The sequence below is a fragment of the Bradyrhizobium sp. 482_C4_N1_8 genome (assembly GCF_052075965.1).
GTDB lineage: Bacteria > Pseudomonadota > Alphaproteobacteria > Rhizobiales > Xanthobacteraceae > Bradyrhizobium > Bradyrhizobium barranii.
On the sequence record NZ_CP197231.1, the window covers coordinates 8786016 to 8843686 of the forward strand.

Annotated in this window: 44 protein-coding genes (2 of these 44 cut by a window edge); 18 read left to right on the top strand and 26 right to left on the bottom strand. The window is 64.3% G+C overall.

The features are described from left to right. Both AB7Z56_RS41665 and AB7Z56_RS41670 read right to left on the bottom strand, forming a co-directional pair. A protein-coding gene (locus AB7Z56_RS41665; RefSeq protein WP_063979974.1) for an efflux RND transporter permease subunit crosses the window boundary here: on the bottom strand, positions 1 to 1555 show its start. The gene continues 1616 nt to the left of window position 1, outside the view; the window shows 1555 of its 3171 coding nt (coding positions 1-1555); it begins with the start codon at positions 1553 to 1555; its stop codon lies beyond the left edge, outside the window. Then, the gene (locus AB7Z56_RS41670; protein WP_063979975.1) at positions 1552 to 2763 is read right to left on the bottom strand and encodes an efflux RND transporter periplasmic adaptor subunit; all 1212 of its coding nucleotides are present in this window, start codon (positions 2761 to 2763) and stop codon (positions 1552 to 1554) included. Before AB7Z56_RS41670 ends, AB7Z56_RS41665 begins: the two co-directional genes overlap by 4 nt. Before the next feature lie 338 nt (positions 2764 to 3101). Between AB7Z56_RS41670 and AB7Z56_RS41675 the strand changes: the two genes are divergently transcribed. The 7 genes from AB7Z56_RS41675 to AB7Z56_RS41705 all read left to right on the top strand — a co-directional run bounded on the left by AB7Z56_RS41675 (position 3102) and on the right by AB7Z56_RS41705 (position 11673). Further along, on the top strand, positions 3102 to 4256 hold the full coding sequence (locus AB7Z56_RS41675; RefSeq protein WP_063979976.1) for an iron-containing alcohol dehydrogenase: 1155 nt from the start codon (positions 3102 to 3104) through the stop codon (positions 4254 to 4256). Between the two features lie 18 nt (positions 4257 to 4274). Further along, positions 4275 to 5825, top strand: coding sequence for an AMP-binding protein (locus AB7Z56_RS41680; RefSeq protein WP_063979977.1), 1551 nt, complete (start codon positions 4275 to 4277; stop codon positions 5823 to 5825). A gap of 373 nt (positions 5826 to 6198) precedes the next feature. Beyond that, complete coding sequence (locus tag AB7Z56_RS41685) at positions 6199 to 7797, top strand: ABC transporter substrate-binding protein (protein ID WP_063979978.1); 1599 nt, start codon at positions 6199 to 6201, stop codon at positions 7795 to 7797. 35 nt (positions 7798 to 7832) lie between these two features. Beyond that, positions 7833 to 8780 carry an ABC transporter permease gene (locus AB7Z56_RS41690; RefSeq protein ID WP_063979979.1) on the top strand — a complete coding sequence of 316 codons (948 nt, stop codon included), beginning with the start codon at positions 7833 to 7835 and terminating at the stop codon, positions 8778 to 8780. A gap of 9 nt (positions 8781 to 8789) precedes the next feature. Beyond that, the gene (locus AB7Z56_RS41695; RefSeq protein WP_063979980.1) at positions 8790 to 9683 is read left to right on the top strand and encodes an ABC transporter permease; all 894 of its coding nucleotides are present in this window, start codon (positions 8790 to 8792) and stop codon (positions 9681 to 9683) included. Then, positions 9683 to 10690 carry an ABC transporter ATP-binding protein gene (locus AB7Z56_RS41700; protein WP_063979981.1) on the top strand — a complete coding sequence of 336 codons (1008 nt, stop codon included), beginning with the start codon at positions 9683 to 9685 and terminating at the stop codon, positions 10688 to 10690. The genes AB7Z56_RS41695 and AB7Z56_RS41700 overlap by 1 nt, the downstream gene beginning before the upstream one ends. Next, a complete protein-coding gene (locus tag AB7Z56_RS41705; RefSeq protein ID WP_063985943.1) occupies positions 10687 to 11673 on the top strand; it encodes an ABC transporter ATP-binding protein in 987 nt (328 codons plus the stop codon). Before AB7Z56_RS41700 ends, AB7Z56_RS41705 begins: the two co-directional genes overlap by 4 nt. Here AB7Z56_RS41705 and AB7Z56_RS41710 read toward each other — a convergent pair. The 8 genes from AB7Z56_RS41710 to AB7Z56_RS41745 form a co-directional block, all read right to left on the bottom strand. Beyond that, positions 11645 to 12463, bottom strand: coding sequence for a hypothetical protein (locus tag AB7Z56_RS41710; RefSeq protein ID WP_063979982.1), 819 nt, complete (start codon positions 12461 to 12463; stop codon positions 11645 to 11647). The two genes, AB7Z56_RS41705 and AB7Z56_RS41710, sit on opposite strands and share 29 nt — an antisense overlap. 300 nt (positions 12464 to 12763) lie before the next feature. Continuing rightward, positions 12764 to 14740 (bottom strand): acetyl/propionyl/methylcrotonyl-CoA carboxylase subunit alpha, encoded by a 1977-nt coding sequence (locus AB7Z56_RS41715; RefSeq protein WP_063979983.1) that lies wholly within the window; start codon positions 14738 to 14740, stop codon positions 12764 to 12766. Further along, positions 14737 to 16353 (bottom strand): acyl-CoA carboxylase subunit beta, encoded by a 1617-nt coding sequence (locus AB7Z56_RS41720; RefSeq protein ID WP_063979984.1) that lies wholly within the window; start codon positions 16351 to 16353, stop codon positions 14737 to 14739. The genes AB7Z56_RS41715 and AB7Z56_RS41720 overlap by 4 nt, the downstream gene beginning before the upstream one ends. A 114-nt stretch (positions 16354 to 16467) precedes the next feature. Beyond that, positions 16468 to 17334 carry a 3-keto-5-aminohexanoate cleavage protein gene (locus AB7Z56_RS41725; protein WP_028155241.1) on the bottom strand — a complete coding sequence of 289 codons (867 nt, stop codon included), beginning with the start codon at positions 17332 to 17334 and terminating at the stop codon, positions 16468 to 16470. Between the two features lie 198 nt (positions 17335 to 17532). Then, positions 17533 to 18333 carry a helix-turn-helix domain-containing protein gene (locus tag AB7Z56_RS41730; RefSeq protein ID WP_063979985.1) on the bottom strand — a complete coding sequence of 267 codons (801 nt, stop codon included), beginning with the start codon at positions 18331 to 18333 and terminating at the stop codon, positions 17533 to 17535. 175 nt (positions 18334 to 18508) lie between these two features. Continuing rightward, positions 18509 to 19165 carry a glutathione S-transferase family protein gene (locus AB7Z56_RS41735; protein ID WP_063979986.1) on the bottom strand — a complete coding sequence of 219 codons (657 nt, stop codon included), beginning with the start codon at positions 19163 to 19165 and terminating at the stop codon, positions 18509 to 18511. Continuing rightward, complete coding sequence (locus AB7Z56_RS41740) at positions 19165 to 20328, bottom strand: acyl-CoA dehydrogenase family protein (protein WP_063979987.1); 1164 nt, start codon at positions 20326 to 20328, stop codon at positions 19165 to 19167. The genes AB7Z56_RS41735 and AB7Z56_RS41740 overlap by 1 nt, the downstream gene beginning before the upstream one ends. Before the next feature lie 169 nt (positions 20329 to 20497). Next, positions 20498 to 21634 carry an acyl-CoA dehydrogenase family protein gene (locus AB7Z56_RS41745; RefSeq protein WP_441256816.1) on the bottom strand — a complete coding sequence of 379 codons (1137 nt, stop codon included), beginning with the start codon at positions 21632 to 21634 and terminating at the stop codon, positions 20498 to 20500. A 267-nt stretch (positions 21635 to 21901) separates the two neighbouring features. Between AB7Z56_RS41745 and AB7Z56_RS41750 the strand changes: the two genes are divergently transcribed. Both AB7Z56_RS41750 and AB7Z56_RS41755 read left to right on the top strand, forming a co-directional pair. Next, a complete protein-coding gene (locus tag AB7Z56_RS41750; protein ID WP_063979989.1) occupies positions 21902 to 23452 on the top strand; it encodes an acyl-CoA synthetase in 1551 nt (516 codons plus the stop codon). 88 nt (positions 23453 to 23540) lie between these two features. Next, entirely contained in the window at positions 23541 to 24761 is a 1221-nt protein-coding gene (locus tag AB7Z56_RS41755) for an ABC transporter substrate-binding protein (protein WP_063979990.1), read from the top strand. Here the strand turns inward: AB7Z56_RS41755 and AB7Z56_RS41760 are convergent. Continuing rightward, positions 24758 to 26248, bottom strand: coding sequence for a glycosyltransferase family 2 protein (locus tag AB7Z56_RS41760; RefSeq protein WP_063979991.1), 1491 nt, complete (start codon positions 26246 to 26248; stop codon positions 24758 to 24760). The two genes, AB7Z56_RS41755 and AB7Z56_RS41760, sit on opposite strands and share 4 nt — an antisense overlap. A 48-nt stretch (positions 26249 to 26296) precedes the next feature. Next, positions 26297 to 27067 carry a helix-turn-helix transcriptional regulator gene (locus AB7Z56_RS41765; protein ID WP_063979992.1) on the bottom strand — a complete coding sequence of 257 codons (771 nt, stop codon included), beginning with the start codon at positions 27065 to 27067 and terminating at the stop codon, positions 26297 to 26299. A 187-nt stretch (positions 27068 to 27254) separates the two neighbouring features. Here AB7Z56_RS41765 and AB7Z56_RS41770 point away from each other — a divergent pair, with 187 nt between their 5' ends. The 5 genes from AB7Z56_RS41770 (at position 27255) to AB7Z56_RS41790 (ending at position 34823) form a co-directional block, all read left to right on the top strand. Next, the gene (locus AB7Z56_RS41770; RefSeq protein WP_063979993.1) at positions 27255 to 29519 is read left to right on the top strand and encodes a marine proteobacterial sortase target protein; all 2265 of its coding nucleotides are present in this window, start codon (positions 27255 to 27257) and stop codon (positions 29517 to 29519) included. 175 nt (positions 29520 to 29694) lie between these two features. Continuing rightward, positions 29695 to 30264 carry a class GN sortase gene (locus tag AB7Z56_RS41775; protein ID WP_063979994.1) on the top strand — a complete coding sequence of 190 codons (570 nt, stop codon included), beginning with the start codon at positions 29695 to 29697 and terminating at the stop codon, positions 30262 to 30264. Between the two features lie 153 nt (positions 30265 to 30417). Continuing rightward, complete coding sequence (locus AB7Z56_RS41780; RefSeq protein WP_231143710.1) at positions 30418 to 31410, top strand: glycosyltransferase family 2 protein; 993 nt, start codon at positions 30418 to 30420, stop codon at positions 31408 to 31410. A gap of 218 nt (positions 31411 to 31628) precedes the next feature. Beyond that, positions 31629 to 33848 (top strand): acetate--CoA ligase family protein, encoded by a 2220-nt coding sequence (locus AB7Z56_RS41785; RefSeq protein ID WP_063979995.1) that lies wholly within the window; start codon positions 31629 to 31631, stop codon positions 33846 to 33848. A gap of 144 nt (positions 33849 to 33992) precedes the next feature. Further along, on the top strand, positions 33993 to 34823 hold the full coding sequence (locus AB7Z56_RS41790) for an MlaD family protein (RefSeq protein ID WP_063979996.1): 831 nt from the start codon (positions 33993 to 33995) through the stop codon (positions 34821 to 34823). A 41-nt stretch (positions 34824 to 34864) separates the two neighbouring features. On the opposite strand, the gene AB7Z56_RS41795 is transcribed toward AB7Z56_RS41790, so the two are convergent. The 9 genes from AB7Z56_RS41795 to urtA form a co-directional block, all read right to left on the bottom strand. Continuing rightward, a complete protein-coding gene (locus AB7Z56_RS41795; RefSeq protein WP_063979997.1) occupies positions 34865 to 37861 on the bottom strand; it encodes an autotransporter outer membrane beta-barrel domain-containing protein in 2997 nt (998 codons plus the stop codon). Positions 37862 to 38252: 391 nt separating this feature from the next. After that, positions 38253 to 39293, bottom strand: a complete 1041-nt coding sequence (locus tag AB7Z56_RS41800) for an aliphatic amidase (RefSeq protein WP_063979998.1) — start codon at positions 39291 to 39293, stop codon at positions 38253 to 38255. A gap of 55 nt (positions 39294 to 39348) precedes the next feature. After that, positions 39349 to 39726: an FmdB family zinc ribbon protein gene (locus AB7Z56_RS41805; protein WP_063979999.1), complete on the bottom strand. Its 378-nt coding sequence runs from the start codon at positions 39724 to 39726 to the stop codon at positions 39349 to 39351. 94 nt (positions 39727 to 39820) lie between these two features. Next, on the bottom strand, positions 39821 to 41050 hold the full coding sequence (fmdA, locus tag AB7Z56_RS41810) for a formamidase (protein ID WP_063980000.1): 1230 nt from the start codon (positions 41048 to 41050) through the stop codon (positions 39821 to 39823). A 28-nt stretch (positions 41051 to 41078) separates the two neighbouring features. Further along, complete coding sequence (gene urtE / locus AB7Z56_RS41815) at positions 41079 to 41768, bottom strand: urea ABC transporter ATP-binding subunit UrtE (RefSeq protein WP_063980001.1); 690 nt, start codon at positions 41766 to 41768, stop codon at positions 41079 to 41081. Positions 41769 to 41781: 13 nt separating this feature from the next. Next, positions 41782 to 42537 carry an urea ABC transporter ATP-binding protein UrtD gene (gene urtD / locus AB7Z56_RS41820; protein ID WP_354233256.1) on the bottom strand — a complete coding sequence of 252 codons (756 nt, stop codon included), beginning with the start codon at positions 42535 to 42537 and terminating at the stop codon, positions 41782 to 41784. 64 nt (positions 42538 to 42601) lie between these two features. After that, positions 42602 to 43744, bottom strand: coding sequence for an urea ABC transporter permease subunit UrtC (urtC, locus tag AB7Z56_RS41825; RefSeq protein ID WP_028155261.1), 1143 nt, complete (start codon positions 43742 to 43744; stop codon positions 42602 to 42604). An 18-nt stretch (positions 43745 to 43762) separates the two neighbouring features. Further along, positions 43763 to 44689 carry an urea ABC transporter permease subunit UrtB gene (gene urtB, locus AB7Z56_RS41830; protein ID WP_063980002.1) on the bottom strand — a complete coding sequence of 309 codons (927 nt, stop codon included), beginning with the start codon at positions 44687 to 44689 and terminating at the stop codon, positions 43763 to 43765. A 130-nt stretch (positions 44690 to 44819) separates the two neighbouring features. After that, on the bottom strand, positions 44820 to 46079 hold the full coding sequence (gene urtA / locus AB7Z56_RS41835; protein WP_063980003.1) for an urea ABC transporter substrate-binding protein: 1260 nt from the start codon (positions 46077 to 46079) through the stop codon (positions 44820 to 44822). Between the two features lie 169 nt (positions 46080 to 46248). Here urtA and AB7Z56_RS41840 point away from each other — a divergent pair, with 169 nt between their 5' ends. After that, entirely contained in the window at positions 46249 to 49620 is a 3372-nt protein-coding gene (locus tag AB7Z56_RS41840; protein ID WP_063980004.1) for a hybrid sensor histidine kinase/response regulator, read from the top strand. Further along, positions 49604 to 50530, top strand: a complete 927-nt coding sequence (locus tag AB7Z56_RS41845; RefSeq protein ID WP_049812732.1) for a response regulator — start codon at positions 49604 to 49606, stop codon at positions 50528 to 50530. Before AB7Z56_RS41840 ends, AB7Z56_RS41845 begins: the two co-directional genes overlap by 17 nt. A gap of 230 nt (positions 50531 to 50760) precedes the next feature. On the opposite strand, the gene AB7Z56_RS41850 is transcribed toward AB7Z56_RS41845, so the two are convergent. Further along, entirely contained in the window at positions 50761 to 52263 is a 1503-nt protein-coding gene (locus tag AB7Z56_RS41850; RefSeq protein ID WP_063985944.1) for a flavin-containing monooxygenase, read from the bottom strand. Positions 52264 to 52388: 125 nt separating this feature from the next. Then, a complete protein-coding gene (locus AB7Z56_RS41855; protein ID WP_063980005.1) occupies positions 52389 to 53147 on the bottom strand; it encodes a S1 family peptidase in 759 nt (252 codons plus the stop codon). Positions 53148 to 53255: 108 nt separating this feature from the next. Between AB7Z56_RS41855 and AB7Z56_RS41860 the strand changes: the two genes are divergently transcribed. Then, a complete protein-coding gene (locus AB7Z56_RS41860; RefSeq protein WP_063980006.1) occupies positions 53256 to 53891 on the top strand; it encodes an HAD-IA family hydrolase in 636 nt (211 codons plus the stop codon). 122 nt (positions 53892 to 54013) lie between these two features. Here the strand turns inward: AB7Z56_RS41860 and mtnA are convergent, their stop codons facing one another. From mtnA to AB7Z56_RS41875, 3 genes are all read right to left on the bottom strand, one after another. Then, complete coding sequence (gene mtnA, locus AB7Z56_RS41865) at positions 54014 to 55123, bottom strand: S-methyl-5-thioribose-1-phosphate isomerase (RefSeq protein WP_063980007.1); 1110 nt, start codon at positions 55121 to 55123, stop codon at positions 54014 to 54016. Between the two features lie 18 nt (positions 55124 to 55141). After that, a complete protein-coding gene (locus tag AB7Z56_RS41870) occupies positions 55142 to 56017 on the bottom strand; it encodes an S-methyl-5'-thioadenosine phosphorylase (RefSeq protein ID WP_063980008.1) in 876 nt (291 codons plus the stop codon). 279 nt (positions 56018 to 56296) lie between these two features. Next, on the bottom strand, positions 56297 to 56569 hold the full coding sequence (locus AB7Z56_RS41875) for a phosphopantetheine-binding protein (RefSeq protein ID WP_063980009.1): 273 nt from the start codon (positions 56567 to 56569) through the stop codon (positions 56297 to 56299). A 358-nt stretch (positions 56570 to 56927) separates the two neighbouring features. On the opposite strand from AB7Z56_RS41875, the gene AB7Z56_RS41880 reads away from it, so the two are divergent. After that, positions 56928 to 57671, top strand: partial view of an acyl-CoA dehydrogenase family protein gene (locus tag AB7Z56_RS41880; protein WP_231143714.1) — the 5' portion only. The gene runs 474 nt beyond the window's last position; only the first 744 of its 1218 coding nucleotides appear in the window; it begins with the start codon at positions 56928 to 56930; its stop codon lies off the right edge, out of view.

Here is a 57671-nt window from a genome sequence, read left to right on the forward strand (position 1 = left end):
CATTCCAGCCACGCGCGAGGAGATTCCAGGCGGCAGGCGGTCGCTTCTCTGCGTGCGGCGTGAGGATCATCGAAGCCAGCGCCGGCGACAGCGTCAGCGAGCAGAAGCAGGAGATCGCGGTCGCCACCGCAATGGTGACGGCGAATTGCTGGAAGAACTGCCCGGAGATGCCGCCAATGAATGCGGTCGGCACGAACACGGCGCAGAGCACCAGCGCGATCGAGACCAGCGCGCCGCCGACCTCCTCCATGGTCTTCAGCGCCGCATCGCGCCGACTTAAGCCGTGCTCGAGATGGCGCTCCACATTCTCCACCACCACGATGGCGTCGTCGACCACGATGCCAACCGCAAGCACGAGGCCGAACAAGGTGAGGTTGTTGATGGAGAAGCCGAGCGCCGCCATCACCGCGAAGGTGCCGACCAGCGAGACAGGGATCGCGATGATCGGAATGATCGCGGGCCGCCAGCCTTGCAGGAACACCAGCACCACGATAACCACGAGCAGCATGGCCTCGTAGATGGTCTTGATCAGCTCGTGGACGGACTGCGCGATAAACTCGGTCGGATTGTAGCCGATATTGTAGTCGAGGCCTTTCGGAAAGCTCTCCTTGAGCTTCACCATGGTGTCGGAGATATTCTTTGCCGTCGCAAGCGCGTTCGATCCCGGCCGCTGCGTCACCAGCATGGCAACCGCCGACTTGCGCAACAGGAAGCTGTTGGTGGAGTAGGCGAGAGCACCGAGCTCGATGCGGGCGACGTCGCGCAGCCGCACCGTGCGGCCGTCGGAGCCGGCCTTGATCAGGATGTCCTCGAACTGCTTCTGGTCCTTCAGGCGCCCGGTGAAAACGAGGTTTGGCTGGAAGGCCCGGTCGGCGATCGGCGGTTCGGCGATCTGGCCGCCCGCGATCTGGACGTTCTGGGCACGGATCGCCGCCAGCACCTCGGTCGAGGTCAGGCCGAGATTGGCGATACGATCAGGGTCGAGCCAGAGCCGCATCGAATAGTCGCGTGCGCCGAAGATCTGGATATCGCCGACGCCGTCGATCCGCAGCAACTGGTCACGGACCTGGAGCAGCGCGTAATTGGAGATGTAGAGCTGGTCGAACGTATCGTCCGGCGACAGCATGAACACGACCATCAGGATGTCGGGCGAGTTCTTGCGCGTGACGACGCCGTTGCGCTGCACTTCGTCCGGCAGCTGCGGCTGTGCGATCGCGACGCGGTTCTGCACCAGCACCTGCGCCTTGTCGAGGTCGGTCCCGAGCTTGAAGGTGACGGTGATCGTCAATTGCCCGTTCGAGGTCGCCTGGCTGTAGAGATACAGCATGTCCTCGACGCCGTTGATCTGCTGCTCGATCGGAGCTGCGACGGTGTCGGACACGGTCTGCGCCGAGGCGCCCGGATATTGCGTGGTGACAACGACGGTCGGCGGCACAACTTGCGGATATTCGGAGACCGGCAGCGTCGTATAGGCGAGCGCGCCGACGATCAGCAGCACGATCGACAGCACCATCGCCAGGATGGGCTGGTTGATGGAGAGACGGCCAAGGTTCATGACTTGTCACCGGACTTGGCCGGCGCTGGCGCGGGAGACGGAGCGACCTTGGCGCCGACGCGAGCGCGCTGGATGCCGTTGACGATGACGCGGTCCTCCGCCTTCAGCCCCTCGCGGATCACGCGCAGGCCCTCATCGAGCGGACCGAGCACCACCGGGCGGGCCTCGACGGTGTCGTCCGGCTTCACGACGAACACGATCTTGCGGGACTGGTCGGTCGCGACCGCGACGTCGGGAATCAGCAGCGCCTCATAGGGCGCGCTGCCGATCAGCCGGACGCGGCCGAACTGGCCCGGCAGGATCGAGAGATCGGTGTTCTTGATCACGGCCCGGCTGCGCAGCGTGCCGGTTGAGACATCGAGGCGGTTGTCGAGGAAGTTGATGGTGCCCTCATGCGACGGCTTGGTCTCGCCGGCGAGCGTCACCTGCACCGGGTTCGCGGTGTCGCGCGAGCTCGGGCGGCGGCCTTCGAACCACAGCTTGCTGTATTTGATGAAGGTAGCTTCATCCATGTCGAAATAGACGTAGATCGGATCGAGCGCGACGATCGAGGTGAGCAGCGTCGAGGTGCCGGTATCGCTGCCCTGCACGAGATTGCCGGGGCTGACGAGATGGCGACTGACGCGGCCGGTGAGCGGCGCGGTCACATGGGTGAACTCGATATTGAGCCGGGCGGCCTTCAGCGCGCCTGCGGCCTGCGTCTCCGCGGCATGCGCCGCCTGCAGGGCCTGGCGGCGCTGGTCGACGGCCTGCTCGGAGACCGCGCTGGTCTGGACCAGGTTCAGGCCACGGTCGAGCTCGCGCTTGGCAAGCTCCACCTTGGCACGCGCGTCGGACAACTGGCCGTCCGCCTGCTCGGCCACCGCCTCGAACGGGCGCGGGTCGATGACGTAGAGCAGGTCGCCCTGATGCACGATCGCGCCGTCCTGGAACTCGACGGAGTTGACGAAGCCGCCGACACGGGGGCGCACCTGCACCTCCTCGACCGCCTCGAAGCGGCCGGTGAACTCGTCCCAATCGGTGACGGTGCGCTTGACTGGCTGGGCAACGGTCACCGGCGGGGGCGGTGGGGCGGCGGCCTGCGAGGCCGGTTGTCCGCAACCAGTGAGAGCGAACGTCGCGGCGAGGAGCCCGGCAATTGCGCAAAGTCGAGGTAGGACGAAATCGTGCGTTTTGACAAAATGCTCGTTTCGGTCCGGTCCGCTCATCCCAAGTCCCTCGCACATTTGCCGCAGCAAAAGCAGCGTACTCGCCTACCCGCGGGCGACACAAGATGGGTTTCAATGATGAAATCTTCAAGACGAAAGCGCGCGCAACGCTTGGGAGGATGCCCTAGCCGGATGACGGGTTGACAGCGAGAGAGATGATGACAAGCGGCAGCTGATGCGCGTCGGCGGAAGGTCAGCAATCAAGACGCGGCGCTCGCCACCCTCCCCGGGAGGCGGAGGGTAAGAAAGTCGCCAGCGTCTTCGCACATGACGGACACCGTCCGCTCGGCTAGATTGCTCCCAGAAAAACAAAGCCGAATTGTCCTGGGAGGACAGGCGTGCACCAGGGACGTGTCGTTTACGGCGCGATCGAGGAGGTTGTGTTCGGCCATCCCGCGGCCGAGGCCGTCGTTGCGCAGATGGATCGGCTGGGGACGCGCCGCGCCTTCCTGATGGTCTCCGGCACGCTGAACCGTCAGACCGACGAAATCGCGAAGATCAAACAGGCGCTCGGCGCGCGCTGCGCCGGCCTGTTCGACGCCATGCCGGCGCATACGCCGCGCGAGGCGGTGATCGCGGCGACCAATGCGGCGCGCGCAGTGAACGCCGACCTGATCGTCACCGTGGGCGGCGGCTCGATCACCGACGGTGCCAAGGCGGTGCAGCTCTGCCTTGCCAACGGCATCGACGACGTCGAGGGCATCGAGCGCATCCGCGTCCACAAGGGCGTCGCGCCCGAGATGACCGCCCCTAACGTGCGGCAGATCAGCGTGCCGACCACGATCGCCGGCGGCGAGTTCAGCGCGATCGCCGGCGTCACCGACCGTGGCACGCATGTGAAGCAGATGCTGCGGCATCCGCTCACGGTGCCGCGTGCGACCATCCTCGATCCCGCCATCACCGTGCACACGCCGGAATGGCTGTTTCTCTCCACCGGCATCCGCGCCGTCGACCATTGCGTCGAGGCGATCTGCTCGCGCGAGACGCACCCTTATGCCGACGCGCAGTCGGTGAAGGGGCTGGCCATGCTCGCCGACGCGCTGCCGCGGGTGAAGGCCGACCCTGCCGATCTCGACGCCCGCATGGATGCGCAGATCGGCACCTGGCTGTCGATGGGCGCGCTCGCCGCCGGCGTGCCGATGGGCGCGAGCCACGGCATCGGCTATGTCCTGGGTGCGGCCTTCGACGTGCCGCACGGCTACACCTCCTGCATCATGCTGCCCGCGGTGATGCGCTGGAATGCGCGCGACAATTCCGAGCGCCAGATGATCGTCGCCGCCGCGATGGGTTTTCCCGGCCACAACGCCGGCGACGTGCTCGACGCCTTCATCCGCTCGCTCGGCATGCCGCGCAGCCTCGCCGACGTCCGCGTCTCGCCTGAGCATTTCGACGCCATCGCCGAACAGGCGATGCGCACCAACTGGATCCCGCGCAACCCGCGCAAGATCGGCGGCCCCGCCGACATTCGCGAAATCCTGCTTCTCGCCGCATAATTTCAAGCCGGAGGACTGATGTATCCAGGTCAGCATGCTCGTCTACGCCCGCTCCAGCCCGCCTTCATCATGGCTGCAACCGGCGAGGCCGTCACCTATCGCGAACTCGATGCGCGCAGCAACCGCCTGGCGCATCTGTTCCGCAAGCACGACTTGAAGCGGCTCGACCATTATTCGATCTTCATGGAGAACAATTCGCGCTACCTCGAAGCCTGCGGCGCGGGCGAGCGCTCCGGGCTGTACTACACCTGCATCAACTCGTTCCTGACGCCGGGCGAGCTCGCCTATCTCCTCGTCAACAGCCAGTCGAAAATCCTGATCACGTCCGTTGCGAAACTCGACATCGCCCGCGAGGCGATCAAGGCCTGTCCGGACATCAAGCTCTGCATCGTCGCCGACGGCCCTGGCGAGAGCGACCGTATCGTCGGCCTCGCCGAGGTGACCGCCGACCTGCCCGAGGCTCCGATCGCCGATGAATGGCTCGGCACCGCCATGCTCTATTCATCCGGCACGACCGGACGGCCGAAAGGCATCCTGCGCCCGCTGCCGGAGGAACCGCCGAAGCACAATCTGCCGCTGTTCGATTTCCTGACAAAGCTTTGGCGCTACCGCGAGGGCATGGTCTATCTCTCGCCTGCCCCGCTCTATCACTCCGCGCCGCAAGCCGCGGTGAACCTCACGATCCGCATGGGCGGCACCGTGATCATCAAGGAGACGTTCGATCCCGAACGTTATCTCCAGCTCGTCCAGCAATGGGGTATCACCCACACCCAGCTGGTGCCGACGATGTTCTCGCGCTTGCTGAAGCTGCCGGAGGAGGTGCGCGGCCGCTACGACCTGTCGTCGCTGGAGATCGCGATCCACGCCGCAGCGCCCTGCCCGGCACTGGTCAAGGACGACATCATCAAATGGTGGGGGCCGATCATCCACGAATATTACGGCGCGACCGAAGGCCTCGGCTTCACCGCCTGCAACAGCGAGGAATGGCTTAGCCACCGCGGCACCGTCGGCAAGGTGCTGCTCGGCGACCTCCACATCCTCGACGAGAACATGAGGGCGTGCCCGACCGGCACGCCGGGCCAGGTCTGGTTCAAGACGGCATCGTCGTTCGAATATTTCAACGACCCCGAGAAGACCAGGGAGGCGCGCTCGGCCGACGGCAGCATGAGCACGGTCGGCGACGTCGGCTATGTCGACGAGGATCGTTTCCTCTATTTGACCGACCGCGCGACCTTCATGATCATCTCCGGCGGGGTGAACATCTATCCGCAGGAATGCGAGAACCTGCTCATCACCCATCCGAAGGTCGCCGATGCCGCGGTGTTCGGCGTGCCCAATCCCGATCTCGGCGAAGAGGTGAAGGCGGTGGTACAGCCGATGCCCGGCATCGTGCCGGGCGAGGCGCTCGCCGAAGAACTGATCGCCTTCTGCGGTCAATCGCTGTCGCGGCAGAAGGTGCCGCGCTCGGTCGATTTCGAAAAGGAACTGCCGCGGCTGCCGACGGGCAAACTGTACAAGCGGCTGCTGCGGGACCGATATTGGGGGAACAAGACGTCACGGATCGTGTGAGCCCCACTGTCGTCCCGGGGCGCGACGAAGTCGCGAACCCGGGACCCATAACCACCGGCGGGAGTCGTCACGCGAGCAGGTAACTCCGAGTCTTCATCAAACGACTCCCGTGGTTATGGATCCCGGATCTGCGCTTCGCTTGTCCGGGACGACGGCGGAGTTTGTTGAGGCAGCTGCCCGCAACATCTGCACAGGAACCATCCCTTCGCACCTGCACTCTCACATGAAGAGAGTGTGAACGCCTGCGGCCTTCCGTCATCCGAATTGTCGAGGCGGCGAGCGGCCTTGCCGGTTGCCTCGCTGCACGTGCGTCGCTATCGTCTGACAAACAGGCCGCAAAGGCCCAAAAGACTAGTGTCCAGGGAGGATGAGCATGCGGAGCGTGTGGGCGCTCGCCGCAGTGGCGGCGCTATCTGTGCTGACGGCCTCGACGACCACGCTCGCCGGCGGGCCCAAACAGGGCGGAATCCTGCGGATGTACCACCGCGACAGCCCCGGCAATGCCTCGATCCATGAAGGCGCGACCTATTCGCTCAATGTTCCCTTCATGCCTGTGTTCAACAACCTCGTCATCTACAAGCAGGACGAGGCGCAGAACAGGATGGACAACATCATTCCGGAACTCGCCGAGAGCTGGGCCTGGGTCAACGACAACAAGACGCTGACCTTCAAGCTGCGCCCGGGCGTGAAATGGCATGACGGCAAGCCGTTCACCTCCGCGGACGTCAAATGCACCTTCGACATGCTGATGGGCAAGTCGCAGCAGAAGTTCCGGCAGAATCCGCGCAAGACCTGGTACGAGCAGGTCAATGACGTCTCCACCAACGGCGACCTCGAAGTTTCCTTCAACTTGAAGCGGCCGCAGCCGTCGCTGCTGGCCCTGCTCGCCTCGGGCTACACGCCGGTCTATCCCTGTCATGTCTCGCCCGGCGACATGCGCACGCACCCGATCGGCACCGGCCCGTTCAAATTCGTCGAGTTCAAGGCCAATGAATCGATCAAGCTGACCCGCAATCCCGACTATTGGCGCGAGGGGCGGCCCTATCTCGACGGCATCGAGTTCACCATCATCCCGAACCGTTCGACCGCGATCCTCGCCTTCGTCGCCGGCAAGTTCGACATGGCGTTCCCGACCGAAGTGAGCATTCCGCTGCTGAAGGACGTCAAATCGCAGGCGCCGAAAGCGGTCTGCGTGGTCGAGCCCAACAATGTCGCCACCAACATCATCGTCAACTCGTCCGCGCCGCCGTTCGACAATATCGATATCCGCCGCGCCATGGCGCTGTCGCTCGACCGCAAGGCCTTCATCTCGATCATGTTCGAGGGCCAGGGCGATGTCGGCGGCACCATGCTGCCGCCGCCGAACGGGCTGTGGGGCATGCCGAAGGAGATGCTCGAGAGCATTCCCGGCTATGGCCCCGATGTGAACGCCAACCGCGAGGAAGCCAGGAAGCTGATGCAGAAGGCCGGCTATGGGCCGGACAAGCATCTCGCCGTCAAGGTCTCAACCCGCAACATTCCGGTCTATCGCGATCCCGCGGTGATCCTGATCGACCAGCTCAAGAGCATCTATATCGACGGCGAGCTCGACGTGGTCGAGACCGCGAACTGGTTCCCGAAGATCGCACGCAAGGACTACATGCTCGGGCTCAATTTGACCGGCAACGCCGTGGACGATCCCGACCAGTCGTTCTACGAGAACTATTCCTGCGGTTCCGAGCGCAACTACACCAATTACTGCAACAAGGAGATCGAAAAGCTGTTCGACGTGCAGTCGCAGGAGACCGACGTCAACAAGCGCAAGAAAATGGTGTGGGACATCGACAAGAAGCTGCAGGAGGACGTCGCCCGCCCGATCATCTTCCACGCGCGCACCGGCTCCTGCTGGCAGCCCTATGTCAAGGGCGTAACGGTGATGTCGAACAGCTCCTATAATGGGTATCGCTACGAGGACGTCTGGATGGACAAGTAGCGCAGGCGGCTGACGATTTCGACAGGAGGCGATGCATGCTTGCCTATCTGGTGCGGCGCCTGTTCCTGATGCTCGTGACCCTGTTCGGGATCTCGGTCGTCATCTTCTTCCTGCTGCGCGTCGTGCCCGGCAACATCGTCGACATCCTGTTTGCCGCGGCGGGCTACGTCGATCCCGCCGACAAGGCCAATCTGGAGAAGGAGCTCGGCATCGACCAGCCGCTGGTCGTGCAGTACTGGCACTGGATCAGCGGCTTTCTGCGCGGCGATTTCGGCTACTCCTATGTTTCGGAGAAGCCCGCGCTTCAGGAGATCCTGCCGCGGATCCCGATCACCGCGCGGCTCGCCGGGCTGGCGCTGCTGTTCTCGGCGTCGATCGGCATTCCGCTCGGCGTCATCAGCGCGGTGAAGCAGGGGACACGGCTCGATTACGCGTTGCGCGTCGTCAGCCTCAGCGGCTTGTCGCTGCCCTCGTTCTGGCTCGGCCTGCTGATCCTCACCGCTTCGGTGGCGATGTTCAACCAGATGCCGATCTTCAATCCCAATCCGCAGACCTGGCTCGAGGCGTTCGCGACCTACGCCGTGCCGGCGGCCGCCGTCGGCTTCCGTAGCGCGGCGCTGACCATGCGCATCACGCGATCCTCGATGCTGGAGGTGCTGCGGCAGGACTATATCCGCACCGCGCGCGCCAAGGGCGCCTCCGACGCCGCCGTCAACTATAAGCATGCGCTGAAGAACGCGATCCTGCCCGTCATCACCGTGATCGGCATCGAGGCCGCGTTCCTGATCGGCGGCCTGATCGTGACCGAGACCGTGTTCAACATCCCCGGCGTCGCGCGCTTCCTGGTCGAAGCGATCCGCTGGCGCGACTACCCGATCGTGCAGAACCTCGTGATGCTGATTGCGGTCGTGGTGGTCAGCGCGAACTTCATCGTCGACATGCTCTACGCGGTGTTCGATCCGCGCATCCGGTATACGGATTAGGAGATCAGCTTGGCCGCGATTGACTATGATCTCGAACTGAGGCGGGCCGGCGCGCATGCGACCGGCGGCTGGCGGCGCGTACTGTATTTGGCACAGCGGCACGTGCTGGGCGCGGCCGGGCTGATCATCATGACGCTGTTCGTGCTCACGGCGATCTTTGCCGACTTCATCGCGCGCTACGATCCCCTGACCATCGACGCCGCCCGTGCGCTGGCGCGCCCGAGCCTGGCGCACTGGATGGGCACGGACTCCTTCGGCCGCGACGTGTTCAGCCGCATCATCCACGGCGCGCGGATCTCGCTCGCGGTCGGCATCGGCTCGACGGCACTTGGCGGTACGATCGGCGTCATCGTTGGCCTCACCTCCGGCTATCTCTCCGGCTGGGTCGACCTCGTATTCCAGCGCGTCTCCGACATTCTTCAAGCGCTTCCATTGCTGGTCCTGGCGCTGATCATGACCGCCGCGCTCGGTCCGTCCCTGCCGAACGTCATCATCGCCATCGCCATTCCGCTGATCCCGACCGTGTCGCGCGTCATTCGCGCCAACACGCTGGCGCTGCGCGAGCTGCCCTTTATCGAAGCCGCCAAGTCGATCGGCATGAGCGAGGTGCGGATCGCGCTACGCCACGTGCTGCCGAACACGCTGGCGCCGCTGATCGTGCTCGCGACCGCGCAGCTCGGCTCGACCATCCTGACCGAAGCCTCGCTGTCCTTCCTCGGCCTCGGCATTCCCGAACCCTATCCGTCCTGGGGCCGCATGCTCTCGGAATCCGCCGCCGAATATGTCCGCACCGCGCCGTGGCTGGTGATCTTCCCCGGCATCGCAATCAGCCTCGCCGTGTTCGGCGCCAACCTGTTCGGCGACGCCCTACGCGACATCCTCGATCCCCGGCAGCGCGGCTGATGGCAGACAAATCCGATCTCGTGCTCGATGTGAAGAACCTGAAGACGGTGTTCTTCACCAATTCCGGCCTGTTCAAAGCCGTCGACGACGTCTCGTTCACCGTGAAACGTGGCGAGACGCTCGCGATCGTCGGCGAATCCGGCTGCGGCAAGAGCGTCACCGCGCTGTCCCTGATGCGGCTGGTGCCCGATCCGCCCGGCCGCATCGTCGGCGGGTCGGTCACGCTCGAAGGCACCGAGCTGCTGGCGCTGGATGAATCCGAGATGCGTGCTGTCAGGGGCAATCGCATCTCCATGATCTTCCAGGAGCCGATGACCTCGCTCAATCCGGTGATGCGGATCGGTGACCAGATCGTCGAGGCGGTGCGGTTGCACCGGGCGATGCCGGCCAGAGAAGCCCGTGACATCGCGGTCGAGATGCTGCGGCTGGTCCGCATTCCCGAACCGGCACGGCGCGCGCGGGAATATCCGCATCAGCTTTCCGGCGGCATGCGCCAGCGCGCGATGATCGCGATGGCGCTCGCCTGCCGGCCGGCGCTGCTGATCGCGGACGAGCCGACCACCGCGCTCGACGTCACCATCCAGGCGCAGATCCTGGCGCTGATCCTCGACCTTCAGAAGGAGCTCGGCACCGGCCTCGTGCTGATCACGCATGATCTCGGCGTCGTCGCGCAGACCGCGCAGCGGGTGATCGTGATGTATGCGGGGAAGAAGGTGGAGGAGGCAACGGTGGAAGCGCTGTTCGCCGATCCCAAGCACCCCTACACGCGCGGGCTGATGGCCTCGATCCCGGCCGTGCCGGCGTCAGGTGTTCCGGTGCAGGCGCGGCTGAACGAAATTCCCGGCACGGTGCCCTCGCTGGTGCGGTTGCCGAAAGGCTGCGCCTTCGCGCCACGCTGCAAGCTCGCGATCAAGCGTTGCGAGGCCGAATATCCGCCGCTGGAGGACTGGGGCGGCGGCCATCTCGCGGCGTGCTGGCGCGCGGCCGAAGTGGCGGAGGTGGCATGACCGAAGCGCTGCTCGAAGTCACCGATCTCAAGAAGCACTATCCGGTGCGCGCCGGCGTGTTGCGGCGGCAGGTCGGCACCGTGCATGCGGTCGACGGCGTCTCGTTCTCGGTTCATACCGGCGAGACGCTCGGCCTGGTCGGTGAATCCGGCTGCGGCAAGTCGACGGTGGCGCGCAGCGTGCTGCGGCTGGTCGAGCCGACTTCGGGTCAGATCCGCCTTGACGGAGAGGACATCACCCGTCTCTCCAAGACCGCGCTGCGGCCGCATCGCCGCTCGATGCAGATCGTGTTCCAGGACCCGTTCGCTTCGCTCAATCCGCGCATGGCCGCCGGCGACATCGTCGGCGAGCCGCTCACCGTGCATGGGCTCGCAAGCGGCAAGGAGCTGGAAGCGCGTACCGCAAAACTGTTCGAGCAGGTGGGCCTGCGGCCCGATCAGATGCGCAACTTCCCGCATCAATTCTCCGGCGGCCAGCGCCAGCGCATCTGCATCGCACGGGCGCTTGCGCTGGGTCCACGCCTGATCGTCTGCGACGAGCCGGTCTCCGCGCTCGACGTCTCGATCCAGGCGCAGGTGATCAATCTCCTGATCGACCTGCAGAAGGCGCACGGCTTCTCCTATCTCTTCATCGCGCATGACCTCGCCGTGGTCGCCCATATCAGCCACCGCGTCGCCGTGATGTATCTCGGCCGCATCGTCGAGATCGCCGGCAAGGACGAGCTGTTCCGCAATCCGCGCCATCCCTACACGCAGGCCCTGCTCGCCTCCGTGCCGGTTGCGAACCCGTTTGCCAAGAAGCTCGCGCCGCTGGTCGACGGCGACGTGCCGAGTCCGGTCAATCCGCCCTCCGGCTGCGCATTTCACACCCGCTGCCGGTTTGCGATCGAGCGGTGCAAGACGGAGCGGCCGGCGCTGGTGGACGCAGGCGGCGGACATCAGGTGGCGTGCCTGCTCAACGAGGGGACGGGGCGGAGCCAGTAGCAACAGGCCGCAACGCCCGGATCACCGGCCAGGCCGCCAGCGCGGCGGCCAGATGCTTGAGCGTGTGGCCCGAGACAATGTGGCCTGTCGCTTCAAATATGGTCACGTCACCCAGCTCGAAAAGCTTGGCCAGCGCGTAAAAGAAGATCACGCCGCCCAGAGACACGCCAAGCGCACCGGGCCGGGGCCGTGTCAACGCCAGTCCCACGGCCAACGCCATGCCGCCGAACTGCACGACCACCCATGGCGTGAGATTCTCGCGTGCCACCCAGGCCGCGAGCAGGCCCGCAACCGTCACCAGCACCACCACCGCCTGACCGGCACGCACGCTGATGCGCTCGCTGGCCGCGATGCCCAGAAAGCCCGCGAACGCCACCGCCATACCGAGACGATCGGCCACCAGCCGCTGCGGCGCGTCGGGATCCAGATGATAGATGCACGATCCTATGCAAGTGAGGATCAGACCCACGAAGAGGCAACCTGCACCCGCGGGCGCATCAGGGTGGGCACGCAGGCGCAGCAAGCCCCAAGCGCCCATCGCCAGGAAGGCAAGATTGCTCAGCACGTCGCCGGCGTTGGGCACGCCCAGCCAGGTGCGAGTGTCGACGAAATGCGGGATGTGCCAGGCGGAGGCGGGCAACGCCGGCGCGAGGAGCGCCACCAGCGTCAGGACGAAGAGCGCGCCAATCAAATATTTTTCGCGGATCTGAGGTGCGGCGAACGGCAGTCGGTTGGACCGCGAAGGGAGCGTGGCAGCTGTGTTTCGGCCGGGATCAGTTGCGCGCAACATACAGGCCTCCTCGTGAATTGAACATCGTTCAATATTAGTAAGCCGAAAGTGAATATTGTTCAATAAAACTGCGCTTGAGCACGAACTGGTAACTATCGGATTGAAATCATTCAAATTTCGGCGCGAAAACGAAGAGCTGCCACGGCAGGGCTCGACGGAGCATCTCACCCCATCGTCATTGCGAGCGCAGCCAAGCAATCCGGGCCCCTCCGAGTAGTGAGACGGGATTGCTTCGTCGCCTCCACCTTCGCTCTTCGAGCTAGGGCGGACAAGTCGTTCCTCGCGATAATGGCGAGAGCGCTACCCCGCCCCGATCTCCGCCACGACCCTACCCGTGGTGACCTGCTCGCCTTCGGCGACGTCGATCGCGGCGATAACGCCGTCGATGCCGGCCTTGTGGACGTGCTCCATCTTCATCGCTTCCAGGGTCATCACCGGTTGACCGGCGGTGACGCGGTCACCGGGCTTGACCAGCACGGCGACGACGCGGCCGTTCATGGCGGCGCGGACTTTGCCATCGCCGCCGTTGGTTGCGGCCGCCTTCGGCGCGGCGAGGGTGAGATCGGTGACCGCAAGCGGGATGCCGCGATGCTGGAGGTAGAGCCGGTCGCCATCGCGCAGGAATTTTGCGCAGTCCATCACGCCGTCGTGGCGAAAGCGGATGGCGTCGGGATCGAGCTGGTCGATCTCGAACTTGTCCTGACGGCCGTCGGCGGCGACGATGTAGCCGCCATCGCGCTCACGCGTGACTTCGAGCTCGTGGGTGTGGCCGGCGATCTCGACTTTCGCCGGCAGCGGGAATGTTGCCGCCAGGCTCCGGCCACCTTGCCATGACGGCGCGCGCGGATTGGTGACATAGAGCAGCAGGCCCGCCAGCGCCGTATTGAATGCAGCATTCGCCGACGGCGCCAACAGTTCGTCGCGATGTGCACCGATGAAAGCTGTCGTCGCCTCGCCTCTGGCAAATCCGGGATGGCGCAGGCAGGACATCAGGAACGCCTGATTGGTGGTCACGCCAAACGCAGTGAGTTGCTCCAGGCCGACAATCAGCCGCCCCCTCGCCTCCTCCCGTGTCGCGCCATGGCTGATCACCTTGGCGATCATGGAATCGTAGAACGGCGGAATCCCCGCACCCGATCGCAGCGCGTGCTCGACGCGGATGCTGTCAGGTACCTGCCAGCGCGCCATGCGGCCGGACTGCGGCATGAAATCCTGCGCGGCATCTTCCGAGCACAGCCGCACCTCGATGGCGTGGCCCGAGAATCGGACGTCCTGCTGCTTCACCGGCAGAGGCTCGCCGCGCGCGACACGCAGCTGCAGCTCGACGAGATCGAGCCCGGTGATCGCCTCGGTGACGGGATGCTCGACCTGGAGGCGCGTGTTCATCTCCATGAAGTAGAATTCGCCGCTGGCGTCGAGCAGGAATTCCAGCGTGCCGGCGCCCTCATAGCGCAGCGCCTTGACTGCGGCGACAGCGACCTCACCCATTTTCGCGCGCAGCTCCGGCGTGACCGCCGGCGATGGCGCCTCCTCGATCAGCTTCTGATGTCGCCGCTGCACCGAGCAGTCGCGCTCGCCGAGATGGATGGCGTTGCCGTGGCTATCGCCGAACACCTGGATTTCGATGTGCCGCGGGTTCTGGATCGCTCGCTCGAGGATGACCGTGGGATCGCCGAACGCGGCGTTTGCCTCCGACCGCGCGCTGCGCAGCGCATCGGGGAAGGATGCGGCATCGGTGACCAGCCGCATGCCGCGGCCGCCGCCGCCCGCAACCGCCTTGATCATCACGGGGAAGCCGATCTTCCTGGCTTCCGTGAGCATGACCTCGTCGCTTTGGTCGGCGCCCTGATAGCCGGGAACGCAGGGCACGCCGGCCTTCTTCATGATCTCCTTGGCGCCAGCCTTGTTGCCCATCGCCTCGATCGCCAGCGGCGAGGGGCCGATGAAGACGAGGCCGGCCTCCTTGCAGGCCTGTGCAAAGTCCTCGTTCTCGGCGAGGAAGCCATAGCCGGGATGCACGGCATCTGCGCCGCTCACCTTGGCCGCGGCGATGATCGCGGGAATGTTGAGATAGGATTGCGCCGGCAGGGCTTCGCCGATGCGCACGGCCTGGTCGGCCTGCCGCACGTGGAGCGCATCGCGATCGGCATCCGAATAGACCGCAACGACGCCGAGGCCGAGTTGCCGCGCACTCCGCATCACCCGCAGCGCGATCTCGCCGCGATTGGCAACCAAAACCCTGAAGAACGGCCGGTGCTGCACTGATCCGTTCCTCATGGGCGGGCCACCGAGAATTGCATGCGCTGGGGCGTGCGCGCGTCGCCCTCGCGGCAGATCGCGAGCACCTCGGAGAGCACCGCACGGGTGTCGCGCGGGTCGATCACGCCGTCATCGAGCACGCGGGCGCTGGTCGAGAACACGTCCATCTGGCCGTCGAACACACCGATGATCTGCGCCTTCATCGCGTCGAGCTTTTCTTTCTCAACCGGCTTGCCCCGGCGCGCGGCGGCGGCCTCCGTCACGATCGCCATGGTCTCGGCGGCCTGCTCGCCGCCCATCACGGCGGTCTTGGCGTTGGGCCAGGAGAAGCAGAAGCGCGGATGGAAGCCGCGTCCGCACATGCCGTAATTGCCGGCGCCGAACGAGGCGCCGCAATAGATGGTGATCTGCGGCACCGTCGCCGACGTGACAGCCTGGATCATCTTGGAGCCGTGCTTGATCATGCCGGCTTCTTCATAGGCCTTGCCGACCATGTAGCCGGTGGTGTTGTTGAGATAGAGGATCGGCGTGCGGGTCTGACAGCAGGCCTGGATGAAATGCGTCGCCTTGTTGGCGCCGGCGGGATCGAGCGGGCCGTTGTTGGTGATGATGCCGATCGCCTGGCCTTCGATGCGGGCGTGACCGCAGACGGTGGCGGGGCCGTAATTGGGCGCCATCTCGGTGAAGTCGGAATCGTCGACGATGCGCGCGATCACCTGCTTCATGTCGACGGTGCGCTTGTGGTCCATCGGCATGATGCCGAGCAGCTCGTCCTGGTCGTAGCGCGGCGGTTTGAACTGCGGAGCCGCGCGGCCCGGCCGCTCCCATTCCAGCGCTGCCATGATCTCGCGCGCGATGCGCAGCGCATCGCGGTCGTCCTCCGCGAGGTAATCGCCAAGACCTGAGACCTGCGTGTGCATCTCGGCACCGCCAAGCTCTTCCTCGGTCGCGATCTCGCCGGTTGCGGCTTTCAACAGAGGTGGCCCGGCGAGGAACGCGCGGGTGCGGCCACGGACCATGACGATGTAATCGGACAGGCCGGTCTGGTAGGCGCCGCCCGCGGTCGACGAGCCGTGCGTGACGGTGACGACCGGCAGCCCCGCCGCCGAGAGCCGCGCGAGATTGCGAAAGATGTTGCCGCCACGGACAAAGTCCTCGACGCGGTAGCGCAGCAGATTGGCCCCGGCGCTTTCGACGAGCTGGACGTAAGGCAGCTTGTTCTCCAGCGCGAGCTCCTGCACCCGCAGCGTCTTGTCGAGGCCATAGGGCTGGAGCGCGCCCGCATCGATGCCGGCGTCATTGGCACTGACCATGCAGCGGACGCCGGAGACGAAGCCGATGCCGGCGATGACGCCGCCGCCGGGCACGCTCTTGTTCGCATCTGATACGTCGAACATGTAACCGGCGAGCGTCGAGAGCTCGATGAAGGGCGCGCCGGGATCGAGCACCAGCGCGACGCGTTCGCGCGGCAGCAGCTGGCCGCGCTTGTGGAAGCGATCCTTTGCCGCCGCCGACGCCGCACGCGTGCGCTCTTCCAGCGCGCGCATGCGGTCGATCAGCGCGAGCATGCCGTCGCGATTGGCATGATAGGCAGTGCTGCCGGGGGAAGTGGTGTTGTCGAGAATGGACATAACTCTATCCTGCTCGTCATTGCGAGGAGCGAAGCGACGAAGCAATCCAGACCGTCACCGCGGAAAGACCCTGGATTGCTTCGCTTCGCTCGCAATGACGGTTGAGGCGATACCTTACCTATTCGTCCCAAAGATCTTCCGCGCCTCGGCGGGGCTTGCGATCTCGCGGCCCGCACGGCGGGCGCAGGCGGCGATGGCCTCGATCAACTGGCCATTCGACGTCACCTTCTTGCCGTCGGCGAGATAGAAGGCGTCCTCCAGACCGGTGCGGAGATGGCCGCCGAGTTCGGCACAGCGCTGGTGCAGCGGCCAGATCTCTTCGCGGCCGATCGCGGTGACCTGGAAATGCGCCTCGGGCCGCTTCAGCTTGATCAGGATCGGCAGCAGATCGGGATCGGACGGCATGCCGGAGGCAACGCCCATCACGAAATTATATTCGAGCGGGCCTTTGTACATGCCGACCTGGTGGTACATGCCGACACAGCGGACGATGCCGACGTCGAAACATTCGAACTCGGGGATCGTCCCGACGGCGTTCATGACGTCGAGATAGTCCTTCACCTTCTCGACCGCGTTGTCGAACATCATCGGCGGCCAGGCCCAGGTGTTGTCGGCTTTCACCTTCAGATAATTCAGCGAGCCGGCGTTGCAGGCGGCGATCTCCGGCCTGGTCTCGCGGATGCAGTCGAGCGCGCCGCTGTAGTTCGGCCCTGAGACGCCCGAGGTGTGATTGATGATGACGCCGGGGCAGGCCTCGCGGATTGCCTGCTGAATCTCCTTGCTGACACTCACGTCCCAGGACGGCAGATGTCCCTTGTCCGGCGCCTGCTGGCGCAGATGGATGTGCATGATGCTGGCGCCGGCATCGAACGCAGCCTTGGCTTCGCGTGCCATCTGCTCGGGCGTAACCGGCACGTTGTGCTGCTTCGGGTCGGTGAGCACGCCGTTCAGCGCGCAGGTGATGACGGCCTTGTCGCTCATGCCAAAAATATCTCGCACGTTGAGAATTCAACGCTTGCGATCATGTGATGAGCGGCATGCGGCTTCTTGCGCGGAGAAGCTGGAAGGCACGGCTATCGTAGGGTGGGCAAAGGCGCTCTCGCGCCGTGCCCACCATGTCTTGGCGCTGAACGAAGATGGTGGGCACGCTTTCGCTTTGCCCACCCTACGAGAGCGACGCTAGCTCGCCTCCGCGAGCCTCACCGTCTCGGTGCTGCGGTAGATCGCAAGGTCGCGCGAGCCGACGAAGATCGCGCGCGGTTTCAATCCATAGAAGCGGCGGATCGAATGGCTGAAATGGGTCGAGTCGGGATAGCCGATGTCCTGCGCGAGATGGGCGAGGTTGAGGTCCTGGTTGGCGAAGTGCAGCAAATGCCGCGCACGCTTCCAGGCGCGGAAGGAGCGGAACGAGATGCCGGTCTCCTCCTTGAACAGATGCAGGAAGCGCGAGGCCGAGAGCCCCGCTTCCGCCGCGCACGTATCCGCCGTCACCGGCTCGCCGGAGAAGCGGCCGATGCGGGCGACGGCGCGCATCACGCGCGGATCGAGCACGCGACGCGGCAGCGCCTCGCCAAAGCACATCTCGTCGAATTCGGCGGTGGTGATGTCGCCATAGCGGCGCTGGCGCAGCAGCGTATAGGCGGCGAGGATCTTGCGGGCATAGACGGCCCGGTCGGGTCCGGTCAGCCGCGCGGCCAGGGCCTCGATCACGCCGTCCGGCATGCTTTCCGGCTCGAGCGTGACGCTGATTGCAGTGCGGTAGTCGCTGGCGATGGAATGCCGCTGGTTCGGCAGGGTCACGAACAGCTCGCCGGTGGCGAGAACGTCGTCGATCGTCAGATGCAGGCTGCCCTTCACAGCGACATAGACGTGGCAGCAGCCGGGGGTGCGCTTGCGGGGGCGGCCGAGCAGGCCGGCATAGAATACCCGCTCCGGCGTGATCAGCATCAGATGGTCGGATTCGCGACCGTTATCTTCCATTGGGATCCTCCTCGCGCGGCTCTTTGGCCGCTGCGGACGGAGGTCACCTTAGCGGAAATTTGGGCGCTGTCACGGCGCGATAGCGCTGTCATGGCGCGCAAAAGATTACCATTCCGGGACGATGATCAGTCGTCCCGGAACCGCGATGAGACCGCAGTCCCATCCTACGGAATGCTTACGCCCTCACGCGCGGCGCAACATTCTGCTCGACGCCGGCCTTCTGCTCCGCAGCGACCGCACGCTTGAATCCGTCGCGCTGCTGCAGCCGCGCCCAATAGGCTGCGACATTTGGCCCGAAATCCTTGGCGAGTCCGACGTTGTTGGCAAGCCGGAGCGCGTAGCCGATGACAATGTCAGCGGCGGTGAAGCGGCCTGCGCACAATGTTTCGGCATCGGCCGTCGCCGCCTCGACCGCGCGCAGGCGCCCTAGGAACCATTTCGCATAGTCGCCTGCGACCTGCGGATTGCGGCGCTCCTCCGGCTCGAGCTGGGTGTATCGGAGCACCAGCGTCTGCGGGAAGGTTAACGTGGCATCGCTGAAATACATCCAGTTCAGGAACGCGCCATAGGCGGGATCTTCGGGTCCGACCATCAACGGCGTCGGTCCGTGCTTGATGCCGAGGTAATGGCAGATGCCGGAGGACTCGGTCATCTTCGTCTCGCCGTCGACCATGAAGGGAATGGTGCCGAGCGGATTGAGCGCAAGGTACTCCTTGGCGAAGACCCGCGGCGGGAACGGCAGCATCTTCAATTCGTACGGAAGCCCCATCTCCTCCAGCATCCAGAGCGGACGGAACGAGCGCGCGGCGTCGCAGTGATAGAGCGTGATCATCAGGCATTCCCTTTACTGCCGGGCAGCGTGCCCATCATCTTGCACAGGACCATCAGCATGACCTCGTCGGCACCGCCGCCGATCGACGTCAACCGGCTATCGCGATAGGCACGGCTGACCGGCGTCTCGTTGGTAAAGCCCATTCCGCCCCAATATTGCAAGCAGGCGTCGGTGAGCTCGCGGCCGAGTCGGCCGGCTTTGAGCTTGGCCATGGTCGCAAGCTTGGTTACGTCCTCGCCGGCCACGAGTTGCTCGGCGGCGCGATAGATCAGCGCGCGCAACAACTCGACTTCGGTCTGCATCTCCGCGAGCTTGAAGTGCACGACCTGGTTGTCGAGGATCGACTTCCCGAAGGCCTTGCGGTTGCGGGTGTACTCGATGGTTTCGTTGATGATGTATTCATGCGCCTTCAGGCAGGCCGCCGCGCCCCAGAGCCGCTCCTCCTGGAACTGGATCATCTGGTAGGTAAAGCCCTTGCCCTCCTCGCCGATGCGGTTGCGCTTGGGCACGCGGACATTGTCGAAGAAGATCTGCGCGGTGTCTGACGAGCGCATGCCCATCTTGTCGAGCTTTCGCGCCACCGTGACGCCCTTGCTCTTCATGGGCACGCAGATCAGCGACTTGTTGCGGTGAACCGGCCCATCGCCGGAGTTGGCCAGCAGGCAGATCCAGTCGGCCTGGGTGCCGTTGGTGATCCACATCTTGCCGCCATTGATGACGTAGTCGTCGCCGTCAGAGCGCGCATTGGTCTTGATCGAGGCGACGTCCGAGCCGGCGCCGGGCTCGGAGACGCCGATGCATGCGACGTAATCGCCTGATATCGAGGGGCTGAGGAATTCGCCCCGTACCTCGTCCGAGCCGAACCGCGCCAGCGCCGGCGTTGCCATGTCGGTCTGCACCCCGATCGCCATCGGCACGCCGCCGCAGGTGATTGCGCCCAGCTCCTCCGCCATCATCAGGGCGTAGGAATAGTCGAGGCCGGAGCCGCCGAACTCGACCGGCTTGTTGAGCCCGAGGAAGCCGAGGCTGCCCATCTTCTTGAACAGCTCATGCGCCGGGAAGATGTCGGCCTTCTCCCACTCATCGACGTGAGGGTTGATCTCGCCCGCGATGAACTTTTGCAGGGAACGACGGATGTGGTCGTGGTCGGCGGTGAATAGCATTTTTGTCAGCTCAGCTCTCGGTATCTCCAATGTGCTCGTCATGGCCGGGCTTGTCCCGGCCATCCACGTCTTCGTCAGCCGGCAGCAAGAACGTGGATGCCCAGGACATAGGCGAGCGGAAGCGACGCCGTCCTGCGGACGGCTATGCCCGGGCATGACGGTGGGGCGTTCACAGCCCCATCTGCCTTGACGCCAGATCCTTCATGATCTCCTCCGTGCCGCCGCCGATGGCATTGACCTTGACCTCGCGGTAGATGCGCTCGGCCTTGATGCCGCGCATGAAGCCGGCGCCGCCAAAGATCTGGACGGCCTCGGAGGCGCAGAACGCCATGGTCTGCGTCGCCTGGTTCTTCATCATGCAGATTTCGGCGACCGGGCTCTCGCCCTGCTCCAGCCGCCAGGCCAGCATTTCGAGCATCGACTGGGATGCCGCGACCTTCTGCGCCATGTCGACGATCTTGTGACGGATGACCTGGTGCTGGGCGAGCGGCTTGCCAAAAGTCTTGCGCTCCTTGGCATAGGCGATCGCCTCGTCGAGGCAGACCCGCGCGAAGGCGGTGCAGCCGGCCGCCATGCCCATGCGCTCGCTGTTGAAATTCCGCATGATGATCTTGAAGCCCTGGCCTTCCTCGCCGATCAGGTTTTCGGCCGGCACGCGGCAGTCATCGAAATGCAGCGTCGCGGTGTCGGAGGCCCACCAGCCCATCTTCTTCAGTTTCGTCCGTGACAGGCCGGGCGTGTCACCCTCGATCAGAAGCAGGCTGACGCCGCCGGCGCCCTCGCCGCCTGTACGCACCGCAACGGTCAGATAGTCGGCGCGCATCCCTGAGGTGATGAAGGTCTTCTCGCCGGTCACGACGTAGTGATCGCCATCGCGCCGCGCCCTGGTGCGGAGGTTCGCGACATCAGAGCCGCCGCCCGGCTCGGTGATTGCCAACGCGGAGATCTTCTCACCCGACAGCACCTGCGGCAGCACGCGTGCCTTGACCTCCGGGCGCGCCGCCCGCGCGATCGGCGGCGAGCCGATGGTGTGGCTCATCAGGCTGGCGCTGACCCCGCCGGCCCCGGCGCGCGCCAATTCCTGGCTCGCGACGATCTTCATGAACTGGTCGGCGGCGATCCCGCCATATTCCTCGGGGAATCTGAGCCCCAACAGGCCAATCTCGGCCGCCTTGCGATAAAGCACGCGGGGAAATTCGCCGGCCTCGTCCCATTCATGGGCAAAGGGCGTGATCTCCTTCTCGACAAAGCGGCGCATCACCTCGCGGAAGGCGTCATGCTCGGTGGTATAGAACGGGCTCTTCATCGTCGTCTCGCCCTGCTGGCGGATTCGTGTTGGCCACCATGGCCGGAACATTTGCCGCTCACTTGCGCAGAGTGGCTGACCGGGGGAACCGCTGCACGGCAGCCCATCGCCTAGCAACTCAACGCAAGACGATTTTCGCCGCTCGCAGGCCAACTCCGGGGCAAAAAAAGACGTGCGCACAAACTCCGGCTGGCCCCAGGGCCACGCCGGGCATGGTGCCCGGCAAATAGGGACGCAGGCGGCACAAGACCGCCGAGGGAGGGATTTTTGGCCGTTCGTTATTACGACTGGATCGTCCATCACGGCCGCCGTACGCCTGACAAGGTCGCGGTCATCGACCTCGCGAGCGAGCGCCGCTTCACCTATTCGCAGCTCGATGCCCGCGTCTCGCGCCTGGCCGGATTTCTCCGTGACACTCTCAAGGTCTCGCGCGGTGACCGCGTCGCGGTGCTGGCGCTGAACACGACCGATACGCTGGAGGTGCAGTTCGCCTGCGGACGGCTCGGCGCCGTCTTCGTGCCGCTGAACACCCGCCTCACCGTTCCCGAGCTCCAGTTCATCACCGGCGATTGCGCGCCGAAGGTGATGATCCACGACACCGATCTCGCCGAGACCGCGCTCGCCGTCGCAAAGCTCTGCAACGTCGCGACCAGCCTGCTGCTCGGCCCCGGCGGCGCTTACGAGACCGGCATCGCGTCCGCCAAGCCGCTTGCCCGCGCCGAGGAGGTCACGCTCGATGACGTCTCGACCATCATGTACACGTCGGGCACCACGGGCCATCCCAAGGGTGCGACCATCACCCATGGCATGACGTTCTGGAATTGCGTCAATCTCGGCGGCCCCGCCTGCATCGGTCCGGCCTCGGTGCTGCTCACGGTGCTGCCGCTGTTCCACACCGGCGGGCTCAATTGCTACACCAACCCGGTGCTGCATGCCGGCGGCACCGTGATGATCATGCGCGCCTTCGATCCCGGCACGGCGCTCGGCCTGATCAACGATCCGGCGCAGGGCATCAACGTGTTCTTCGGCGTGCCCGCGATCTATCAGTTCATGGCACAGCATCCGGCCTTCGCGACGACTGACCTGACCCGGTTGATCGTCTGCGGTGTCGGCGGCGCGCCGATGCCGGTGCCGCTGCTCAAGGTGTGGGAGGCGCGCGGCGTCGCGCTGCAGCAGGGCTACGGCATGACCGAGACCTCGCCGGCCGTGCTGGTGCTGGATCGCGAGGATGCGGCACGCAAGGCGGGTTCGGCCGGCAAGCCGGTGCTGCACACCGAGGTGCGGATCGTGCGACCCGACGGCAGCGATGCCGAGGTCGGCGAACTCGGCGAGCTCTGGGTCAAGGGCCCGAACATCACGCCGGGCTACTGGAACAGGCCGGAGGCGAACAAGACATCCTTCACCGACGGCTGGCTGCACACGGGCGATGCGACGCGCGTCGACGAGGAAGGCTTCTACTACATCGTCGACCGCTGGAAGGACATGTACATCTCGGGCGGCGAGAACGTCTATCCGGCCGAGGTCGAGAACGTCTTGCATCAGCTCCCCGCGATCGCGGAAGCCGCCGTGATCGGCATTCCCGATCCGCAATGGGGCGAGGTAGGGCTCGCCATCGTCGCAGCCAAGCCCGGTCAGCGGCTGACCGAGGCGGATGTCTTTGCGCACTGCGCGGCCAATCTCGCGCGCTTCAAATGCCCACGACAGGTGCGCTTCGTCGATGCGCTGCCGCGCAACGCCACCGGCAAGATCCACAAGCCGACGTTGCGGAAAGAATTCTCGGTGGCGTCCGAAGTCGACAAGAAAGTCGCCAACGCCTGATCAAAGCGCCCCTTGCGGGCGCTTCTTCGTTTCTGACGTGCCTGCTCCAACCCAGAAGAAACCGCAAAGAAAACCCCAAGGAATTTTCATGAACAAGAAACTCTCCCTGCTTGCCGCGGCAACGGCGTTGACGCTGCTTGCGACCCCGTCCGCGTATGCGCAGAAGGCGTACGACACCGGCGTCACCGACACCGAGATCAGGATCGGCAATGTCGAGGCCTATTCCGGTCCCGCGTCCGCCTACGGCATCATCGGCAAGACCGAGGAAGCCTATTTCAAGATGATCAACGACCAGGGCGGCATCAACGGCCGCAAGATCAACTGGATTTCCTATGATGACGGCTACTCGCCGCCGAAGACCGTGGAGCAGATCCGCAAGCTGATCGAGAGCGACGAGGTCTTCCTGGTCTTCAACGCGCTGGGCACGCCGACCCAGACCGCCGTGCAGAAGTATCACAATTCCAAGAAGGTGCCGCAGCTCTTCCTCGCCACCGGCGCCAGCAAGTGGAACGACCCGAAGAACTTTCCCTGGACCATGGGCTTCCAGCCCAGCTACCGGGTCGAGGCACAGATCTTCGCAAAATACATTCTGAAGGAGAGGCCGGACGCGAAGGTCGCGATCTTCTATGCCAACGACGATTTCGGCAAAGACTACCTCGCCGGCATCAAGGACGTGTTCGGAGACAAGGCATCGAAGCTGATCGTGGCCGAGGAGAGCTACGAGACCTCGGAGCCGTCGATCGACGCCCACATCGTCAAGCTCAAGGGCACCGGTGCCGATGTCTTCGTGAACATCGCGACCCCGAAATTCGCGGCCCAGGCCATCAAGAAGATCGCGGAGCTCGAGTGGAAGCCGATGCACCTGATGACCGACGTCTCGGTCTCCATCGGCGCGGTGATGAAGCCGGCCGGCCTCGAGGCATCCGAAGGCGTGCTGTCGGCCGGCTATCTGAAGGATGCGTCGGATCCGCAGTGGAAGGACGACGAGGGCATGAAGAAATTCATGACCTTCATCGACAAGTACATGCCCGGTGCGAACATCTCGGACGCCAATCTGGTGTACGCCTATGCCGCAGCCCAGACGATGGTGCAGGTGCTGAAGCAGTCGGGCGACAATCTGACCCGTGAGAACGTGATGAAGCAGGCCGCCAGCCTGAAGGACTTCGTCCCCGACACGCTGATCCCGGGGATCAAGATCAACACCTCATCTACCGACTTCGCGCCAATCGAGCAGCTCAAGATGTGGCGGTTCAAGAAGGGCCAGTGGGAGCTGTTCGGCGACATCATCAGCGCCGAAACGGGCGGCTAGCCACGCATCGCAGCAACGGGCGGAGACGTGCAGCTGACGTCTTCGCCTGCACTGACGTCGATCCCCGCGACCGGCAGGCCGAGCCGGCGCGGGTCATCGATGGCCGCAAAACGCGGACAGGCCCATGCCAGGATCGCCCCGCCCGATGGCGGCAGATCGAGCTGAAGAACGAAGGCACCCGCGTCGATCGCGGTCGCGGTATCCGCAACGCGCACGCCGTCGAGATAGAACTGCACGCCGATCCGATCCAGCGGCTCGCGAATTTCCGGCGACGCGATGCGAATGATGGTGCGTCCAGGCGGCGCCTCGATCCGCAAGGCGGCTTCCGGCTCGCTCCAGCGGAAGCTGCGGCCCTGCCAGACCTCCCAGGCATGGAAGCCGGCCTGTGCGACCATCTGATCGCCGGGACTCTGCGCAGCTCCGCCAAGGCTCCCCCGAATGCCACGGATACAATGGAGGCGCTGATAGTGGATCAGCGCGGCGATATAGCGCTTCAGCCAGCGCGCGATGCTGCCGCGAGAGCCGCCCATGGTGAGCAGGGTCAGACTGCAACGCGCATAGCCTGCCGACAAACGTGCAAGACCAAGCGCAAGGCGGTCGCCGGCCAGTGCGATCGCGCCCCAACGCCCGATCGCCTGCAGGCCTTCGCCGGTTACGCCGCCGGCGCGCATCCGTGCAGCAAGGGCGCTACGCGCCAGCGCGACGTTGAAATCGCCGCGGCTGCTCCACTCGACCGGAGTTTCGAGCAGCTCGCTGCCGGGATCGTTGTGCGCTTCGCTGAGATAGCGGATCTCGCCCCGCACGAAATCGAGCGTGAATGTCTTCAGCTCGCCGATTTCGCCGATATAGTAGTGATGGAAGCGCGCCTCCTCGAGATAGCCGATCGTATGGCCCCTCGCGTGATACGCGGCGGCGAGCACCCATTCGGCGAAATGGCCGAATTCCTCGCGCAGGCCGCCGCATTCCCGATAGACGTCGCGCCGCGTCACGAAGCACTGGTCCAGCACCTTGCGCCAGGGATGCTGTTTCATGCCGAACTCGATGTCGGCCTGGTACATGGCGGCCTCCGCCACGGACAGCCGGTTATGGCAGATCGGCACCGACTGACAGGAGAACCCCGCCCAGTCGGGACGCGCGTCGATCGCGCGGATGCAGGCCTCCATCACGTCAGGCTCGGGCCGGCAATGCGACTCCGTGAAGAACAGATATTTGCCGCGGGCCTTGGTGGCGCCGAAGGCGCAGAGCCCGATGTCATGGTCCGAATTGGTGAATTCGAGGCGCGCTTTGCCGCCGGCCAGCGCCTTCAGCTCGTTGAGTGCCTCGAAATCAGGCGGCACCACCAGGATGATTTCGTAAAGCGATTTGTCGGCGGTCTGCGACGTCCAGCCGAGCCAGGACAGCTCCCACTGCCCGCGGTGATGTTCCAGCGGGATGATGATGGAGAACAGCGGAGATTCACCGCCGTATGGTGCGGGCACGTCCTGCATATTCCCTTATAGACGCACGCGACGCCATTCCGGACTCTTTCTCGCGGACTATACCGACAGAAACAACGCGAACGATTCCTCCACCGTGCGGCGCAGATGCTTTCCATACAATGCATGGTTGGCATCGTCGGGGCCGACCCGTCCCAGGGACGGCTTCGCAACGTTGCGGAGCGGCACATAGGCGATCGGCGCTGCGATCGGCGTCAGTTGCGAGCCGGGTCCGGCGCGGAGCGTCGAGATGATGCCGTACATCTCGCCGGCAACCGTCGGCCGCGACACCGTGATCACGCGATGCTGGCCGTGCTTGATGATGACGAGATAGATGAAGCCGGACTGATGCGGCACCGCAACTTCGCCGGTATGCTCATAGGCGGCATCGGTCCGCTCGCCCTCGCGGAACACCAGCGAAGACACCTTCGGCTCCCAGACGATCTCGGTGCGATAGGCGAAGATCGCATCCTTGTCGCCGAAGGACGGCCGCAGCGTGATGTAGACGTCCTCGAGCCAGGTCACCGCGCGATGCGCATAGGAGCCGAGGCTGTCGGGCGCGACATCGTTTGCGGCCGGAGGCGTCACCACGGCGGTGCTTTTACGCAAGGAGACGCCCAGCGCCTGCTCCAGCCGCACGGTCGTTGCCAGCGTGAACGGCCGCCGGCCACCGAGCGCCTTCTCCAGCGTCGACAGGCTGAGCTTGGCCTGCTCGGCCAACGCCTGCCGGGAAATCCGGCGCCTGGCGAGCTCCTCGCGAATGGTCTCCGCGATCTCGCGGCTCTGCTCGTCCGAAAGCTGTCCGTCGGTGACTTTATCCTGCATCTGCATCGTCAGCCCTGCTCCACGGACGCCAGTCTAGCAGGGCGGACAAACCAGCACAAAACCGTACATGGCCATCCCGGCCTTGGCCTGCCCGGGCCGGCCGCGGCGGAACATTGCCGATCATTCTGCTCGCGCATTCAGGCGCTCCCGACGGATGCTCGGAGCCAGCGAACACCCTTCGGGAGCAGGCGAAATGGATAGCTACGACACAGCCGACAGCGACGAGCACCCCATGCTGGGGCGGCTGATCAAGCTCGGATTGTTTCTTCTGGTGCAGGGCATCGCGGTGATGCTGGTCGCCTTCGTGGCCCTGCTCGTGAGTCTTGAGCCCGGATGGTCGGCGACGACGGAGCAGGCCAGCCTGCTCCAGCCCGGCGATGCCAAATCCGGCACCCTTCTCCTGAAGGAGGACGGTGCCTACACGGAGGCGATCCGCCTCGGCATCGACGTCGACATCACGGTATCAGGCCCGACACTGCGCGCCCGCGTCACCCAGGCCTTCCGCAATCCGACCAAGGACTGGGTCGAGGCGACCTACGTTTATCCGCTTCCCACCGGCGGCGCCGTCGACACGCTGAAGATGGTGGTCGGTGACCGCGTCATCATCGGCGACATCAAGGAGCGGCAGCAGGCACGGGTGATCTACGAGCAGGCGCGCCGTGCCGGCCAGAAGGCCGCGCTCACCGAGCAGGAGCGGCCGAACATCTTCACCAATTCGGTCGCCAATATCGGTCCCGGCGAAACCGTGCTGGTGCAGATCGAATATCAGGAGCCGGTGCATCAATCCGGCAATGAATATTCGCTGCGGCTGCCGCTGGTGGTCGGGCCGCGCTACAATCCGGCGCCGATCGTGCAGAGCGTCGACTTCCGCACGGACGGCTCGGGCTGGGGCGCGACCAATTCGGAGCCGGTGCCGGACCGCGACCGTATCTCGCCGCCGGTGCTGGATCCCGCCAGAAACGCGCCGGTCAATCCGACCAGCATCACGGTGCGCCTGAAGGCAGGCTTCGCGCTCGGCGAGGTCAGGAGTCACCACCATAACGTCAAGGTCGAGAGCCCGGACAATGCGACGCGAATCGTCACGCTCGCTGACGGCGCCGTGGCCGCCGACCGCGATTTCGAGCTGACCTGGAAGCCGGCCGCGGAGAAGGCACCATCGGTTGGCCTGTTCCGCGAGCGTGTCGGCGATGCCGACTATTTGCTCGCCTTCGTCACCCCGCCCAGTGCCGAGCAGACGACGCAAAAGCCGCTGCCGCGCGAGGTCGTGTTCGTGATCGACAATTCGGGCTCGATGGGCGGTACGTCGATCGTTCAGGCCAAGGCGAGCCTACTCTATGCCCTCGGCCGCCTCCAGCCGAATGACCGTTTCAATGTGATCCGTTTCGACGACACCATGGACGTGCTGTTCTCGACCTCCGTGCCGGCCGACCCCGCGCATCTCGGCGAAGCACTCGGTTTCGTGAATGGATTACAGGCCCGCGGCGGCACCGAGATGGTGCCGGCGATGCGCGCCGCGCTGACCGACAAGGCTGGCGACACCAGCATGGTCCGCCAGGTGGTGTTCCTGACCGACGGCGCGATCGGCAACGAACAGCACTTGTTCGAAACGATCACTGCGATGCGGGGCCGCTCGCGCGTGTTCATGGTCGGCATCGGATCCGCGCCCAACACCTATCTGATGACGCGCGCCGCCGAGCTCGGCCGTGGGGCCTTCACCCATATCGGCTCCGTCGAGCAGGTCGAGGAGCGCATGCGCGGCCTGTTCGCCAAGCTGGAGAACCCCGCGGTGACCGGGCTCAGCGTAAAGTTCTCCGATGCCAAGGCAGACGTGACGCCTGCGATCATTCCCGACGTCTATCGCGACGAACCGCTGGTGCTGGCGGCAAAGCTCGACAAGCTCGCCGGCTCGCTCGAGATCAAGGGACGTGTCGGCGACCGCCCGTGGTCGGTGACGCTGCCGCTGCAAAACGCCGCCGAAGGCAAGGGCCTGTCAAAACTCTGGGCCAAGCGCAAGATCGGCGATGCCGAGGTGGCGCGTACCATGCGCGAGATGACGCCCGAAGACTCCGACAAGGCGATCCTCGCGCTGGCGCTCGACCATCAGATCGTCACGCGGCTCACCAGCCTCGTCGCGGTCGACAAGACGCCGAGCCGCCCCGAGGGCGCGCCGCTCAAGCTCAGCGAGCTACCGCTCAACCTGCCGGCCGGTTGGGATTTCGAGAAGGTTTTTGGCGAGCGACCGCACCTGACGCCCACACAGTTGCGCGAACGCCATGCGGATGCGCGCAACCAGCCGGCGACGAGGCGGCCGACGCCCGCCGCGCCCGATACGATCCGCCTACCGAAGACCGCAACCTCGGCCGAGCTCAAGATGATCGCAGGTTTCATCCTGATCGTGCTCGCACTGATTCTGTACGTGTTCAACCGGCGTCAGCCCTTGCTCACTGACGTCGTTTGAGAGAGGAGCCCCCCGAACTCCTCTGTTAGCGCGCGCGGCTGCCCGTCCCATACCAACGGCCGCGCGCGCCTTTTTCTTCTTGCCGTCATTGCGAGCGCAGCGAAGCAATCCAGGCTGCCTCCGCGGAAGGATTCTGGATTGCTTGGCTGCGCTCGCAATGACGCGTGTGGAAACAATGCTCCGCCTGATCTCTCCTCTCGCTCTTGCACTTGTCGGCCTCATCCTGTTCGGTGACGGCGCCTACATCCATGCCAAGGCACGGCTCGCGCAGGTGCTGCTGGAGCGCGCGTTCGACAGGAGCGTTGCGACCGGCGAGCCGGTCAAGCCGTGGTCATGGGCCGACACCTGGCCGGTCGCGCGGATCGAGGTGAAGCGGATCGGGGCCAGCGCGATCGTGCTCGAAGGCGCCAGCGGCCAGGCCCTCGCGTTCGGACCCGGCCATATCCACCAAACGGCTGATGCCGGCGAGCGCGGCATTGCCGTATATGCTGCGCACCGCGATACACATTTCCGCTTCCTGCGGAATGTCGCCATTGGTGACGTAATCGATGTCACACGCCGTGACGGAAAGCACTTTCGCTATCGGGCGGATTCCTCCGCTGTGGTTCGCTTCGATGATTCCGGCATCGATCCCGCGGCGCAAGATGTCCAACTGGTGCTCACGACCTGCTGGCCCTTCGACGCCGTCACGCCCGGGCCCGAGCGCTACGTCCTGCATGCCACCTTGATCGAAACAGGTGAATAGCGGTTCGCAATCGGCCATCCGGGATCGATAGAGACCGCGCCGAACAGCCGGGGAACCGCGCTTGATCGGGCCGCTGAACTGGCGTCGTCTCCCATAGACCTGTAAGAACAGCCGATTGATCTTTTGGCGCTGTAATTTTCAGGACAACCTGTAATGGACGACGAGTTCAGGCAGCGCCTCGAACAGCGGCTGGAGCAACTCGAAAATCGTGTCGCGCTCCTTGAACGGAATCAGGACCTCATTGCTGCCGGACAGAGACGGTCCTCGCTGCGGAGCCTCTGGCGACGCCCGCCGATGTGGACCTTCGAGCAATATCCGCCGCGCCTGCTCAACCTGACTGCCTTCCCGCCTGCGCCCGCGATCCCGGCGAATGCGCCGCGGATCACGATGGTCACACCGAGCTACAATCAGGCGCAATATCTCGGCGCCACGATCGAGAGCATCGTCAGTCAGAACTATCCGAAGCTCACTTATCACGTGCAGGACGGCGCCTCGATCGACGGCACGATCGATCTCCTGAAGAGCGGAGGCGAAGGCATCAGCTGGACGAGCGAGCCGGACAAGGGGCAGTCGAACGCCATCAATCTCGGCTTCGCCGGTGCCGATTGCGAGATCATGGCCTATCTCAACAGCGATGACATGCTGCTGCCCGGAGCGCTCGCCTATGTCGCCAACTACTTCATGTCGCATCCCGATGTCGACGTCGTCTACGGCCATCGCATCTTCGTCGACCGCGAGGGGCTCGAGGTCGGACGCGCCGTGCTGCCGCCCCATGACGGCAAGGCTTTGCAATATGCCGACTACATCCCGCAGGAGACGATGTTCTGGCGCAAGCGCGTGTGGGACATGATCGGGCCCATCGACGAGAGCTTTCACTACGCGATGGACTGGGATTTTATCCTGCGGGCGCAAGCCGCGGAATTCAAGTTCGTGCGCCTGCCGCGATTTCTCGCCTGCTTCCGCATCCACGATGCACAGAAGACGGCTTCAACCTACGCGCTCGGCGTCAGGGAGATGGGCATCCTGCGGCGCCGCGTTCTCGGCTTCGATCCGACGCAGATGCAGATCCGGCGCGCCATCGCTTCCTATCTCGCGAAGCAGTTGGCCTATCACTACGCCTACAAGCTGCGCCTGCTGCGTTACTGAACGATAGCAGAGGCGTGATCACCATTTGAAAGAATGCGCGTCACGCAGTCGTGGCACGTCGTCCGATCGTTCGCACTTTCGCCAAAAGTCTGGTGATGCTAGCCTTGTCGCGAAGCACCCGCCATTCCGCCACGCGGCATGGAGCCATCACGATCAATCCCGCCAGACGCCGGCGCAAGACAGCGCGCTGCAACAAGAACAAGAGGTGAGGAAGCGCCATGGAAGCCAAGGTACCTGCTGCGTCCGTTTCTCCGCGTCCATGGTCTCCAGCGCCCGATGCCAGCGACATCGTCAAGGGCATCCACGCCATGCTGCACCCGCACAACATTGTGCTGGTGGGCGCGACCGACAAGCCCGGCAATTATGCCGAGCGCATCTGGAACAACCTCGTCAAGTACGGCTACGAGGGCGGGCTCTATCCGGTCAACGCCAAGCGCGACACCGTCTGGGGCGTGCCCTGCTACAAGGATTTCGCGAGCCTCCCGGAAAAGCCCGATCACGTGCTGGTGCTGGTGCCCGCGCGCTTTGCCGTGCAGGTGATCCGCGACGCCGCCGCCGGCGGCGCGCGCTCGGCCACCATCGTCACCTCGGGCTTCAGCGAGTTGCAGGATGAGGAGAGCCAGAAGCTCGCTGCCGAATTGCAAGCCGCGATACGCGAAACGGGGCTCGCCGTCACCGGCCCGAACTGCCTCGGCAATCTGAGCGCGGGCGAAAAGCTCTTCACCAATATCGACGACCGTGTCGTCACCATGGAACAGGGTGCGGTGGCGATCGCCGGGCAATCCGGCGCCATCGTGATGGCGATCCGGCAGGCGCTGGAGGATCGCGGCGTCGGGGTCGGTTACATGGTGACGACCGGCAACGAGGCCGGGCTCGAGACGCCGGACCTGATGCGCTATTTCGCCGAGGATCCGAGCATCAAGGTGATCGTGGTCTATCTCGAAGGCGTGCGCAACACCAAGGCGTTTCGCGACGCCTGCAAGGCCGCGCGCGCGGCAAGCAAGCCGGTCATCGCACTCAAGCTCGGTTCGTCCGAGGGCGGCCGCGCCGCGGCGATGGCGCATACCGGTGCGCTCGCGGGCTCAATCGAAACCTTCGACGCCATCGCGACCCGTGAAGGCGTGATCCGGGTCGGCGGGCTCGACGAGCTGATCGAGACCACCGAATGCTTCGTTCACTCGGCCGTGCCCAAGGGCGACCGGCTCGCCGCGGTCACGCTATCAGGCGGCAAGCGTGGCATGCTGCTTGACGCCTTCTATGCCGAAGGCCTGAACTTTGCGCCGCTGAGCCCGCACGTCGGCTCCGAACTGGCGAAGATGCTCGGGCCGGGCTCGATCGTGGGCAATCCGCTCGATGCCGGCTTTGCCGCGGTGGTCGATCCCTCCGTCTACATGAAGTCGATCGAGCTGATGATCGACGACCCCGATATCGACATCGTCATCATCGATGCCGAACTGCCCAAGGCGCCGCACGAGCTGCGCGAGCGCAATCTGCGCATCGTCGATGGGATGGCGAGCCGGGCCGGCAAGCCGGTGATCTACATCAGCGCGATGTCGATCGGCTTCACCGAGTTCACCAAGGGCTTGCGCAAATCGCTGCCGCATCTCGCGGTCATGCAGGGCATGGACCGTGCGGTGACCGCGATCAAGTCGCTGCTCGCCTATGCGAGGCTGCGCAAGGAAGTGCCCGACATCGTCTCGAGCTCGAAGCCTGCCGCCCGCGCCGTGCTGGAGAAGGCGCTGAAATCGGCGAGCGGTGCCGCGCTCGACGAGGTCGCCTCGAAGAAGCTGCTGAAGGCCTATGGCATTCCAGTCTCGAAGGAAGCGATTGCGCAGACGGCGGCGGACGCCGCGAAGATCGCGAAGCAGATCGGTTTCCCGGTCGTGGCAAAAGTCGTCAGCGCCGAGATCCTGCACAAATCCGACATCGGCGGCGTGGTACTGAATCTTAACAGCGCCGCCGAGGTGAAGAAGGCATTCGCCGACATCACCGCGCGGGTGGCGAAGCTGAAGGGCAAGCCGAAGCTCGACGGCATCCTGATCGCGCAGCAGGTCAAGGCCGATCTCGAGCTCGTGGTCGGCGCCTCGCTCGATGCCGAGATGGGGCCGGTCGTGCTGTTCGGCACCGGCGGCATCGACATCGAGCTGATGAAGGACGTCGCGCTCGCCGGCGCACCGCTGGACGAGGCCGAGGCCCGGCTCCTGATCGGCCGCACCAAGGCCGGTATCAAGATGCGCGGCTATCGCGGCAAGCCGGCCCTGCACGAAGCCTCCGCGGTGAAAGCGCTGGTCGGCCTGTCCAATTTGATCGCAGATGCCGGCGACCGGATCGCCTCGATCGACGTCAACCCGTTCCTGATCAACACCAAAACGGGCGTCGCCGTCGACGCGCTGATCGTATTGAATAATGCTGCTGCAAAACGCGCGGCCGGGCATTGATGTCGCGTAAGGCGGATTGGCGGGTTACGCTTCCGCCTTCGCTCTTCGAGCTACGGCGGACAAGTCGTTAACCCGCCCGCTCTAGTATTGCGGCCGCAGCATCGTCCTTCCAACCATCCCGCTTTGGCCGTAAAATCGCCCTGCATGGCACGCGCGAGCAACCTCGTAATCGGAACGGCGACGCTGGCGGTCATCGCCGTGGCGTTCGGCGGCGTGCTCGGCGTGCAGAAATGGCGCACCGCCCAGAGCCGGAGCCAGTTGCGCGTGGTGTTCGAGGGCGGCTCCGCCAGCGGCCTGCGCCGCGGCGGGCCGGTCAATTTCGACGGTGTTCCCGCGGGCCAGATCCTGTCGATCAAGCTGGATAATCCGCGCAAGATCGTGGCGCTGGTGATGCTCGACAACACCGCGCCGATTCGCAAGGACACGGTTGCGGGCATCGAGTTCCAGGGTCTCACCGGCGTCGCCGCGATTTCGTTGATCGGCGGCGCGCCCTCCGCGCCGCCGGTGCCGCTGGATACGGACGGCGTCCCCATGCTGATCGCCGATCTCAGCGACGCCGAATCCATCGTCGACACCCTGCACAGCGTCGATCGCACGATCGTCAGCAATGCCCCTGCGATCAAGGACGGCCTGCGCACGTTCGAGAACTACACCGCCGATCTCAGAAGCAAGGGCGGCGAAATCGACTCGGTCATGGCCAAGGTCGACAGCGCCTTCGCGGGCTTCGACAAGGCGGTCACCAAGATCGAAGGCGTGGTCCCCGGCTTCGCCGACGGCAAGGCGGACGAGCTGTTCGAGAAGATCAGGGGACTGCACGAGCTCGCCGACGCCATGAAGAAGAAGTCGGCTGCTTACGTCGAGGACATCCGCCGCTCGCTGCTCGACGTCAGCGACGCCGCCAACAAGATGGCTGGCACGCCCACGCCTGCCGCCGCCCCGCGCCCGCCGCGCAAGCCTCCGCAGAAGAAGCAGTGACGCCTTCTTATCCTCCCCCTCCAGGGGAGGGTGGCAACGCTCTACCACGCGTAGCGCACGACGCCCTTGCCGGCGTAGGAGCGGGTGACGTTCGAGAACTCGCCCTCGAAGGTCGCCGACGCAGACCAGCCGTTCATCCAGTTCATCTGCACCGCCGCCGTGGTCAGCGCGGAATCGCGCGCCTGCGCCGCACCGTTCACGACGAAGGCCGATCCCGGCAGGGTCTGGAACACCGCGCCGACGGTGCGGTCCGGATTGTAATCATGCGCCCAGGCGACGCGGCCGCGCAGGGTCATCAGGCCACCGGCCGCGGCGAATGATTTGTCGGCGCGCAGGCCGAGCTCGGTGCGGGTGCTGGTCACGTCCTTGGCGGCATAGTTGAGCGCGAAGGTGCTGTTGCCGACCACCGCGAACTCCGAATAGTTCGGCAGGCTGAACAGGGTGGCCTGGGCCGCAGCATAGGGCGTGAGGCCGATCCACTGCGTAGCGTAGCGGTAACCGCCCTCGACACGGCCCGAGAGCGCATTTGCGTTGAACTGCGCCCGCAGCTGATCGACGCCGGCGGCCGTGACGATGCGGTTGGTCGTGACGTCCTGCCAGCCATAGGCCAGTGCCGCCGTGATATAGGCAGGTCCTGCCGTGTGACGAACGAAGGCGCCGGCCTGGAACAGGTCGGAGCGGCCCCAGCCGAGCCCGTTGACGTTGAAGCCGGTTCCACCGCCGGCAAGCGCAAAGCCGGCGATCGTCGACGGCGAGAAGCGATAGTCGAGGCCGACGGCAGTACCATAGATACTGCTGGTGGTGTTGTTCGAACCGAGCGCGACATTGCCGTCGGTGGTCTGCGAGCCACCATAGCCGGCCGCCCACACATCCCAGCGCTGCTCGAAGGTTGCGGCCGGTGCCTTGCGGTAGATCGAGGCGAAGGCGTCGCGCGCGTTCTTGTCACGCCCGCCCTTGCCGGTCGCGGCATAGGCATTCGCGCTCGGCTCGTCGGCATAGGGCGTCGCACCTGATGTGCCGCTGCGTCCCGAGCCGAACACATCGGTCAAGAGGCCGAGGAACAGGTTCATCGCATTGAAGGTCGTCTGTTGCGACCCCGTTGCCGGTTCGCCGGAGGCCTGGGTCAGGCCGTTGGGGCCGAGGCCCGCGAATTCGGCTTGAAGGAAGCCATTGGTGTTGAAGAAATTCTGAAGCGTCGTGGCGACGTTCTGCTGGTTGATGTTGAGCGCGTATTTCGCGCCATAGTTCAGCGTGAAATCGAGGAACACTTCGTTTGACCCGACCGTCGTCGTGCCGACTAGGCCACCCGGCGCGGCAACGTCGGCGAAATTACCGGTGGCGCTGCCGAAAAACTGCATGATCGAGTAGTGTTGCATTATCTTGCTGCCGGGATACAGCGCGACACCCACGGTCCCGTCCAGCGTGACGTTGCCGCTGACGAGCGCATGGCTCGTGCTGAATCCACTACCGGCCTGCACAACATAGACCGAGCCGGGCTGCAAGGTGAGATCGCCCTGGACCTGCATGCTTGAGCCCGGGCCGCCGTCGCCGGGCGCATAGATGCCACCGGTGGCGATAACGGTGTTGCCGACAATCCCGGCGCCGAACAACGCACCGCCGGCATTCACGGTGGTCAGGCTCGATTGCGAGATGTCGCCATCAACCCGCAGGATGCCGCCATTCACCGTCGTCGTACCGGTGTAAGTGTTTGTGCCGGAGAGGATCAGCGTTCCGCTGCCGACCTTTTCCAGCGAGCCGGAGCCGATGAAACCACACCCGCAGGGATCGTAGTCGCCGATGACGCCATCAACCAGCGCGGAGCGGTTATTGCTGCCGACGACGAGCGTGTTGCCGCCACCGATATAGTAGGTGCCATTGCCTTCGATCGAACCGGCCGTGATGCGGCCGTCGCCGTTCGGGCCGAGGCTGATCCCGAAATCGACGACGCCTGTGCCGGTGGTGATGAAGCGCGCATTGCCGCCGGTGGAATTATCGAAGAACTCGGTCTTGCCACCGTCCTTGGTGATGATCGTGGCGTTGCCGGCCGTCGTGAACGCACCGAAATTGGTCAGGCCATCGGCCTCGTTGATAATGGTTGCATTGCCGGCGGTCGCAGTATCGGACCCGGACAGCGTACCAAACACGGTCCCGCTGAAATCCTTGTTCACGATGGTCGCGGAGCCCGCCGAGGATTGATCGAGGAATGCGGTGCCGCCGCCATTCTGGTTGGTGATGTTGGCCGTGCCCGCATTGGTCCGGCCAAAGAAGCCGGTCAAGCCGCCGTCATTGATGATGGTCGCCCGGCCGGCCGTGGCGGTGTCGGTGCCGCCCCCGAGCGGATCACCGAAGTACAGCTGGCCGTTATTGGTGATCACCATAGAGCTGGCGGAGGTCGCGTTGAGGAACATCGTCGTGCCGGAGATAGCGTTCAGGAGCGATGTAATTCCCGATGTATCGGCATTGACGATATTGAAGAGGCCCTCGTTGTTAACGGCGCCAATGATGCTCGCGGTGTGGGTGGCGTCACCGAGCTGCAGCGCTGCGCACGAACAGATGAAAGTGTCGCCGGTATAGGTGTTGGCGCCCAGCAGCGCCAGGATGCCGGGTCCCTGCACGGAGATGCCACCACTGCCGGTGATGCGCGAGGCGATGACGGCCGATGGGTCTGTCGTGCCGGTGACATCGTTGGTGAAGAACGTCGTCCCCCCGGAGGCTAGCCTGAGATCGCCGCCCTGAATGGTGTAGACAGAACCGTCGCCGGTGAGGTCGAAGCCCACGAGGCTGGTGAGCTGCACGCCGCCTGGCGTAACCGTCACCGTGCCACCGCTTGCCGGCGTCGAGACTCCCGAGTAGCCGAACACCGTGCCGACTGACGAGGGATCGTAAGCAGTGCTGGTCGAACCGAAGACGTCCGTCCAATTCGTGGTGGTGGCGTCCCAGACGCCGCCTCCGCCGTTGACGGCGCCGTTCGGCGTGGTCTGCGACCCGTTGAAGATTTGCTGCGCTGCTGCGGGGCTCGCCGCCGCCGCCGCGCTCAAGGCGAGGCCGATCCAGAATGCCGCGCGAACAGCGGTGGCACGACGCGAGCAACCCCGCCCGCTCGATGGCAACCAAGCCCCCACGCTCTTCCCCTCACCCGCGGCGCTCCCCAGCGGCGCCGCGAGGAACTTAGGCCATGAGGCTGGCCGGTAGAACTACGGTTCCTCGAGAATCAGCCAACGGGACCGCAACTTGGGCAGATTCAACAACTCATGTTGCAACCGAGCCACGGTTTTGCCGGGCTCAATTCCTACCCCGCGCATGCGCCCATGCGTCAGAATGTCCGTTCCATGTACAGCTGTTCACATCTTGGCTGATCATCCAGGGCCGCGCCCCGTGCCCCTTCCCCGGCGCATTCGCATGAATGGCAAGCGCGCCGTCCGCAATAGCTCAGTAATTGCTCGCCGCCGACCCATTCGGGATGCCGTCGATCGGACATTCCTCCGTCCCCGGCGTCGAACGGGTCATCGCCTCGACCATGTCCCGCGTCCCTTCCGGGTCGGCGATCCAGTTCTTGTAGAAATCATAGGGGCAGGCCGCGACGCCGCGCGGGCTTTCGCCGGAATTGATCATGCCGGTGTAGCCGCGGTGGACCAGCTTGTAGAGATGGTTCTGCGACTGGCCGTTGCGGCGCGCATCGCGGATCAGATGTTTCGACAGCTGGGCATATTGGATGCCGTAGTCCTCCTCGCCGCACTCGCCGAGCGTCCGGCCGTCGAAGCCGATGATCGCGGAGTGACCGAAGTAGGAATAGACGCCGTCGAAGCCGGCGGCGTTGGCGACGGCGACATAGACGTTGTTGGCCCACGCCATCGCCTTGGAGATCATGACCTGTTGCTCCTTGGCCGGATACATGTAGCCTTGGCAGCGCACGATCAATTCGGCGCCCTTCATGGCACAGTCGCGCCAGATCTCCGGAAAGTTGCCGTCGTCGCAGATGATCAGGCTGACCTTCATCCCTTTCGGGCCGTCGGAGACATAGGTGCAATTGCCGGGATACCAGCCCTCGATCGGCACCCATGGCATGATCTTGCGGTACTTCTGGACGATCTCACCCTTGTCGTTCATCAGGATCAGGGTGTTGTAGGGCGCCTTGTGCGGATGCTCCTCGTGGCGTTCGCCGGTCAGCGAGAACACGCCCCAGACCTTGGCCTTGCGGCAGGCCTCCGCGAAGATCGCGGTCTCTTCACCTGGCACCGCCGAGGCCGTCTCGTACATCTCCTTGGAGTCGTACATGATGCCCTGGGTCGAGTATTCCGGGAAGATCACGAGATCCATGCCGGGTAGGCCCGCCTTCATGCCCACCAGCATGTCGGCGATCTTGCGGGCGTTGTCGAGCACCTCGGCCTTGGTGTGCAGGCGGGGCATCTTGTAGTTCACCACTGCAACACCGACGGTGTCGTTGCTGCTGGAAATGTCACCGTGAAGCATTTTGAGCGCTCCTGTCTTTTATTCGTTTGAGGTTGCCGTCGATCGAGCGACCGAGTTAGTGGCTGATCATCCAGGGGCGCGCGGTCGGAAAGCCCTTGGCGCCGCTCCTGGTCTTGGTCATCAGCCGCGCGGGCTTTTTCTTGTCGGTCGAGCTCTTGTCCTTCACGGTCTTGCCCGTGGAGCAGCAGCCGCAACCCGGGCCGTGCGAGGCCTTGTATTGGGCGAGCGTCTGCGGCGCGTGCGAGCTGCGCTCGTTGACGGCGTGCGCCTTGCGCTTGTCCGCCGGCATGCAGAAGAAATTCGGTGCGGTCAGAATGACGCGGGGCGCCATCGTCTCGCAGTGTGGGCAGTTTTGCGGATCGTCGCATTCCGCCATCGGGCGCAAATCCTTGAACGGACCGCAGTCGTCACAGAGATATTCATAGACCGGCATCGCATCATCCCTACGCTGTTGCCTGTGAGAGAATTCCCGCGGCGGATGCGGGGCGGCAGATACGCGCCGTCCCGCATCCCGTCGCGCAGGGAGACTATTTGTCCGGCGAGATCGGCATCTGGATATCGCCCGTGATGTGCTTGATGGGTCCTGCCGCCGACGGCATCACGTCGAAGTCGAAGATCTCGGTCGGCAGCCACAGCGTGGCGCAGGCATTGGGAACGTCGACCACGCCGGAGATGTGGCCCTGGCACGGCGCGGTGCCGAGGATCGAATAAGCCTGGGCGCCGGAGTAGCCGAACTTCTTCAGATACTCGATCGCGTTGAGGCAGGCCTGGCGATAGGCGATGTGGACGTCGAGATAGTGCTGCTTGCCGGCCTCGTCGACCGAGATGCCCTCGAAGATGAGATAGTCCTTGTAGTTCGGCGTGATCGGCGACGGCTTGAAGATCGGGTTCTTGATGCCGTACTTCGCCATGCCGTCCTTGATCACCTCGACCTTCAGATGCAACCAGCCGGCCATTTCGATGGCACCGCAGAAGGTGATCTCGCCGTCGCCCTGGCTGAAATGCAGGTCACCCATCGAGAGACCGGCGCCCGGCACGTAGACCGGGAAGTAGATCTTCGAGCCGCGGGAGAGATCCTTGATGTCGCAATTGCCGCCGTGCTCGCGCGGCGGCACGGTGCGCGCACCTTCCGCACCGATCTTGGCTTTCACATCGCCCTTGGCGCGGCCGCCATGGGCGGTCGCCGCGAACGGCGGGTTGGCGAGGCCGGGCACGCGGGTGGGGTTGGTCGAGATCAGCTCGGCCTCACGCTTGTTCCAGGTCTCCAGCATCTTCGGATCAGGCAGACAGCCGATCAGGCCGGGATGGATCAGGCCTGCGAAGTTGACGCCGGGCACGTGACGCGACGAGGTGTAGAGACCCTTGATGTCCCAGATCGACTTCTGCGCCAGCGGGAAATGGTCGGTCAGGAAGCCGCCGCCGTTCTGCTTGGAGAAGAAGCCGTTGAAGCCCCAAAGGCTCTCCTTCATCGGGCCGACGTCGAGCAGGTCGACGACGAGGAGATCACCGGGCTCGGCGCCCTTGACGCCGATCGGGCCGGAGAGGAAATGCACGATCGAAAGATCGATGTCGCGCACGTCGTCGGCGGAATCGTTGTTCTTGATGAAGCCGCCGGTCCAGTCATAGGTCTCGATAATGAAATCGTCGCCGGGATTGACCCAGGCCACGATCGGGATGTCGGGGTGCCAGCGGTTGTGCACCATGTCATTATCGTAAGCCGATTTGGTGAGATCGACCTTGATCAGTGTCTCTGGCATCGAGATGCTCCCCTTTCTACACGGTTGGTTAGACAGACAGATATTTCGAGACCTGCGCGGCATCGACGGCGTCGCGCGGATCGTCGCGCACGATCTCGCCGTTCTCGATCACCAGCACGCGGTCGGCGATATCGAGCGCGAAGCTCAGGACCTGCTCCGACACCACGATCGAGAGCCCCTTTTCGTCGCGGATGCGCTTCAAGGTGCGCGCCATGTCCTTGATGATCGACGGCTGGATGCCTTCGGTCGGTTCGTCCAGCAGCAACACCTTCGGCTTGGTCGCGAGCGCGCGGGCGATGGCGAGCTGTTGCTGCTGTCCGCCGGAGAGATTGCCGCCGCGGCGGCCCTTCATTTCCAGCAGCACCGGAAACAATTCGTAGATGTCGGCCGGCACTTCGGTCCCGCCGGAGACGACGAGGCCGGTCTCGATGTTCTCCTTCACCGTCATGGTCGAGAAGATCATGCGGCCCTGCGGCACATAGGCGAGGCCCTTTGCGACGCGCTCGTAGCTCGGCAGACCGCCGAGCTCGGCACCGTCCATGGTCACCGAGCCGCTTTTGGCGGGGAGAATGCCCATCAGCGATTTCATCAGCGTGGTCTTGCCCATGCCGTTGCGGCCCATGATCGCAACGATCTCGTTCGCGGCGACCTTGACGTTGAGCCCGTGCAGCACCTCGCTCTGGCCGTAGGCGACGTGAAGATCGGAAATAGCCAGCATCGTCGCGTCTCCTTTAATGGCCCAGATAGACTTCGACGACCTTGGGGTCGTTCTTCACCTTCTCCATGGTGCCCTCGGAGAGGATTTGCCCCTGGTGAAGCACGGTGACCTTGTGCGCGATGTCCTCGACGAACTTCATGTCGTGCTCGATCACCAGCACCGAGCGGTTCTTGATGATGCGGTTGAGCAGCTCGGCGGTCTTGGCGCGTTCGGACACGCTCATGCCCGCGACGGGCTCGTCGAGCATCAGCAGATCCGGATCCTGGATCAGCAGCATGCCGATTTCGAGCCACTGCTTCTGGCCGTGGCTGAGCAGATCGGCGTTCACGTTGAGCCGATCCTTCAGGAAGATCATTTCGGCGACTTCGTGCACCCGGTCGCGCACGGCGGCGTCGCGGGTGAAGCTCAGCGCGCCGAACACCGAGCGGCCGCGCGGATAGGAGATCTCCAGATTCTCGAACACCGTGAGATCGTCGTAGATCGACGGGTTCTGGAATTTGCGGCCGACGCCCGTCTTGACGATCTCGTTTTCCTTCATCCGCGTCAGCTCCTTGCCACGGAACTGGATCGAACCCGACGTTGCTTTGGTCTTGCCGCAGATCAGGTCGAGCACGGTGGTCTTGCCGGCGCCGTTGGGACCGATGATGACACGGATCTCGTTCTCGTCGACGTAGAACGAGAGATCGTTGACCGCCTTGAACCCGTCGAACGACACGGTCAGTGCTTCGACGGCGAGCAGGAATTCCTTGGGCTGATGACCGACGAGCATGATCTATCTCCTCACTGCCAGCGTGGCATCGGCATCGTGGTGACCTACGAGCATGATGACCTCCTCACTCCGCCGGGGCGCCGTCGGCGACCGAGCTGTCGGTCCAGCCGTCAGGTTTCGGTTTGCGCGACGAGATCAGGCGATCGATGCGCGGCTGCACGTAGTCGCCCCAGATCCCGGCGAGACCGTTGGGGAAGGCCAGCACCACGGCGATGAACAATCCGCCGAGGCCAAACAGCCACAATTCGGGGAAGGTTTCCGACAGGCTGGTCTTGGCGAAGTTGACCAGCAGCGTGCCGTAGACCGCGCCGAGGATCGAAAGCCGGCCGCCGACCGCCGTGTAGATCACCATTTCGATCGACGGCACGATGCCGACGAAGGACGGCGACATGAAGCCGACATTGAGCGCGAACATGGCGCCCCCGATCGCGGCGAACACGGCGGCAATACAGAAGGCGAAGATCTTGAAATTCGCGACGCTGTAGCCGGAGAAGCGGACCCGATCCTCCTTCTCGCGCATCGCGACCAGGATACGCCCGAGCTTGGAGTGCCGGACGAACTGCGCGATCATGATGCAGGCGAACAGAAGCCCGACTTCAAAGAAGTACAGCACGATCTTGGCGTGGTCGGGCCGGATGTCCCAGCCCTTCAACGTCCGCAGGTCGGTCATGCCGTTGATTCCGCCGGTGTAGCCCTGCTGTCCCACGATCAGGATGGTGAGGATGGCCGCGACCGCCTGGGTGATGATGGCGAAGTAGGTGCCGCCGACCCGGCGCTTGAACATCGCGGTGCCGATGATGAGGGCGAAGATGCCAGGCACGAGAATGATGGCGGCGATCGTGAAGGTGAGGCTGCTGAATGGCTTCCAGAACAGCGGCAGCGCGGTGATCTGATTCCAGTCCATGAAATCGGGAATGCCGGGCGTCGACTGGATCTTGGTGTTCTCCACGCTTGACGCCTCGAGCTTGAGGAACATCGCCATGCAGTAGCCGCCGAGCCCGAAGAACACGCCCTGACCGAGGCTCAGAATGCCGCCATAGCCCCAGCAGATCACCAGCCCCAGCGCGACGAAGGCATAGGTCAGGTATTTCGCGACCAGATTGAGCCTGAAGACATCAAGTGTGAGCGGCAGGACCACCACCAGGAAGACCGCGAGCACCAGAATTCCGATGAACTCCGATCGATTGAAGAAACGATTGTCGGTCATTGCATCAGCCCCAGTTTCTCACTTGCGGACCTTGAGGGCGAACAGCCCTTGCGGCCGCAGCATCAGGATTCCGACAACCGCAAGCAGCGTCAGCACTTTCGCCATCGAGCCCGACATGAAGAACTCGAGGGTGGATTGCGTCTGCGAGATCGAGAAGGCCGAGGCGATGGTGCCGACCAAACTGGCGGCGCCGCCGAACACGACCACCAGGAACGTGTCGACGATGTAGAGCTGTCCGGAAGTTGGCCCGGTGGAGCCGATCATCGTAAAGGCGCTGCCGGCGACACCGGCGATGCCGCAGCCGAGACCGAAGGTGTAGCGATCGACCTTTTCGGTATTGATGCCGACGGCTCCGGCCATGATGCGGTTCTGCACGACGGCGCGAACCTGGCGGCCCCAGCGCGACTTGTACATGACATAGGCGACGCCGATGGTGATCAGCACAGTGAGGCACATCACGAAGACGCCGTTGATCGGCACCTCGATGCTGTCCGTGACGTGCAGCGATCCGAGCATCCATTGCGGGAGCTCGACGCCGACCTCGCGCGCGCCGAACACGGAGCGATAGGCCTGCTGCAGCATCAGGCTGAGGCCCCAGGTCGCCAGCAGCGTGTCGAGCGGACGCTTGTAGAGATGCCGTATCAGCACCCACTCCACCAGCATTCCCAGGGCGCCGGATGCGACGAAGGCCAGGATCATCGCCAGGAAGAAATAGCCGCTGAACAGGCTTGGCAGATAGGCTTGGAAGAAATTCGAGGTCATCCAGGTGACGTAGGCCCCGAGGATCATGAACTCGCCATGGGCCATGTTGATGACGCCCATCTGGCCGAAGATGATCGCAAGCCCGAGCGCCATCAGGACGTAGACCGAGAACAGGATCAGTCCCGCAAAACCCTGCATGACGAAGATGGAGCCAAGATCACCAAGCGAATAGTCGCCGAACATCGATGTCCTCCGTCGGGGATAAGGTCCCGCGTCGCGAGCAGGTTCGCGACGCGGGGGTCTTGGGCGTGGATTTGCGGTCCACGCCAGGGAGCGGCTTGGTGTTGAGGAAAGGCGCGAGCGACGTCGCGACTTACTGGTAACCCTTGGGGAACGGATCCGGCTCGACGAGATCGGCGGTCTCGTAGATCAGCTCGAACTGGCCATCGAGCTTGGCGCGTCCCACCCGGGTCTTCGACCAGAGGTGATGGTTTTCGTGGATGCGGACATAGCCTTCCGGCGCACCCTTGAACTCGACGCCGGGCGAGGCCGCCGCGATCTTGTCGACGTCGAACGAGCCCGCCTTCTCCACCGTCAACTTCCACAGCCACGGGCCGAGATAGGCAGCCTGGGTGACGTCTCCGATCACGGTCTTTTCGCCCCACATCTTCTTGAACGCGGGCACGAAGGTCTTGTTGTTGGGATTATCGAGCGACTGGAAGTACTTCATGCAGGCATAGGCGCCCGCGATGTTCTCGCCGCCGATGCCGTCGATTTCGTCTTCGGTCACCGAGATCGTCAGCAGCGCCTGTTTCGAAAGGTCGATGCCGGCGGCCTTGAGCTGCTTGTAGAACGCCACGTTCGAGCCGCCGACGACGTCGGTGAAGATCACGTCGGGCTTGGTCAGCTTGATCTTGTTGATGACCGAGTTGAACTGGGTGTTGCCGAGCGGATAATACTCCTCGCCGACGACCTTGCCCTTCAGCACATTCTCGACGTGCTTGCGTGCGATCTTGTTCGAGGTGCGCGGCCAGATGTAGTCGGAGCCGATGAAGAAGAACGACTTGGCGCCCTTTTCCTTGGCGATCCAGTTCAGGCCGGCGAGAATCTGCTGGGTGGCCTCCTGGCCGGTGTAGATCACGTTCTTGGACTGCTCGAGGCCCTCATAGAAGGTCGGGTAATAGAGCATGCCGTTGTACTGCTCCATGACCGGCAGCACCGCCTTGCGGGATGCCGAGGTCCAGCAGCCCATGATCGCCGCGACCTTGTCGTTGACGAGCAGCTTCTTGGCCTTCTCCGCAAAGGTCGGCCAATCGCTGGCGCCGTCTTCCTGGATGAACTTGATCTTGCGCCCGAGCACGCCGCCCATGGCGTTGATCTGCTCGATGGCGAGCTTTTCGGCCTCGATCGAGCCGGTCTCGGAGATGGCCATGGTGCCGGTCGCCGAGTGCAGGATGCCGACCGTCACCTCGGTGTCGGTGACCGCCAGGCCCGTCGTGTTGATCGCCGAGGTCGCCGGAGCCTGCGCGAAAGAGGCCCGCGGCAGCATCGTAATGGCCGGCACGGCGGCCATTCCCATCAATAGTTTGCGCCGGAGCGGCGACAACAGGCCCTTGTTTGCTTCGTCTGACATGAGCACCCCACTTTTGTTCGAGGACACGCGATTGGTGCCGTGAGGATGGCTCGAATTTGTGCAGCGCAAGCATACGCAAGATCGCGTATACTGCACCGCAAAATACCGACGTAGGCTTCTGGTACGGAATTTGCGAGGGCTCTGGGACGTATCGGGAGTGGGGTAACGAGTGGCAGGGCGGCAGCGAATAGACCGCGTCAGGCGCCAGTACAACCAGTGGGTCGCCAACCAGACGCTGGAAGACTACGCGCTGCGCTTCACCGCCAAGAGCGCGCGCCGCTGGTCTGCCGCCCGTGTCGCCAACACTGCACTCGGCGCCATCTCCTTCCTGGCGCTGGAAGCGATCGGCGGCACCATCACGCTGAACTACGGCGTAACCAACGCCAGCGCCGCGATCCTCGTCGTCTCCATCATCATCTTCTTCTGCGGCGTGCCGATTGCCTATTACGCAGCCAAGTGCGGCATCGACATTGACCTGCTCACCCGCGGCGCCGGCTTCGGCTATATCGGCTCGACCGTCACCTCGTTGATCTACGCCTCCTTCACCTTCATCTTCTTCGCCATCGAGGCGGTGATCCTGGCAACGGCGCTCGAGATGTGCTTCGGCATTCCGCGCCCGATCGGCTACCTCATCAGCGCGGTGGCGATCATTCCGCTCGTGACCTACGGCATCACGCTGATCAGCCGCTTCCAGCTCTGGACGCAGCCGATCTGGATCATCCTGCACATCCTGCCCTTTGCCGCGATCGCCTGGGCCAACCCCTACTCGTTCACGGAGTGGCGCAAGTTCGCCGGCGAGCATGGCGACCCGAGCGGACATTTCGATCTGCTGCTGTTCGGTGTCGCATCCTCGGTGGTGTTCTCGCTGGTGGCGCAGATCGGCGAGCAGGTCGACTTCCTCCGGTTTCTGCCGCGCGACCGCCGCACGTCGCGAACGTCGTGGTGGATCGCCCTGCTGATCGCGGGACCGGGCTGGATCATCTTCGGCGCACTGAAATTGTTGCTCGGCTCGTTTCTCGCCTTCTTTGCGCTAAGCCACGGCCTCTCGGGCGAGCTGGCGGCCGAGCCCGCGCACATGTATCTCGAAGCGTTTCGCTACGTGCTGTCGCAGCCGGATCTGGCGCTGGCGCTCACCGGCATGTTCGTGATCCTGTCGCAGCTCAAGATCAACGTCACCAACGCCTATGCCGGCTCGATCGCCTGGTCGAACTTCTTCTCGCGTCTGACGCACAGCCATCCCGGCCGGGTCGTCTGGCTGGTGTTCAACGTGATGGTGGCGCTGCTGTTGATGGAGATCGGCGTCTACAAGGCGCTGGAGCAGACGCTGGCGCTCTATTCCAACGTCGCGATCGCCTGGGTCGGCGCGCTCGTCGCCGATCTCGTCGTCAACAAGCCGCTTGGCCTGCGCCCGCCGCAGATGGAGTTCAAGCGCGCCCATCTCTACGACATCAATCCGGTCGGTGTCGGCGCCATGACGATCGCGACCATCGTCTCGATCGCGGCGTTTTACGGCCTGTTCGGTCCGACCATGAAGGCGCTCGCCGCCTTCGTCGCGCTCACGGTCGCCTTCGTCACCGCGCCTGTTATCGCCTGGCTCACCGACGGAAAGTACTACATCGCGCGCAAGCCGAAGCGGAGCTGGGCCAATATCGAGTCGATCCAGTGCTGTATCTGCGAGCACAGTTTCGAGCCGGAGGACATGACGTCCTGCCCCGCTTACGCCGGCCCGATCTGCTCGCTGTGCTGCTCGCTCGATGCACGCTGCCACGACCTCTGCAAACCGCATGCGCGCGCGCAGGTGCAGTTCGCCGAAGCGCTCGGCAGGATTCTTCCTGAACCGATCTACCGGCGGATCAACTCGCAGTTCGGCCACTATATCGGCGTGTTCATGGTCTCCGCCGGCCTCGTCGCGCTGGTGCTGGGACTGATTTATCTCCAGACCTCGGCGAGCGTGCCCGGCGAGAATTTGCTCGTCTCGAACGTGCTCTGGAAGGTGTTCTTCTCGCTCAGCATCATCATCGGCGTGGTGGCCTGGCTGTTCGTGCTGGCGCAGCAGAGCCGCCGCGCCGCCGAGGCCGAGACGCGGCGGCAGACGACGCTGCTGATCCAGGAGATCGACGCGCACAAGCGCACCGACGCCGAGCTTCAGCGCGCCAAGGAGGTCGCCGAATCCGCCAACCTCGCCAAGAGCCGCTACGTGGTGGGCCTGAGCCACGAGCTGCGCTCACCGCTGAACGCGATCAGCGGCTATGCCCAGCTCCTGGAGCAGGACGCGACGCTCAACACCAAGCCGCGCGACCAGGTCCGCGTCGTCCGTCGCAGCGCCGATCACCTCTCCGGCCTGATCGACGGCATTCTGGATATTTCCAAGATCGAGGCCGGGCGGCTGTATCTGTCGCGCGACGAAGTGCGGCTGAGCGAATTCCTCGACCAGCTCGTCGGCATGTTCCGTCTCCAGGCGGCCGCCAAGGGCATCGACTTCGTGTTCAGGCGGCCCGCGCATTTGCCGGTCGTGGTCTACGCCGACGAGAAGCGGCTGCGTCAGGTGCTGATCAATCTGCTCTCCAACGCGATCAAGTTCACCCAGACCGGCAGCGTGCAGTTCGTCGTGCACTATCGCAGCCCCGTTGCCGAGTTCGAAGTGATCGACACCGGCCCCGGCATCCAGGGCGACGACCTCGAACGCATCTTTGCACCCTTCGAGCGTGGCGCGCTCGGCGTCTCGCAGCCGCAGACGGGCACCGGGCTGGGCCTGACCATCAGCCGGCTGCTCGCCGGCGTCATGGGCGGCGACATCAAGGTCCTGAGCACGGTTGGCGCCGGCAGCACCTTCAAGGTCAAGATGCTGCTGTCGGAAGTCGCCAATCCGCTGCGCATCGCGCCGGTGGAGGCGCCGGTCTCCGGCTATCGGGGCGCACGCAAGACCATCCTCATCACCGACGACGACCCCGTGCATCGCGACCTCCTGCGCGAGGTGCTGGCGCCGCTCGGCTTCATCCTGCTCAGTGCACCCGATGGGCCAGGATGCCTCGCGCTGGCGCAGCATTGCCGGCCCGACCTGTTCCTGCTCGACATCTCGATGCCTGCCATGGACGGCTGGGCCGTCGCGGAGGCCTTGCGCACGAGCGGCCATCACCAGGCGCGCATCCTGATGGTGTCGGCGAGCGCTCTGGAGGCTCACGGCACGCCGCTGGCGCAGCCCTTCCACGACGGCTATTTGATGAAGCCAATCGACATCCCGCGGCTGCTGGAGACGATCCGCCAACTCCTAAAGATCGAATGGCAGTACGGCTCGGACCAGATCGCGGTGCCGTTCTGGCGGCTCGAGAGCGGATCAAGGCCACCGGTGCGGCACATCGAGGCGCTGATGGGGCTGGGCCAGATCGGCTACGTCAAGGGCATCCAGTTGAAGCTGGACGAGATCGGCAGCGAGCACCCCGAGCATGCCGACTTCGTTGCGGAAATGCGGTCGCTCGTCGACCGCTTCGATCTCGACCGGTACATGGCCACATTGAAGACGTTGCATGCGCATGAGCATTGAGTCGAGGAAGCGCGATGTCGCGCTCGTTGTCGATGACTCCCCGGAGACGCTGCGGCTGCTCACCGATGCGCTCGACGGCGCCGGGATGACGGTGATGGTGGCGCTCGACGGCGCGGCCGCGATGCGCATCGTCGACCAGATCACGCCCGACATCGTGCTGCTGGACGCCGTGATGCCCGGCATGGACGGTTTCGAGACCTGCCGCCGCCTCAAGCGCGACGCGGGCGTTGCCAACGTGCCCGTGATCTTCATGACAGGCCTTGCAGAGACCGAGCACATCGTGCGCGGGCTGGAGGCCGGCGGCGTCGACTACGTGACAAAACCGATTGTGATCGAGGAGATGCTGGCGCGCATCCGCGTCCATCTCGGCAATGCCCGCCTGACTCAGAGCGCGCGTGCCGCGCTCGACGTCTCCGGCCGCTTCCTGTTCGCAGTCAACCGCCAGGGCCACATCCTCTGGGCCACCCCGCAGGCGCAAAAACTGCTGGCCGATCATCATGGCGCGCAGGCCGACGACTTCGTCCTGCCGCCATCACTCCTGCAATGGCTGGAGCAGGCGAAGGACAAGGGCAGCTCGAAGTCGCAGGCGGCTCCCCTGCCCGACAATCCGCAACTGCGGCTCTACTACATGGGCGAAACCGCGCCGAACGAGTTCCTGCTGCGGCTGTCCAAGGAGTCCGGCACGGCGCTGCCGCCCGAATTCACCAGCGAGCTCGGCCTCACCACCCGCGAGGGCGAGGTGCTGGCCTGGCTCAGCAAGGGCAAGACCAACCGCGACATCGCGCAGATCCTGGGCTTGAGCCCGCGCACCGTCGACAAGCACCTGGAGCAGATCTACGCCAAGCTCGGCGTGGAGAACCGGACCGCGGCGGCGGCGATTGCAACGAATGCAACGCGAAGGAATTCGTAGCAGCACTGCAAATGAGTTGAGACGCAGTTCGCCCAACAAACAGTGTCGTCCCGGACAAGCGAAGCGCAGATCCGGGATCCATAACCACAGGGAGAAGTTTGGCGAAGACTCGGAGTGAGCGGTTCGCCCTAGAACCACTGCCTGGGAGTATGGGTCCCGGGCTCGCTTCGCGCCCCGGGACGACAGCCGTGTGCGTGGCAATCGCTACCGCCCCTCACACGAACAATCACTCACCCGTAAACAAACGCCCCGTCATCCAGATCCGTCTTCGGGATCTCGTCCTTCTCGGTCCAGTAATCCTGGCTGTGCTGCCATTCCGGCTTGTCGCCGCGCTTGGGGAGCAGGTCCATGTTGCGCATGATGTAGCCGGGGTTGAAGTTTTCCGGATCGATCCAGGGCAGGATCGGCATGTTGTGGTCTTCAGCGCGCAGCCTGACTTCGACCTTCTTCGTGCCCTTGGCCTTCATGTGGCCGAGCAGCCGGCAGACGAAATCGGCGACGACGTCGACGCGCAGCGTCCAGCTCGCACGGAAATAGCCGAACACCCAGACCATGTTCGGCACGCCCGTGAACATCATGCCGCGATAGGTCACGGTGTCGCCGAAGGCGAGCGGCTTGCCGTCGATCTCGAAGGCGATGTCACCGAGCGCCGCAAGATTGAAGCCGGTTGCGGTGACGACGACGTCGGCTTCCAGCAGCTTGCCGGACTTGAGCTGGATGCCGTTCTCGACGAAACATTCGATCTCGTCGGTGACGACGGAGGCCTTGCCGCTGGCGATGCCCTTGAACAGATCGGCATCGGGCACAAAGGCGATACGCTGCCGCCACGGCCGGTAGGTCGGCGTGAAATGCGTTTCGACGTCGTAGTCCGGCCCGAGAACCGCGCGGATCTGGTCGATCAGATCCTTCTTCACCTGCTCCGGCTTGGCAATGCAGAGCTTTGTGAAAGCATCCTGCTCGAACAATATTTTGCGGCGGACGATCTCGTGGATCCATTCCTCGTCGACCTGAAGCCGGCGCAGCTCCTCGGCGATCTCGATGGCGTTGCGGCCGAGCCGGAAATAGGTCGGCGAGCGCTGCAGCATGGTGACATGCGCGCAGGCGTCGGCGATGTTCGGCACCAGCGTCGCCGCGGTCGCGCCCGAGCCGATCACGACGACCTTCTTGTTCGCGAGGTCGATATCGTCGGGCCAGCTCTGCGGATGGACGATGCGGCCCTTGAAGCGGTCCATGCCCTTCCATTCCGGCGTGTAGCCTTCGGAATGGCGATAATAGCCCTGGCACATCCAGAGGAAGTTGGCGGTGAACGTTTTCGCCTCGCCGGTGTCGGTCGTCGTCGCCTCGATGGTCCAGAGATTTTGCTCGCTCGACCAGCTCGCGGAATTGATCTGGTGCTTGTAGCGGATGTGCGGGGCGATATCGTTGTCTTCGATCACCTCGTTCATGTAGGTGAGGATTTCCTCGGCGGTCGCGATCGGCGGGCCGACCCAGGGCTTGAAGCTATAACCGAAGGTATGGAGATCGCTGTCCGAGCGAATGCCGGGATAGCGATGCGTGCTCCAGGTGCCGCCGAACGTCGCCTGCGTTTCCAGGATGACGTAGCTCGTGCCGGGAAGCTGCTTTTCGATGTGATAGGCGCTGCCGATGCCGGAGATGCCGGCACCGACGATCAGCACGTCGAAATGTTCAGAGGCCTGCTTGGTTGTGGCGTGACTGCGGACAGCGACATTCATTGTTGCTTCTGTGCCTTGCTTGTTTTTGTGGCCGCCCTTGACCGGACGGCGCGTTTCCTCCGCGACGGGCATGGTCGCCCATCGCGCTTCCACTTCAAAATGACACAGATCAATTCGCGGTCAAACTATAACGCCGCACCCCAGCTCCGCGCGGTCTGCAAAATCCAGTCGCGATAGAGGGTGAGCGGCGTGACGCCGGTCAATCCGCCGCAGCCGGCGGCGCCGTTCGGTCCCGTGGACCAGCTGATGACGCCGACAAGCACCGGACCGTTCGGCTTGTCCTCGAACACCGGACCGCCGGAATCGCCGGTGCAGGCGCCAATTCCGTCGCGAACACCGTTGGTTACGGGATCGACCAGCCGGATCTGGAACGTGCCGGGCTGGCCCGTGGCCACGAGCCCGGCAACGCGCGTCGCGCCGCCGCTCTTGCCATCGCCACGGACGGTGACGCCGATACCGGCGATGACGAAGCGGCTGCCAACCTGGATTGGAATGGTCGGCGCACCGACCGACACCGTCGATTTTCCCTTGAGTGGAATTTCCAGTTGCAACAATGCCACGTCCGCGGTGGCGCGATGCGCCTGCATTGCCTGCATGTTGAAGTTCGGATGGATCGCGACGGTACGCACATTCAGCAATTGCGGCGCACCGTCAGCGCCGCGATCGACGATCTTGTAGTCCGCGCCGGGCTGCACACAGTGGGCAACCGTCAGCACGACCTTCGGAGCGATCAGGCTGCCGGTGCAGAAATTGCCACGCGAGCCGACGATGGTGACGACCGCGCGCGCGACACCATCGGCCTGCGGCGTGCCGCCGCCGACGATGGCGTGTGCGGGCGTAGCGAGCAGCAGCGCGGCTGCGATGAGGGTTGCAAGCTTCTTCATGGGAACACGCTTTGGCGTCAGCATCGGTGACGGCGGGATTGCTTCGGACTGGCCCTTGCCGATAGCGCATGCTAGCGCTCTTGGGAAGGAATTGACGAGGGCGGGATCTTGACGATCGAGGCTGTGATCTTTGATTTTGGCGGCGTGCTGACGAGCTCGCCGTTCGAGGCGTTCGCGCGGTACGAGACCGAGCGCGGTCTGCCCGTCGACATCATCCGGCGCACCAACGCCGCCAATCATCTGGAAAACGCCTGGGCCAAGTTCGAGCGAGCCGAGGTCGACATCGACACCTTCGACAAGCTCTTCGCGGAAGAATCGCGCGCGCTCGGCGCGGAGGTGCGCGGCCGCGACGTGCTGCCGCTGCTTCAGGGCGATCTGCGTCCCGAGATGGTCGAAGCTCTCAAGCGCATCAAGGCGCAATTCAAGACCGGCTGTATCACCAACAATCTGCCTGCCAACGCGATCGGCAGCATGACCGGGCGCTCACTCTACATCGCCGAGGTGATGGTTCTGTTCGACCACGTCATCGAATCCGCCAAGATCGGCCTGCGCAAGCCCGACCCGCGCATCTACAGGATGATGGTCGAGACGCTGAGGGTCGATCCGAAGAATTGCGTCTATCTCGACGATCTCGGCGTCAATCTAAAACCCGCGCGCGAGATGGGCATGACGACGATCAAGGTAGCCAGCGGGGCCCAGGCCATCGCCGAGCTCGAGGCGGCGACGGGGCTGAAGCTGCGCTAGTCTAGCCTGTCATTGCGAGGAGCGAAGCGACGAAGCAATCCAGAGTCTTTCCGCGCAGGGATTCTGGATTGCTTCGCTGCGCTCGCAATGACGGCGTAGAGCCATCTCGCCTGGCAGACTGACTACTCCGCCGCGGCGGCGATCCGCTCCGGAAAGGCGGCCGCCAGCGATGCTCTATCCGGCTTCAGCACACCGCGCTCCGTGATGAGACCAGTGACCAACCGCGCCGGCGTCACGTCGAACGCGTAATTCGCGACCGGCGAGCCCTCCGGCACGATGCGCACCGTCTCCAGCCGGCCGTCGGCGGTGCGGCCGGTCATGTCGGTCACCTCCGTGCCGCTGCGCTGCTCGATCGGAATGTCGCGGATGCCGTCATCAACGGCGAAATCGATCGTCGGCGACGGCAATGCGACATAGAACGGCACGCCGTTGTCGTGCGCGGCAAGCGCCTTCAAATATGTGCCGATCTTGTTGCAGACATCGCCATTGGCGGCGACGCGGTCGGTGCCGACGATGGCGAGGTCGACCATGCCGTGCTGCATCAGGTGTCCGCCGGTGTTGTCGGGGATCACCGTGTGCGGCACGCCGTGATGGCCGAGCTCCCAGGCCGTGAGCGAGGCGCCCTGGTTGCGCGGACGGGTCTCGTCGACCCAGACATGGATCTTGATGCCACGCTCATGCGCCAGATAGATCGGCGCCGTTGCGGTGCCCCAGTCGACGGTGGCGAGCCAGCCGGCATTGCAATGGGTCAGCACGTTGACGGTCTCGCCCGGCTTCTTCTTTGCGACGATCGCCTCGATCAGCTTCAAGCCGTTGCCGGCGATGCCGCGGTTGATCTCGACGTCCTGCTCGACGATCTCGTCGGCGCGCGCATAGGCCGCCTCCGCCCGTTCAACCGGATCGACCGGCGCGAGCGCCGTGCGCATCTCGTCGAGCGCCCATTTCAGATTGATCGCGGTCGGCCGCGCCACGACCAGCGTGTCATAGGCGCGCTTGAGGCCGGCGTCTGATGAGTCCTCGCGCATGGCGAGCGCCATGCCGTAGGCCGCGGTTGCACCGATCAGCGGCGCGCCGCGCACCAGCATGTCGCGAATGGCGACCGCAGCGTCTTCGCAAGAAGTCAGCTTAGCGATGACGAACTCATGCGGCAGCCGGCGCTGGTCGATCGCGCCGACCGACCAGCCATCGCGCTCGCGCCAGATGCTGCGAAAATGCTTGCCGTCAACCTTCATGGCATTCTGCCTTTCGTATCACGCCCGCAGGATGCGCCCGGCCACCGCATCGAGCTTCTTCAAGAGCTCGGGATCGCGCGCCTCGGGCGCCGTGATCAACGCGGTGTCGAGCGCGCGGTCCGAACCGATCGGGCACGGCTCGTGCTCGCGCGGAAAATCCGTCGCGAGCCGCGCCACCAGCGCCTTCGCCTTGTCGGCGTTCGAGGTCAGCACGCGGATGATGTCCTGGACGGTGACGGCGTCGTGGTCGGGATGCCAGCAGTCGAAATCCGTCACCATCGCGACCGTGGCGTAGCAGATCTCGGCCTCACGCGCGAGCTTTGCCTCGGGCATGTTGGTCATGCCGATCACGGAATAGCCCGATGTCTTGTAGGTCATGCTTTCCGCATAGGTGGAGAATTGCGGCCCCTCCATGCAGACATAGGTGCCGCCGCGCGCAAACGCGATGCCCTCGGCTTCGGCTGCCGCCCCAAGATGGATACGAAGCCGCGGCGAGACCGGATGCGCCATCGACACATGCGCGACACAGCCCCGACCGAAGAACGAGCTCTCGCGCTTGTGGGTGCGATCGACGAACTGGTCGACGAGAACGAAGGTGCCGGGTGGCAGCTCCTCCCTGAACGAGCCGCAGGCCGAGAGCGAGATCAGGTCGGTGACGCCGGCCCGCTTCAGAACATCGATGTTGGCGCGATAGTTGATGTCGGAGGGCGACAGCCGGTGACCCTTGTCGTGCCGCGGCAGGAACACGATCGGCAGGCCGGCAATCGAGCCGCGCCGCAGAGGGGCCGACGGCTCGCCCCAGGGGCTCTTGATCACTTCTTCGCGCGCACCCTCGAGACCCGGCAGATCGTAGATGCCGGAGCCACCAATGATGCCCAATACCGCCTGCGTCATGCCTGCTCCACCCTGTCAGCTATGTGCGACATGGTTAAGCTATGCCAGTTTTGCGGCGATTTTGAAACGGGGGTGGTGGGGCGATGCCGGTGCTGTGAGGGGCGTGGAGTGCTCGCCTCACACTCGATGTCGTCCCCGCGAAAGCAGGGACCCATAGCCACAGGGCGCAGTTTGGCGAGGGTTCGTCGTTCTGTACTGCGACCCTCAACGATCGATAGATTCCGCGGTATGGGTCCCTGCGTTCGCAGGGACGACCCGGGGAGAGATAGGTACGTCTAATTAAGCCGCCGCGGCCAGCTGCAGCTGGTTCGCGACCATCCGCTCCAGCGTCTCGACCGACTGGAAGTTCTCGGGCGTGATCTCGGACTGCGGGATGGTGAAGTCGAACTCGGCTTCGACGCCGAGCATCAGATTGACCATGTCCATCGAGGTCAGGCCCGCATCGACGAGCCTCGCCTGTGGCGTGATGTCCGCGGTGAGCGAGTTCTGCTCGAGGATGCCCTTCACCAGCTTGATGACGCGATCGCGCACGTCGGTATCGAAGGCCTGCATCGGTAAATTCCCATCTGTCTATTCAACGGTCGGACCGGTTGCCGGCTACGATGGGCGCGACGGGCCGATCCCACAATGGGCGCCACCATTACTTCGCCTTTCTTAGTAAACGATGACTCAGATTGTCTGGAATTCCGGGTTCTTCCAGATCCCTAACGCGATCACGGAATTGTCGGCGATGCAAACAACCCGAACTTAACTGTTCGTTGGGAATTGCGGTTTGTTTACCCTCTATTTCATCGACGAATTTGAATTAAATCCGTAGCCTCGTCTCACAAGCAAAATGGTCGGAGGATCGCTTGCACGGCATCGCGAATGATGCCGGCGATCCTGAACGGCAAACCGGAGGCGGACGAGTATGAACGTGCGTGAAGCAGTCCTCACTGTCGACGAAACGCAAACGAGCTTTCTCGAACACGGCCCCTCCCTCATCGAACGCGCCACCCGGACCGCCACTGCGGCGGCGGCCGACGCGGACGGGGTCGATCGCGACGCCCGCTTCCCCCACAAGGCTTTCGAGGTCGCGCGTGAGCAGAAACTGCTCGGCGTCATGATCCCGGTCGAGTTCGGCGGCCTTGGCGCTTCGATCTACGACGTCACCGACATCTGCTACACGCTCGGGCGCGCCTGCGCCTCGACCGCGATGATCTATGCGATGCACACGACCAAGGTCGCCTGTGTCATCAGGCACGGCCACGGCATCCCCTGGATGGAAACGATGATGCGCCGGGTCGCCCGCGACCAGTGGCTGCTCGCCTCCTCCACCACCGAAGGCCAGAACGGCGGCAACATCCGCGCTAGCGCCGCGGCAGTCGACCACGCCGGCGACGCAGTCTCGCTGATGCGCGACGCCACCGTGATCTCCTACGGTGCGGAGGCCGACGGCCTCGTCACCATCGCCCGCCGCGCCACCGAGGCCGCCGCCTCCGACCAGGTTCTGCTGGCGCTCGCCAAGGACGATTATTCGCTGAAGCAGACGCAGGGCTGGGAGACGCTCGGCATGCGCGGCACCTGCTCGACCGGCTTCGAGCTGAAGGTCGATTGCCCGGCCGACCGCATCTTCCCGGAATCCTATGACAAGATCCATGCCCAGACCATGACG

Bases quoted from the DNA above. Each gene is read 5' to 3' on its own strand.
- AB7Z56_RS41670 (WP_063979975.1), bottom strand. From the start codon at position 2,763: ATGAGCGGACCGGACCGAAACGAGCATTTTGTCAAAACGCACGATTTC.
- AB7Z56_RS41680 (WP_063979977.1), top strand. From the start codon at position 4,275: ATGTATCCAGGTCAGCATGCTCGTCTACGCCCGCTCCAGCCCGCCTTC.
- AB7Z56_RS41685 (WP_063979978.1), top strand. From the start codon at position 6,199: ATGCGGAGCGTGTGGGCGCTCGCCGCAGTGGCGGCGCTATCTGTGCTG.
- AB7Z56_RS41690 (WP_063979979.1), top strand. From the start codon at position 7,833: ATGCTTGCCTATCTGGTGCGGCGCCTGTTCCTGATGCTCGTGACCCTG.
- AB7Z56_RS41700 (WP_063979981.1), top strand. From the start codon at position 9,683: ATGGCAGACAAATCCGATCTCGTGCTCGATGTGAAGAACCTGAAGACG.
- AB7Z56_RS41705 (WP_063985943.1), top strand. From the start codon at position 10,687: ATGACCGAAGCGCTGCTCGAAGTCACCGATCTCAAGAAGCACTATCCG.
- AB7Z56_RS41710 (WP_063979982.1), bottom strand. From the start codon at position 12,463: ATGTTGCGCGCAACTGATCCCGGCCGAAACACAGCTGCCACGCTCCCT.
- AB7Z56_RS41715 (WP_063979983.1), bottom strand. From the start codon at position 14,740: ATGAGGAACGGATCAGTGCAGCACCGGCCGTTCTTCAGGGTTTTGGTT.
- AB7Z56_RS41720 (WP_063979984.1), bottom strand. From the start codon at position 16,353: ATGTCCATTCTCGACAACACCACTTCCCCCGGCAGCACTGCCTATCAT.
- AB7Z56_RS41725 (WP_028155241.1), bottom strand. From the start codon at position 17,334: ATGAGCGACAAGGCCGTCATCACCTGCGCGCTGAACGGCGTGCTCACC.
- AB7Z56_RS41730 (WP_063979985.1), bottom strand. From the start codon at position 18,333: ATGGAAGATAACGGTCGCGAATCCGACCATCTGATGCTGATCACGCCG.
- AB7Z56_RS41735 (WP_063979986.1), bottom strand. From the start codon at position 19,165: ATGATCACGCTCTATCACTGCGACGCCGCGCGCTCGTTCCGTCCGCTC.
- AB7Z56_RS41740 (WP_063979987.1), bottom strand. From the start codon at position 20,328: ATGCTATTCACCGCCGACCACGACCACATCCGTCGTTCCCTGCAAAAG.
- AB7Z56_RS41745 (WP_441256816.1), bottom strand. From the start codon at position 21,634: ATGAAGAGCCCGTTCTATACCACCGAGCATGACGCCTTCCGCGAGGTG.
- AB7Z56_RS41755 (WP_063979990.1), top strand. From the start codon at position 23,541: ATGAACAAGAAACTCTCCCTGCTTGCCGCGGCAACGGCGTTGACGCTG.
- AB7Z56_RS41760 (WP_063979991.1), bottom strand. From the start codon at position 26,248: ATGCAGGACGTGCCCGCACCATACGGCGGTGAATCTCCGCTGTTCTCC.
- AB7Z56_RS41765 (WP_063979992.1), bottom strand. From the start codon at position 27,067: ATGCAGATGCAGGATAAAGTCACCGACGGACAGCTTTCGGACGAGCAG.
- AB7Z56_RS41770 (WP_063979993.1), top strand. From the start codon at position 27,255: ATGGATAGCTACGACACAGCCGACAGCGACGAGCACCCCATGCTGGGG.
- AB7Z56_RS41775 (WP_063979994.1), top strand. From the start codon at position 29,695: ATGCTCCGCCTGATCTCTCCTCTCGCTCTTGCACTTGTCGGCCTCATC.
- AB7Z56_RS41780 (WP_231143710.1), top strand. From the start codon at position 30,418: ATGGACGACGAGTTCAGGCAGCGCCTCGAACAGCGGCTGGAGCAACTC.
- AB7Z56_RS41785 (WP_063979995.1), top strand. From the start codon at position 31,629: ATGGAAGCCAAGGTACCTGCTGCGTCCGTTTCTCCGCGTCCATGGTCT.
- AB7Z56_RS41790 (WP_063979996.1), top strand. From the start codon at position 33,993: ATGGCACGCGCGAGCAACCTCGTAATCGGAACGGCGACGCTGGCGGTC.
- AB7Z56_RS41800 (WP_063979998.1), bottom strand. From the start codon at position 39,293: ATGCTTCACGGTGACATTTCCAGCAGCAACGACACCGTCGGTGTTGCA.
- AB7Z56_RS41805 (WP_063979999.1), bottom strand. From the start codon at position 39,726: ATGCCGGTCTATGAATATCTCTGTGACGACTGCGGTCCGTTCAAGGAT.
- fmdA (WP_063980000.1), bottom strand. From the start codon at position 41,050: ATGCCAGAGACACTGATCAAGGTCGATCTCACCAAATCGGCTTACGAT.
- urtE (WP_063980001.1), bottom strand. From the start codon at position 41,768: ATGCTGGCTATTTCCGATCTTCACGTCGCCTACGGCCAGAGCGAGGTG.
- urtD (WP_354233256.1), bottom strand. From the start codon at position 42,537: ATGCTCGTCGGTCATCAGCCCAAGGAATTCCTGCTCGCCGTCGAAGCA.
- urtC (WP_028155261.1), bottom strand. From the start codon at position 43,744: ATGACCGACAATCGTTTCTTCAATCGATCGGAGTTCATCGGAATTCTG.
- urtB (WP_063980002.1), bottom strand. From the start codon at position 44,689: ATGTTCGGCGACTATTCGCTTGGTGATCTTGGCTCCATCTTCGTCATG.
- urtA (WP_063980003.1), bottom strand. From the start codon at position 46,079: ATGTCAGACGAAGCAAACAAGGGCCTGTTGTCGCCGCTCCGGCGCAAA.
- AB7Z56_RS41845 (WP_049812732.1), top strand. From the start codon at position 49,604: ATGCGCATGAGCATTGAGTCGAGGAAGCGCGATGTCGCGCTCGTTGTC.
- AB7Z56_RS41850 (WP_063985944.1), bottom strand. From the start codon at position 52,263: ATGAATGTCGCTGTCCGCAGTCACGCCACAACCAAGCAGGCCTCTGAA.
- AB7Z56_RS41855 (WP_063980005.1), bottom strand. From the start codon at position 53,147: ATGAAGAAGCTTGCAACCCTCATCGCAGCCGCGCTGCTGCTCGCTACG.
- mtnA (WP_063980007.1), bottom strand. From the start codon at position 55,123: ATGAAGGTTGACGGCAAGCATTTTCGCAGCATCTGGCGCGAGCGCGAT.
- AB7Z56_RS41870 (WP_063980008.1), bottom strand. From the start codon at position 56,017: ATGACGCAGGCGGTATTGGGCATCATTGGTGGCTCCGGCATCTACGAT.
- AB7Z56_RS41875 (WP_063980009.1), bottom strand. From the start codon at position 56,569: ATGCAGGCCTTCGATACCGACGTGCGCGATCGCGTCATCAAGCTGGTG.